Here is a 55,345-nt window from a genome sequence, read left to right as displayed (position 1 = left end):
GGCGCATCTTCCGCCGATCCCGGTGCAGCCCGAATCGAATGACGTCAATCGCCGCTGCCGTCCTCACGCTGGAGCGGCAACGCTGAAAGAGCTCATTGAATTGGAGACATGTGTATGCGTGCGCCAACTGTGCGGATGGCGCTTCAACTGGCTCACGACGACTTCACTAATGCGGATGTGGCCGAATTCCATCGCTTGATGGCGGAGATTGTCGTGGTGTGCAAGGCGATAGGGGAGCTGTCCCGTCCCGTTCGGCCTTCTCGCCGCGCGCCTCGGTGACCAGGGGATAGGCAATTCACGGTGAACACCGCAGTTCACGAAATCCCGGGAGACGTTGTCGCCCAGAGTGATGCGTGCGCAGCCGTCCCAGCATTCGTTGTCGGTGGATTTCGTTGTGCTCTTGGGCCGGGGTCCCGTGCGATGTTTTCGACAGGGTGTTTCGGAGCCACTCGGGCAGCGAGATCGGGAACCGCTGTTTGGACACCGGAATTGAGAGCCACGTCTCCTGACCTGGTGTGACATGCCGCCGTTGGCGTAATCGGCTCGTTGGGCCGGTCGGCCGCGTCAAGCTGTGCGGATTGACGGTCGTATCAGGAGCCCGTGTGTACGGATCACGTGATTGGGTCTTCGAGCGGACCCGTCTAGGGCGGGTGCGGCTGTGACGGCAGGAGAGTCGCAGCCCGAAAAGGGCGCGGTGGACCGGTCGGAAGGATTCGGTGAGCGGCTGCTGGGGGTGCTGCTGGACCGGGCCCACGAGATGCCACCGCATCTGATCGCCCCGCTGATCGTGGAAGTGGTCGGCCGGGTCGGGGGCCGTAACGTCTCGATCCTCCTGCAGGACTACGAACAACTGATGCTGGTGCCGCTGCCGGGTAGGCGGCTGACCGTCGGCGAGCGCGCGCCGATTGATGGCTCCCCCGCCGGCACAGCCTTCCGGAGCGGGACCCCCGTCGAGGTGCCGCAGGCAGACGGTGTGCGGATGTACCTGCCGTTGCTGGACAGCAGCGACCAGGTGGGAGTGCTGGCGCTCACCCTGGACACCGTCGACGACGACCGGCGGCTGCTGCACCGACTGGCCAGCCTGGCCGCCCACGTGCTGGTCACCAGGAACAGCTACACCGACCAGTTCCTCCAGACCCGACGGCGCGAGCCGATGAGCGTGGCCGCGGAGATCCAGTGGTCCCTGCTGCCCCCGCTGTCGATGTCCACCCCGCAGGTCGCGGTGGCCGGCATCCTCGAACCCGCCTACGAGGTCGCCGGCGACAGCTTCGACTACGCCCTCAACGACGACATCCTGCACGTCGCCACGGTCGACGCGATGGGCCACGGCCTGGACGCCGCCACCATGGCGACCGTCGCCATCGGCGCCTACCGGCACGCCCGACGCACCGACGTCGGGCTGTCCGGGATCTACGCGTTCATGGACCGGGCCATCGCCGCGCAGTTCGGGCCCGAGCACTTCGTCACCGCCCAGATGATGCGCCTGAACGTTGCGACAGGCCACCTGCAATGGGTCAACGCCGGCCACCCCGCGCCGCTGCTGATTCGCAACCACCAGGTCGTCCGGCAACTGCACAGCCCCACCACCTTGCCGGTCGGCTTCGGCGGCGACGAGCCCCAGATCAGCGAGCAGACGCTCCAGGTCGGCGACCGGGTGCTGTGCTTCACCGACGGCCTGATCGAGGAGCACGATGTCCGCGGCGAGCAGTTCGGCGAGGAGCAACTCATCGCCTGGGTCAACCGCATCGAGCACGCCGAGGAAGGGGTTCGGGCGGTGGTGCGCTCCCTCTCCCACACCCTGATCCGGGAGCGGGGCGGGATCACCAGCGACGACGCGACCCTCTTCCTGATCGAGTGGCGTGGGGGCGCCGTCGACCACCTTGCCACCCTGGAATGAGCCGATACCGCCCGACTGGTGGTGCGGCCGTTGGCGGTGAGATCTGGCATGTCAGGCGAGAAGACCGCGAGGGATCTATCGTCAAGGTATGAGCGTGTTCATCAAGCTGGTGGAGAACCGGCCCCCCAAGGAATACGCGGAGCTGGCGGCTGCAGATATCTCCTACGACGACATCACCGAAGGTGAGTCGCCCGCCACGTATGAGTACGACCTGCTTCCGAGCGGCGCATTGCGGATCCTCAAGTTGACCAAAGGCGAAGCCGCTGTCGTCGATTCGGTCTACGCTCCCGGACTCTGGTTCCGTGTCCGGGGGCAGTGTCGCGGCAATGTGGAATAGCAAGCACTCTGCCGGTGGCCGGGCGCTGCCGGCTGCTGGGCCCGGTCGTCGGTGCTTGAGGTCCGAGCAGAATGTGCTCATGCTTCGCGTCAGCCTACGGAATCACGTTGGAAACTACCGGCAGGTGTACCGTGGATTGTGGGTTGCGCACTCTCACGTGTTGCGCCTGAAAGGACGGCCCCGGCGGTTTCACCGGGGCCGTTTCGAGGATCACGTTGAGCGTGCTGGCGCGGTCACACGGGCGCCATGGCCGCCCTCGGATTCCCAGACCGCTTCTCGGGCCTGGTCGGCTTCTGTCACGATCCGTTGGAATTCGGCCCTCTCTAGCAGATCACTCGCTGTGTGGCTGCGCAGCGGACCGGTAGCCGCGGTCATCAGCCAGGCGGCGATGGTCGGATCCGTCTGCGGCGGAATCACCAGCAGGTCCCAGCGGCCGACGGTGTAGGAGAGCAGCAACAGCTTGTGGGGGTCTTGCTCGGCCTTGAACCAGCCGACGCTCACCACGTGCCCATCAACGGGCACCTTCCGTGGGATGACCGGCCACAGGGTCGGGTTCACCGTGACATGGGTGATGCGTCCCCAAAGGGGATCCAGCACCGCTGTCAACGCAGGAAGTTCCGCCGCCAGGTCGCGGGAGCGGGGCCACCAGGCACCGTCCAGAAGCGCACCGGGGGTGTCCGTTGAGGCGAGCGCGAGACGCAGCGGGAGCGAAAAGGTCCGCTTCTCGACCGCCGACGTATACAGAATGGTCGCGGTCATGACGCGGACCTGTCCCCGGGCCGGTGTACGCCGGCCCGGTGTTGTGAATCGCCGAGAACGACAGGAGCTTGGAAACTCTTATGCGAAATGTCCTCGGTAATTTCAGGGTACTCCCGGATACAGCCCGCCGGGCGGTTTCGGGGTGACGGATATCAGGGCATTTTGACGGGTCTTCGAACTTGAGCGGTGCACTCGACTGGCGGGGTGCTGACCTGTCGTCACGATGGTGACAATCGTGGTGGTTGTCGGCATCCGAATGCAGAGCGCCCTTGGTCATACCTGATCATTTCTGTTCTCGACGCAAAACGATCACGCAGGAGCCACGGGCTTGGTCAACGATACGACGTTGCTGCTCGACCTCGACGGGGTGTCCGTCGCACGTGTCGAGCGGCCCGAGGGCGGCAGACGCCGGGTCCATCGATCACGGCGGACGAGTCGGCGTGGGCTTGTCCGGCCTGCGGGGTATTCGCCTCCCAAGTGAAGGGCTCGGCGCTGAGTCGGCCCCGCGATCTTCCCTACGGGGACAGCGGCCTGGAGTTCTTGTGGCACAAGTGCCGCTGGTTCTGCCGTGAGCCGCGGTGTCCCCGGCGGTCGTTCACCGAGCAGATCGCCCAGATACCAGCCGGCGCGTGCTGACCGGCCGGTTGCGTGGTGCGGCTGGGCGGCGCCTACGTGATGCACCTCCAGCACACGACCATCGGCGCTACTTCTACCCGGAGCCAGCAGGGGGAAATCGCCGGGCGGGCTCTGCGGGAGCGAACCACCTGAGCGCGGGCCCCCGCCCGCCACCGGTTGCGCGGAGTACAATTGCAGTCACCAGGACGTTTCACCGTCGGCAGCCGAGTCGGCGTCGCCCTAGACCAAACCGGTTCCGTCGAGAACCGAGACGGGCGGCACGCCATGTTGCCGAACCACAGCACTGCATTCGTATGGGGGCGCTCCCCCAGCCTCTTCCCGCAGCTGACGGTGCCCTCGGCAGTCCGGCTGACCCTGGAGCCGACGCTGGCCCGCGCGGGGATGTTCGATGGCGCGTGGTGGCCACATTCCCGCGATGTCCGCGCCGAGCTGCCCGGCCTCATCACCGCACTGAGCGCTCACCTCGGCGCGATCCTGCGCGTCGGGCTGGACCAGGACGCCTGGGACGACATCCCACGCAGCCTCACGATCGACGGCCGCGTCGTTCACATCGGCTGGTTCACCGCCAGCGATGACACAATGAGCGTGACCCGCGGGTTTAACGACCACTTCATGCTCCTCGTGGTTCCGCCGTGGGCCACCGCGCCGGCCGCGGCGGCGGCCATGGCGATGGCCGCGCGGACCGGCAACCGCATGCCGGCTGCGACGATCCTTGCCGCTGCCGGCACCACCCCCGAAACCCCCGACGCGGTGCCCCTGCTGGCGGTCGACGCCGAGGGCGAGCGGATCTGGGAGGCCGAGGGCGGTGCCGCAGTCCCTGTTTAGCCCGCACCGGTCAGCACGTCGGTGCGGAGCACCGCCGAGTTCGACCCGCCCCGCCTGGCCTCGGACCGCCAGTCGCCCGCCATCTGCACGACACGGCTGCCTTCACCGAGATGGACCTTCATCCCCTCCACTCCACAGCCCGTGAAGCTCTTGGCAGGTGCACGATGGATCTCGCCGAACGGATACCAGTAGTGATCGCCGTGTGGCCGCCACCCTGGCCGCCACCCTGGCCGCCGCCCTGGCCGCCACCGTTGCCTCAGCCACCGCCGTGGCCTCAACCGCTACCGCCGGGGAGAGATGGGCGAGGTTACCTCTCTGACATCAGCCACCAAGGAACCCACGCGTAGTTGATGGCGGCGTATGGCACGGACCGCGGCGCCAGCGGTGCGTAGTTATGTCACAGAGGTATAGCGGTGCAGCGGAGCAAGGGGGCTGCCGCACATCCGGCATTCGCGCGTCGAGCCACCACCGCTACAGCCAGAGATGACCCGATCGAGGTGGCTCTCAATCTCATTGCCGATTACGGACTTGCGTCGTGTCCATACCCACCACGGATGGGGCAGCGTGGCTCTCGACCTCAGTGCCGGAGTGGCTCCCATTCATCCTGCTGAAAACACGTGCGATGTGCCTACTTGTCGGCGGACGCAGGAGCCGCTGGGCTGGTCGTCGTCGGCCAGCGTGGGGGGTCGTCGGTGTGAAGGGCGGTCAACTCCGCGACGGAATCGATGGGAAGCCTGCGGGCTCGTAGATGAGCCACGGCTTTGGGCAGCAAGTGGCTGCGTTCAACGTGAGCGGGTCGGGGCTGGTTGGAGGGGGTCGTCTCGTGGCCGAGTCCCTGCATGGTGGTTCTGTGGGCCCACTCCGGCAGTAGTTCCAGGTCGTGCAGGCGGTGGAGGACGGCGGATGTCGGAACGCCCCAGGCGCTGGCTGCTGCGGCCAGGCGTTCGGGAGTGGCTGTGCGGAGCATCGAGGCGACAACGGCAGTGCGGGGCATGAGGAACGCGGAGGCGAACTGGATGGCCGCAGGACGCGAGTCTCGGTGGCCTGGCCGGTTGTGGCCAAGGACGAGTTGGCCGAGTTCGTATGCGAGGTGCTGCCGTGCCTGTTCGCCGTCCAGATGGGGTGGGAGGAAGGCGAATGGTGTCCCAGTCTGGCGTGTGGAGAACGCTCCGACGTCGCCGCAGTCGGGCGGGAGAGCGAAGATGCGGATGCCGTGTGATTCGAGGAGCGGCGTCAGCGGGCCGCTGGGGGCGTCACCCATCTGCCAGTGGGCCCGAAGGGACTCGGCGGCGTGCTCAGGGTCGAGCTGTGGCCAGGAGGGCAGGTTGGGGCAGGGCAGCCACAGGTGCGTTTCGATCCATGAGACCAAGGCGGCGGTGAGCTCGGCGACAGCGACGGCGCTGTAACGTTTGCGCGCAGTCAGTCTGGTCGGGCTTCGCAGGCTCATCGTTTCCGACAGGATCTGGCGGGGCGGCGGGGCCAAGAGGAATTCTGGGGTGACGTCCAGAGCGCCAGCCAGCCGGTCCAGTGACTGGGGTGACGGGTACTTCAGGCGGTTCTCGAAGTGAGTGATGCTGTGCGTGGTCAGCTTGGCGGCGCGGGCGAGCGCAGCCAGCGTCATCCGACGGCGGTGCCGTGCGAGGATGAGGCGCTTTGCGGTGAACGCGGGGATCACCGTCATGGGCAAGCGGCCATCGGATTGGGGAGCGTGCGCCGGCGGTGCTCCTGTGCGATCCAGCGCACCAGCGGGTCCTGCTGATCGTCGTAGTCGTACTGGTACCCGGGCAGGACGCGCATTCGGACCTCGTCGATGAAGCGCCGCATGTCTGCCGGGTGGCCTGTGAACGGCAGGTCTCGCAGGCCGGGTGCAGCCAGCAGGCCGGCCAGGGCAACGGTTTCGGGGTAGGCGCTGGCGATGATCATCGGATCGTTGTCATAGGCCCGCCAGTCGGGACCGCAGAGGGCGGACATCCGTGCGTGCCGGGTTTGCACGAGAGCGTCGTACTCGAACCAGCCGTTCATCACGGTGGTGGCCGCGCGCATGGCGAGGACGACCGGGCCCCAGCCGTGCTGACGGCTCAGTCGATGATGTCGGCGCTGGGCCTGGAGAACTTCCGGGACCGGGCGGAGAGCGAATTGCTTGGCACGGTCGGCTGTCCACTGTCCGTGCCGCAGGCAGAGCCGTGTGCTGACCGGAGCCCAGTGCCAGTATCTGGGGAGTACTTCTGTGATGCCCTTTCTCATCAGGCAGTGGCTGCATGCGGGGTGGAGCTTCCAGCCGCTTCGGGCCAGCCGCAGGCTGGCGATGGGCTCGCTGTCGTCGGGCCCGGGTGGCCGCAGATCCGGAAGCGCGCGAAGAAGTCGGTCGCGAGGCTGGCCGGACAGATCGCAGATTGCGTCCAGCAGGGGCAGGGGCAGGGGCAGGGGCAGGGGCTCTGGCTGAAGGCGAGCGGGGTCGTCGAGGTGTTCGTGCAGGAGCGTGAACGGGAGCCGGTTTGCCCTGGCGAGCCGCCTCACGTAGGAATCCCATGATTCGCGGTGCAGCGGGGCGACGGTGCGGGGCAGGGGCTGAAGTCGGCGCGGTGAGAGGGAAGTAGTCACGCCGCGTCCTCGATGTCGCCCTCGGTTTCTCGCGGCGGGCGGGGGCTGTCGGACTGGGTGCTGTGATCGACCGTGATGGTGTGGAGCAGGCGGCGGGTGATCTGTTCGCTGCCGTCGGCGATCGCGCTGATCGCGGCGGCGCGGATCAGGTGGGACAGGCTGCTGATGCTGCCGCCGGTGCGGGCGTGGAGATACTTCGCCTGTCGGGCCAGAACGCCGGGGTCGTGGCGGTGCAACCGCAGCGCATGTTCCATCGTGGCGATCATCGAGCGCCACTCACTGCCGTAGGGGAAGTTCGAGGTGTGCTGCATGACGCAGCGGGCGGCGATCTGCTTGCCGCGGACCCCGGTAAACAGCCCCTCCCGCTCAACGTTGATGCCGGCATAGACGAATGTCGCCGGGATGTGCTCGGCGAAGTACTTGAGATGGTCGGACATGTCCTTGCCGTTGGATGTGCCCATCTGGATGTTGTGGATCTCGTCGACCAGGACCAGGTCACAACGCGCTTCGGTGAGGATCTCGCAGACCGCGTCGGCGATGTCCATCTCGTTGTGACGGGACTTGAGGGGAAGCCCGAGGAAGTGCGCGAAGCGGGTGGCCAGCTTCCGCGGGGAGCCGTTGGGCGGGGCGGAGACGTAGACGACCGGGATGCGGTCATGGTCGGGATAGCGCCGCCGTACTCGCAGTTCGTGGGCCCGGCCGAGCTGCTTGATGGCTGTGGACTTCCCCGTTGCCCAGGGGCCGGAGACGATCAGACCGCGGCGGGCGCTGATCTCGCGCCGGTTCACCAGCGTCAGCAGACGTCCCTGATGGAGGATCTCCCGGATGGTCGGGGTCTCCACGATGATCAGCTCGGAGTGGTAGTCGACGCGGGACTCGTCGTACTCGTCCCGCTCCGGCTCAGTCAGCGCCCGCCAGTCCGCCTCAGTCAACAGCTCGAACTCGGGTGGGTCCTCGTTCACGAAACACCGCCAGTTCGGCAGCGTCGTCGTCGGCATGCGTCGCTTGTCCGGCATGCCGAACTGCTCGGGCACTACCACCATTTGTTGGCCTCCTTGCGGGCGTCGAAGACACGCAGCGGAACGACATCGGCGACTTCCTGGTCGTCGGCTCCCTCGTCCGGCTCCTCGTCGGGAGCCGGTGCAGGCGGCGGGGCCGGTCGAGGCCAGGACGGATCAGCAGCGGCGCGGGTGCGGGCGGCTGCCCGATCGGATCGACGATTCCGGGGCTTCTTGCGGACCGGCGGCGCTTCCTCTGCCTCGACTGGGCCGGCGCCCGCCCGTTCCAGCAAGTCGCCCACCGCCCGGGAGATCGCCTCCTCGGTCACCGTGATGCCCTGTTGTTCGCGCAGATCCCTGGCGGTGTGATCCCAGGCCATCTCCCCGAACGGGAGCGGCTGGGACGACAACAGCCGCCAGGGGACGGTGATCCAGGTGTCCTCGCGGTGATCGTGCAGCCAGACCACACGGACGTCATAGGGGTCGTGACGTACTTCCCACCGGTCCTTGCGATCAGCGAGCCCGGACTTCTCCCGCCGCAGCCCGTCGAGCTCGTCGCAGTCGTAGATCCGGTGCTTGATCTTGATTCCGTAGGAATTGACCGCCTGCCAGCGTGTTGGCAGGAGCCTCAGGTAGTCCTCTGCCGACAGCGCCAGCGGCAGGTAGCCGGCCGTCTCCACGAGGGCGGCGTACTTCTCGTTCGGCGAGAACGTCCGCCCCGGCGCGAGCGGGTCCCGCAAGCCGTCGTGCGGCCGGTTCTGCCACCTGGCAGTAATCCACTCCTCCAGCAGTTCCTGCAACTGCGGCAGCGACCACAGCGGCTCGTCCTCGACCCGGTGCCCGCGATGTTCCGCCGACCGGCCGGTGTGACCCGAGACGAACTGAGCGAACATCGTGGACACCGACCCCAGCGTCCGCTCGATGTGCGGTTTGTGCGTCGGCGTCCTGGGCGGCGCATGGATCACCTCGGTGCCGAACGCGTCGCAGGCCATGTGGAAGTTCTTCGACAAGAACGCTTTGCCGCCGTCCACCACGATCGCTTCGGGAATGATCAGAGGGACGGCCGCCGCATGCCGCAGCCGCTCGTCCAGCGCGAGCAACCGCCGGTAGGGCAGCACCGACCGCTCCAGGCGCAGAGCATCCGTCCACCCTGGGCGCATCGGCGCCGGTGTCACCGAGCGGGCCAGCAGCAAGGCCGCGTCCACCGACTTCGTCGTCGGCCGCAGCACCGCCGCAGTGACCGTGCGCGTGGCGACATCGACCAGCCCGGTCAGCTCGACCCTGCCCACCACCCCCCGGTCCAAGCGCACCAACGCGTCGAACGGGGTGGAGTCGATCTCCATCAACTCGCCCGGGCGGCAGACCATCGCCCGATCGAAGACGCCTTCGGGCTGATTCGCCAGGGACCGGCGCGTCCGCGCCGAACCGGTGGTGTGACGGCCGCGTTCGAGCCGCTGAAACAGCCGGTAGAACGCCGACCGTTTCGGCACCGCCTCCGGTCCGTACTTGTCCTTGACCGTCTTGCTAACGCGCTCGAAGTAGTAGCTGACCGTCCGGGTCGAGCCGTCCGTGGCCTGGCTCATCAGCTGCTGCAACTCGTCGACGACTTCCGGCCGGAGCTTTCCGTGCACCGCTCGGCGCGGCGCGTGCCGCCCGTCCACCATGCCCGCGATGCCCTGCTCCTGATGGCGCCGCCGTCGCCAACGCACCGTGTGTGCACTGACCGGCCGCCCCAACTCGACCGCAAGCTCGGCGGCCTTGGACGCCTCCCGCTCGGCCAGAGTCCGCATTGCCGGGTCGTACTCATGCCGCGGCGAGGCCCCTCGCGGGGCGTCCGGCGGCAGCCCCGTGCGCAACTCGACCATGTGCCGGTGCCACCACAACGCTTCCTCGGCCTGGCCCGCCGGGACGTGGTCGAGCACTCCCGTGGGCATCACCTTCCGGCTGCCAGAACCGAGCACCTCGAAACCGGGCGACATCATCAGCGTCGGCAGATGCATCGTGCTCGTCCCGCCCGCCTCGTCCGCCAGGCGTACCAACATCCCCGATAGGCCGGCGACCGTCTGCACTTGGCCGTCAAACCGGACCCGGTCGCCGGGCCGGACCACCAACGGATTGCGCATCACCACAGCCCGCCCTCCTTCTGCGGCCGACGGACCGTGCAGTCGGGCCCCAGCACCTGCGACTTCACGTCTGTGGCCAACATCCCTCGCCAGAGCAGGTGGTAGAGCACCGGCAGCACCGCGATCCGGTCACCGGCCGCCTCCGCCCCGGACAACAACGGCCGCGGCTCGGCGAACACCTCCAGCAGCCGCCCGGCCGTCTCCTGCCGCCAGCAGCGAGGATGGCCGTAGCCCCGCAGCCAGCGTAGGTTCGCCAACAGAACCGGGCTGATCACACCCACCCGCCTAAACGACCAGCCAGCCAGTTCACAGACACGCTCGGTCGCCGCGAACGCCTCCGCGTCGTCCGGCTCGATCCGGTCCTCCGGACGGACATCGACCACCACCCCAGTGCCGTCGACACGACGGGCGAAGAAATCCGGGACATGCCCCAGCCGCCCCCGGCGCGTGGGCCAGAACAGCCGGAACGGCTGCGACACCAGCCCCGTCACCTGCGGATCGAAGTCCATCAGCATCGCGTGATCACGCTCCAGCCGGGACTCGCACGCAAACGACTTCCGCATCGTCGTCGACCAGTAATCCCGGGTCACCGACCGCTGCCCGGCGTACGTACGAACCTTCCGCACCGGCGGCAGCGACTCGAACCTCGCCGTCCACACCGCCGGCAGGGGCTCACGACGGCGTACGCGGTCCTCATCGACGTACTCGACTTCGAAAACACCGTGCCCGACGTCGGCGAACGCTTCGATAGCCACCCGACCCCCTCACCAGAGCGAACGCACAAGCGCTGCCCACGAGAGAGCCACACCCTTCAAGATCAGCCACGGATCGGCAGGTAAACCGCCCCTGGGAGCGAAAACGAAGCGGGACAAACAACAGCGAGCGGCAAGAAGGACTGGGACACCAAGCCCTGGTGTACAAGCGAACGACAACATGCCCCGGGACGAACTGCGAACTGAACAAGCTCAGGTGGGACAGCGGCAACATAAGGAAGGACGGGACAGGAGCTGTACACGCCTGGGGGCGAATGGGTCCCAACCGCCTCTGGTCTCCTTGAGCAGTTTGAGGAGTCCATGCAGGTCACCGCGGATATTTCCCGGCAGCTCAACAGGACGCGCAGGGGTATCCGGAGAATTACCGACAGGGCCCGTACACGCAGGGACGACGGTTATGGCGGCCGCTGCGGCCATACGTGGTGGCCCTAGGAAGGCAGTTCCTCGGCACGGCTGGCCTGCAAGCCCCATGCCTGGATCTGCCCAGTAGTACTTCGTCCTTGGCCCGGCACCTGCCCCGCCGCCGCTGCCAGAGCCAGAATCTGTCAAGTCGATGCCCGAACGTCATGCCGGCTGACCTCCGGCGGACGCGTGGGGGCGGCAACCCTTCGACGACTCTTCGAGTCTGCGCCGCACCGGTGCACTGAAGGAAAAGCAGCCGCACCGGTGCACTGAAGGAAAAGCACATGGGGGAAACGCTCTGATGACATCCATACCACATCCGCCCGCGTCCAGTGCCGCTCCACTTGGCAAGGACAGTAGAGCCGGCGCCGCACCAGGTTCCGGGTCGGCGCTCTACACCCGGATAGGGCGCAAGCTCAAGCAGGAGATCGTGTCCGGTGTGTATGCACAGGGAGCGTACCTGCCTTCGTCGGGCGAACTCGGAAAGTTATATGGCGCGAACAAGAACACTGTCCTGCGGGCACTTCGGATGCTGCGCGCTGAAGGCTTGATCGACTTCGGCCGGGGCCGTGGCGCGGTCGTGGTGCACTCGGCGCACAAAGTGGGCTTCGCGGAGATATCGGAGCAGCTCCGTCACGTCGTGAACCTTGCGGACGTCTCCGGGATTTCGCGGGCGGCCGTCGTGGCTGCAATACAGCGGATTCCGCCATCGCAAGGCCCGCGCATTGCAGGGGCCTTGCCCGCTGCGGCGGCCCGACGTGGGGGAGCGGGCCGCACAGCGTTCAGGTCGCACGGGCGTGGTGCCGCGTGACAGCGGCGCCGCCGCAACAGTGGCAAGGAAGCTAATACGCAGGGTCACGATAATGCCAGGGAAGCCATCTCTCCTGGCAGAGGATCCCTTCGCTCGCGATGACTCGGAGCACGGGCAAAAGACCAGGCAGCGCCGCAGCCCCGAGGGGCGGTTGATGTAATCTCCGTGGCGACCACGCAGAGTACAGGAATCGTTCTTTCATTGATCGTCGCATTCACCTGCGCCTAGATTCACTGTCGACCGGAAGACCCCACGGGGCACCGTTTCCACTCCATACGGAAGGGAGATGAACAGCATGGGACGGAAGATCTGCGAGGCCCCGGCGATGTTCATTGCCGGTGACTTCCGACTGGACACCGGATTCCTGCGGCGCGGTCCGCATGAGCCCAAGGTTCGTCTGCCGCTGGGTTGGTAGCGATCTCTGGAGAACTATGTCGAGTCACGGCGAAAGCTTGTTTATGGCTGCCTGATTGTGGGGTCGGCCTCGCCGTGGCCTCGCATCTCGAAGAATAACGAAGAAGCAAGGCCCCGAAGCGGGCGCCGCGACCGCCATGACCCGGCCAAGGGGGCAAGACGGGATCGCGGCCTGACCTGCCATTTCCGGAACGCTTAGTTCCGGAGCGCATCCACACAAACCGAGGGGAATATATCGTGATGAGAAAACGGCTCCTGGCCGGCGCTGTTCTGGTGCCCGTTATTGCCGCCAGTATTTCTGGCCTGTTGGCAGCGAGTGCCAATGCGGCGGCACTTCCGCAGCAGAAGGTCGCTGCTCAGCAGTCGGTGGCCAGTGCGACGGTTCTTGGTAAGGGCGCGCAGCCGCAGATGCTGCATGACATCGCGGGCGACATGGTGGCGGCAATGGCCGGCGCCGCGTCGAAGGACCTGTACGACGCAAGCAAGAAGATCGTCACCAAGACGAAGACCATCACCACCAGGACGAGGAGCAGCTCAGAGTCCAGCGAGTCGTCGTCCAGCGAGTCTTCGTCGTCTTCCAGCGGTGGCCCGGTGACCAACTCTGCCGCATTGCACGGGGTCATCCCCGGCGATGTGCAGTTCAACGTCACGAACTGAGCCAATTCACGCGCATGCCCGGCGCCCCCATCTGGGCGCCGGGCATGTTTCTGGCGAATGTAGGAGTGGATTATTCTTCGCGATGAATGAACTCACAACCGCCGCATCCGGTCAATCACCCGTTGGGACCCATGTGCCCGCAAGGGTGCGGATATCCGTGCTGCTCGCGTTGGTGCCTGTGCTGCTGTTCACTGCCGCCTGCCTCGTCTACAACGCCCCGAACTCGCCGGCCAAAGCACGCGTGGCGGGGCCGGTTAACCGGTTTATGGGTGCGTACTTCGAGCAGGACTGGCAGCTATTCGGCCCCGACCCTGGCACGAGCGTGGATCTGGTGTACGTGGAGGCCCGGATCAAACCTGCGGGAAAAAACGAGGTCGTGCAGACTCAGCCGGTTGAGATAGAGGATGCCATCGATCGGACTCCACGAGACTTCCGCGTGAATCCCACGAAGCTTCCCGGCGTGATGCTGGGGTTCAACGAGTTCGCGACCAAGTACATCAAAGAAAAGGAAGAGGTCGACCAGATTCCGTCGTCCCGGCGCGCGGAGGCTCTGAAGTACCTCGCGAGCGATTTTGCTCCGGACTTCGATGAACTACAGCGATTCTTGTCGGTGCGTGCCACATCGTTGTTCCCTAATGCCCGGATCATCTCGGTGCGTGCCACGTTCCGCAGCAAGCCCATCACGCCGTTCGCCAGCCGGTACGAGTCACCGGCGCCGAAGCAGAAGATCGAGGGGCGTCTGCAGACGTCGTGGCTGACCTACGTGCCGGGAGTGGCTGACTGATGGGTACGGTACGTGCCGGGTTGGCTCGGCTGGACGCCGCGATACTGAGGGTGGCCTGCCGCGAACACCGGCTAATCGGTATCGCGCTGCTGCGGATCGTGATCGGATTCGCGACGATCCTGTACTGCCTCGCCGACTACTCCAACCGCCAGTTCTTCTGGGGGCCTCACTCCTACGACTCGCCGGCGGTCGCGTCCAAGCTGCTTCCGCACTGGGGGTTTTCACTCTTCCTGGTAAGCGACTCGCAATGGTGGTTCGAGTTTCTGTTCCATGCGACGATCGTGGTGGCTGCCGTTTTCATGGTCTTCGGGGGGCGTGCGCTTACGCTGCTCCAGGCGGTGATGATGTGGTCGCTGCACTTCCGTAACCAGGACGTCTTGGAGGGCGGCGACAACCTTGCCCAGATCCTCATCATCTTCATGGTCTTCACCGTGTCCAACGCTTATTTCGCCCCCGGTGCGAAGCAGCGGCGAGCGAAACTTCTCGGTGACGACGGACCAACACTACGGACGAGTCTGCACAATCTGGCCGCCTATTTGATCGTGTTTCAGACGGCTGTCCTTTACTTCACCGCCGGGTACTGGAAGATCACTGGCAAGGTGTGGCAGGACGGTGTCGCGATGTACTACATCACGCGGCTGACCGGGTTTCAGATGTCGCCGACGTTCGCTCACTGGATGAGCAACGCCTACCTCGGCACGTTCGTGTCCTACTTCACCATCGCGATCGAACTGGCGCTTCCCTTCGCGATCCTGTCCAGCCGCCCCTGGGTGCGCAAGAGCAACACCATCGCACTGGAGGGGCTGCATCTGGGCATCATGGCCTTCATGGGCCTGGTGTGTTTCGGTCTGCTGATGATCGGCGCGGACTGCACTTGTCTGAAGGATGAGGACTACCGGTCCCTGGGTAACCGGGCCAGGCACGTCAAAGATGCCGTCATCGTCCGGCTGGGGCTTGCCACCGCCGCCCCCCGTACCGTGGCGTCCTCGGGTGTGCTCGATAGCGCCTCCCGTCAAGAGGCCCACCATGCATGACGCCGAAGTGCTGGTCGTCTTCGACGGGACCTGTGGCTTCTGCCGTGCGGCGGTTACTTACCTCCAAAGGCGCCTGGCCCTTGCCGGTGACTGCCGCCCTTGGCAGGGCATGGACCTAGATTCGATCGGGCTGACCGAAACCGATACGCGCCAGAGCATGTGGTACTTGTCCACCAGCCGCCGTGAAAGCGGCCCAATGGCCTTCGCGGCCTGGTTCGCCACGGGCAACCGCACAGCCCGCCTCATCGGCCGTTTCCTGAGCCTTCCTGGTGCCCGGCATCTGGCGCAGGCCGTCTACTGGCTGGTGGCCCGCAATCGACACCGCATTCCGGGCCCATGGGAGCACGCGTGCACAATCTGAACGCAGACCACCACACCCGCGCGGTCGCGCGAGCGGTGGAGGAACTCCTCAATGTGTCGGCTGATCAACGGGCACGCCAGGCACCTCACCTGATCAGTGAAGTGGGCGCCGCACGCCTTGAGAGGATCATCGCCGCAACCCGCACGAGGATCGGAACCGAACAGGCCGAGGTGACGTACACCTACCGGCGAGGGATGACGATCAACGGACCGAAGGGCCGTGTCGCGGCCTGGGGCAGCCTGGACGGCGAGGGGCGGTTGGCTGGTCTCCTCATCGATGGCTCAAGTGTTCCGCGATGGTGGCCGAGTGGGATTCCGATCCGCCTGGTGTGGGCCACCGCCGCGTTCGGCATGTGGGTGTACTCGATGGTGGACCTGTCCATCGCTGATGCTACGGCGCCGACGATGCTCACCTGGTTGTCCTACGCCGTGAGCGCACTGCTGGGGTGCCTGCTGCTGATCGGCTTCTCCGCTCCGAAAGGCTTTCCGCGGTGGGTCCGCTTGTTCCCGTACATCGTCTTGGGCACCGTTGCGGCCGCATTCGTGTGGCTACTGGTGTTCCGGGGCGTCCCCGTGGGGCACGGCGGACTCGATCAGGTTGGCTACAGCCACATCGCCCTCCTCGTCGCCGCCTTGGCGTTCCTTGTACGGGGTCGCGGTCACCGATGGGGGCAGCCGGTTTCCACGCCCTTGCGCTTTCCCCTGACGGGACCCGGTTGGTACATCACACAGGGCGGCGGCAGGTTCCTGAACCACCACCGCACGGTTGCCGCCCAGCGAGGCGCGATAGATCTCGTCAAGACAGGACCGAACGGGACGAATACCGGCAGGTTCCGGTTCCTCGTTCCCTCCCGTGACCTGAACTCCTACCACGCCTACGGGCAGCCGGTCCTGGCCCCGTGCAGCGGGAGCGTCGTCACTGCTGTCGATGGCGTAGCCGACCAACCTGCCGGCCGCGTCCATTACGGGCCGCTCTACGGTAATCATGTGGTCATCGACACCGGCCATGAGCATGTGGTGCTGGCGCACCTGCGGCCGGGGACCGTCAGCGTCACCGCAGGAGATGTGGTACGCGTCGGCCAACTCCTCGGTGAGGTCGGCAACTCGGGGCGCAGCACGGAACCGCATCTTCACATTCATGCCGAACGCGACGGAACGGGCCTGGATCTCCAGTTCATCGGCGTGACCGGTGGGCTGTACCGAGGCCGAACCATCCCCGCCCCATAGCCGCGCTGTTCGCAACTCCGTCAAGGTTCCGCCCCCGTTGCTGGGGCGGACACCTTTGCCGTTCACGAAACAGAAGGCATCCTGGTGTTCCCTCGAATACACAAAGCCGCCGCGGTGGTATCAGCGGTCCTGGTCGTCACCGCATCAGCGAGTGTTGCTCATGCCGCCGACCCGTCCACCCGACATGTACTGGCCGGATCACATCCCGCCTACGGCGCACCTGCCAGCGACCAGGGCCCGATACCCGGCGATACGACCCTCACCGCACGTCTCTACCTGGGGTCCCGTAACCCTGACCAGTTGTCGACGTTCATCCAAACCATCACGGACCCCCAGTCCCTCCACTACCAACGCTTCATTTCGCCCGAGGAATTCGAGCGCCAATTCGGACTCACCGCAAGCCAGCGGAGGAACATCGCCCGCTGGCTGACCGGCGCCGGATTGAAGATCACAGCGGACACCTCGCACTATCTCCAGGTGAGTGGCCCGGAGCAGGCCATGAAGTCCGCACTCGGAACGAGCATCCACCGCTATCAGACTTCCTGGGGAGCGATGCAGGCCCCGGCGGCCGACGTGAGCGTGCCGCAGTCCGTCGGTGATGCCGTCGTGGCCCTCACCGGCATCGGCGAACCCCCAGCCGCGATGACACTCGGCCGCCCGGCCCCGGCCTCGGCCCCGGCCGAGCAGGCCACGTGCTCCGACTACTTCGGACAGCACACCGCTGCTGGCCTGCCGCCCGCCTACGGCAAGCCGGTGTCTTATGCACCGTGCCCCTACGTCCCGCGCCAGCTAAGGCGCGCCTACGGTGTCTCGGAATCCGGAGCGACCGGGAGGGGACGCACGGTCGCGATCGTCGGTGCCTACGGATCCCCCAACATGGCTTCCGACGCCGACCGTTACGCCAAGGTCACCGGCGACCATGCGTTCCGCCGAGGCCAATACCGTGAACATGTCACGCCTGCCCACTGGAAGGTAACCCCCGCCTGTGCATCACCCAGCCAATGGGCGGGCGAACAGGCCCTCGACGTGGAGATGGCGCACGGGTACGCCCCGGACGCCAATGTGCTGTACATGGGCGCCAACTCCTGCCTGGACAGCGACCTCATGGATGCCGAGGCCTATGTCATCGACCACCATAGTGCCGATGTGATCTCCAACTCCTGGGCGGAAATCATCCATTCCCAGCGAGCACACCTCACCCCTGGCTTGGTGAGCGCGTGGAACATGCTGTTCGAGCAGGCGGCAGCTGAAGGAATCGGTGTGTACTTCGCCGCAGGCGACTGCGGAGACTCCTCTCCGCAAGCTGCCGGCACCGGACTCAACTGCGACAAGAACACCACGCAAGCACAGGCCGACTTCCCCAGCGGTTCGCCATGGGTGACTTCCGTGGGCGCTACGACCCTCGCCCTGACCCGGAAGGGCGGCTACGGCTGGGAGACCAGCATGGGAGACGACCTGTCGATCCTGTCAGGCAACCGGAAGACAGCCTGGACACCACTTCCAGGTGTGTTCGCCTTCGGGGGCGGGGGCGGACCCAGCGACTTCCCACAGCCGTGGTACCAGCGCGGCGTCGTCACCGAATCCTTGGCGAACGGCCGCCGTGTCACACCTGACGTAGCTGTGGAGGGGGACGGCGCCGTTCCAGTCGCCGTCGGCTACACCACTGGGGGTGCATTCCATGTGATCGGCTACGGTGGAACCTCTGCCGCCTGTCCTGCCTTCGCCGCCATCCAGGCCGACGCCGAGCAGAAATCCGGCCGCAGTATCGGCTTCGCAAACCCCTTGCTGTACTCCCTTCACGGCACGGGCGTGTTCCACGATGTGACGGACCGCCCATCACCGGCAGAGGGCAGGCCGGTCTCCGGCGTACGGGATATGGGGCCAGCGGCCCACCCATATCGCTACATCCTCTATACCCTGGGCCGGGACTACGGCCTTCGCGCCACCAGCGGCTTTGACGATGCCACCGGCCTTGGGTCACCCAACACCAATTACCTGCGGTACTTCCAGCGGGGAGACACCCGGCCCCACTAAGTCGGGTATCCGGAGCAGGAGGCGCCGCTGGTCACAGCGACAGGCCGATGCGGTGGGCCAGGCCCCGCAGGTCACGTGCGGCGTGGGACGGCAGTTGCCGGTCGGTGAGGAACTCGACGGTGTGCCTCACCAGGGCGTTGGCGTGGATCCGCTGTGGGGCGATCTCCTCGGGCGATCAGCAGAGCCGCGACCGCCTCGGCCTCCCGACCCCGGATATGCGCCAGGGACCGGCCCAGGTCGGCATGGAAAGCGGCCTGCCGTCCCGGCGCCTCCGCCAGGACCCCGGGATGGACCCCGTTTCCGGCGGTGACGGCCTTGCCATGCAGACCGAGGTCGGTGTTCGGGCTCACCTGAGCGGTCCGTCCACTCCCGGCCCGTCTCCAGCCCGGCGAGGTAATCCAGGGACAGGCCGGTGCGGGAGGCGGGCCGCCATCGGCCGTCTCGTCCAGCTCGCGTATCACCAGATTGCTCGCATTACCCACTCGCCCAGACCGTATCCCCTGCCAGGCCAACAGCCCGTTCACTCGCTCAACGGAGGACCAGGACCCCCGTGGGAGGCCGCGTATGCCTGTCGCGGGACACATTAGTCACACCGCTGAAGACCGCGCGAGCCAGCAGGTGACTCGACTTCCAAAGCGGGGAGCGCTCTGGGCCCGGAGGAACGCGGCGCTGTGCCCGGCGTGCCCCAGTCCCTCGAGCAGATGGGTGTGCAGGGCCTCACACCCGTAGTTCAGTGGCGTGGAGCTGCCTCAAAAGTCCTCGAAAGAGCTGTTCAGAGAGGAGTTCCGCTCTTCGCGGACCGACAGTGTGGTGGTCGCGACCCGGTCGCGATCACCAGGGAGGTCCTTGCCGTGGCACCGATTCTGTTCACCGCTCTGCTGTTGCTGCCGTTCGTGACGGTGGCCGGCCCGTTCGCATACCGCGCTACGGCCCGCCACGGCCACCGCACGGTCAGACGGAGCATCGGGGACCCCGCACAAGCCCGATGATCCAGCGTGAAATCCCGGTCGCCGACCGGCCGTATCCGGTGGCTGGATCCTGGCTGGATCCGCACCGATTCGCGGTCGTTTCCGCAGGTCAAAAATCTGGGGCCGATGTTCCGCTTCAACGTGTGAGCGGATCACAAGGGCCGGGCTCTGGCGAGTCCGGCCCTTCGGCGTTTCCCGTCAGTCGCTGCGGGTCGGGATGCGGAGCTTCAGCTCGTAGCCGCCGTCGGTGGTGGGGCCGGAGTCGAAGGTGCCGCCGAGGAGTTCGGCCCGTTCCCTGAGGCCGATCAGGCCCTGGTGGGAGCCGGGGAGAGGGAGTGAGGGGCGGCGGGGCGGGGTGTTCGTGACGGTCACGCCGAAGGCGGTGTGGTCGGCGGTGTGCCACAGGCGCACGGTCGCGGAGGCGCCGGGTGCGTGTTTGCGGACGTTGGTGAGGGCTTCCTGGACGGTGCGATAGACGGCGCGCTGCGCGGTGGTGCTGATCTCGGGCGGGAGTCCGCCGGTCAGTTCGGCGTCGATGCCGCTGGTCGTGACGAGCTTGTGCAGGTCGGCGAGGGTGGGCTGCGGGGTGAGTTCCGTGGCCCGGCCCCCGGAGGCCCGCAGCAGTGTGACCATGTGGCGCAGTTCGTCGAGGGTGTCGACGCTGAGGGAACGGATGGTGCGGGCGCCCTCTTTGAAGTGGGTGTCGGTGGCGGCGACCTGGAGGGCGCCGGCCTGTACGGCGATCAGGCTGACCTGGTGGGAGACGACGTCGTGCATCTCGCGGGCGAGCTGGGCGCGTTCGCGGGCGAGGATGGCCTGGGAGTGCAGAAGGCGTTCGTGCTCGCGTGCTTCCTCGATCTCGACGAGCCGGCGGGCCAGGTCCCGGCGGGCCTGGACGAGTTGGCCCAGCAGAACGGGGGCGGCGGCGGTGGCGAGGGTGTAGAAGAAGTAGACCAGGGTCCAGGCGCGGTCGTGCGAGGTGAGGTCGTCCAGCGGCCAGGGGGCGGCGGAGGCCACGGCGAACATGATGGCGCACACGACGAGCAGCCGGCGGTCGCGGGAGCGTTCGGCCAGCGTGAACAGGGCGGCGAACGGGGCGAACACGATGTCCAGCATGAGGCTGGCGGGGAGGGTGAGCAGGAACACCGGGAGCGGGAAGCGCCGTCGTACGGCGAGCGCGGCGCAGGCGAGCGCGGCCAGGGCCTGCGCGACGCGGCTCGCGTCCGCCAGACTCAGCAGGACGTCCACGACGGCGACCGCGACGACCACGGCGTCGACGACCGGATCGGGGATCCGCGCCCACCATGCCCCGGGCGCGGTCATCGCCCGGACTCCGGGCGCCGCTGTCCCTCGTCGAGCAGTCCCGCCCGCTGTGCGAGCAGCGCCGCCTGCACTCTGCTGCCGACCCGCAGCTTGGTCAGGATCGCGGTGACGTGATCCTTGACGGTGCCCGCGCTGAGATGGATCCGCGTACCGATCTCCGCGTTGGACAAGCCCTCCGCGATCAGCACGAGCACCTCGCGCTCGCGCTCGCTGAGCCGGCCGACGCAGGCGGCCTCCTCGTCCTCGGCGACCGCCGCGCCGGGGTGACTCTGCCAGACGGCGCGGGACGCCTTCGGTGACATCACGACCCCGCCCGCGGCCAGGGTGCGGACGAGCTGGGCGAGCTGGTCGGGCTCGGTGTCCTTGAGCAGGAATCCGGCCGCGCCGGAGCGCAGCGCGGTGAGGATGTACTCGTCGGCGTCGAAGGTCGTCAGCATCGCCACCACCGGCGGAGCAGGCAGGGCGCGCAGCTGCCGCAGCACGGTCAGCCCGTCCACGTCCGGCATCCGGATGTCGAGGAGCACGACGTCGGGGCCTGCCCGCCGTACGGTGTCGACCGCCTCCGCGCCCGCTGTGGTCGCGACGACCTCGATGTCGTCGGCCCCGCTCAGGATGAGTTCGAAGCCGGAGCGCACGAGCGCCTCGTCGTCCACCACCATGACCCGGATCACGCGCGTCCCGCCTCGCCGTCCCTGTGCGTACGGCTCCGGCCGCACGCCGATGTCGATTGTCACCGGTCCGACCGTAGATCGCGATGCGCCGTCCGAGGCGGGACGGCGGGACGTTCCCGCCGATCGGGGGGAGGGTTCCAGCCGGGCGGCGGGAGTCCGGGGCCCATGGACGGGGTGGTTCCGGAAGGGCGAGGGATGGTGCCGGCGGGATCGCACCGGGTGTCCTTGGGGACGGGCCGCTCCGGCCCGGCATCCCCAGTTCCGAGGAAACCTCTCATGCTCGTCTCCCCTGCCCTCCGACGTGCCGCGGCACAGCCGAACGTGTTGTTCGGAGGTGTGTACGGAGCCGTACTGGCCAGCTCGATGGTCGCCGCGCTCACGCAGTACGGCGAGACGGGGCGCGGCGAGCGGCTGTACGACGCCCGGTGGCTGCTGATCACCGCCGTCGCCTCGGCCCTGGCGCACGGGTACGCGCACCTCATCGCCCGGCGCGGCGACGGCTCCTGTCCGGGTGTGCTCGGCGCGCTGCGCGTGCTGGCCGCCGAATGGCCCCTCGTCGTGGCGACCCTGCCCACGATCGTGATCCTGCTCGGCGCGGGCTGGGGCTGGTGGCGCTCCGCGGGCATCGAGTACGTGGCCTTCGGTTTCAACATCGCCCTGCTCTTCGCCTGGGGCCTGTCCGCCGCCCGCGCCTTTGGCCGGACCTGGCGCTCGGCCCTGGCGGTCGGCTGCGCGGACGCACTGCTCGGTGTGATCGTCGTGGTCGCCAACGCGCTCATCAAGTAGCCCGCGGCACCCCCGCGGGCCCCTGTCCGGCACCGCCCCACCCGCCGGGTGGCGGGGCTGGACCGGACAGTCGCCGGATACTGCGGGGCCGGGCCGGTCTCCAGCCTGGAGATCATGACCCACAACGCAGACGACACGGCGCTCACGCCGTCGGCCGGCGCCCCGTCCAAGGCACCCGGGACCGGACGAGTCCCGGTCGGCCGCCTGATAGGCGTGGACCTGGCCCGCGGCCTCGCGGTCCTCGGGATGTACGCGGCCCACGTCGGCCCCGACCCGTCCCAGGGCGGTGTCACCGGGCACCTCATGGAACTGGCGCACGGCCGAGCCTCCGCGCTCTTCGCCTTCCTGGCCGGTTTCTCGGTCATGCTGATCACCGGCCGCCGTACCCCGAAGACGGGGCCGGCGGGCCGTCAGGCGGTCGCCAAGGTGGTGATCCGTGCGCTGGTCCTGCTGGTGCTGGGCACCGCGCTGACCCTGAGCGGCACCCCGGTCGAGGTGATCCTCGCCTTCTACGGCCTGTACTTCCTGCTCGTCCTGCCGCTGTACCGGCTCGGCGCCCGCCCGCTGGCCGTCATCGCCGCGGCCGGTGCCCTGGTACTGCCATAGGTCCTGTACGTCGTCCAGCACGCGCTCCCCGCGGACGGGGCCGACGGCATCCGGGCCTGGCCCGCGGGCGCCGACGGCATCGTCTCGCTCCTCTTCACGGGCAGCTACCCGGCCCTGACCTGGATCCCCTTCGTCATCGCCGGCATGGCGGTGGCCCGCCTCGATCTGGCCGCCGTCGCCGTACGCACCCGGCTCGCGATCACCGGCGTCTGTCTCGCGGTACTCGGCCACGGCGGCTCCTGGCTGGCCCTGCACCTGGTCCCCGGCGCCCTGGCGAAGCTGAGCGCCGGCGGCCGGGGTGAGGGAGGATCAGCCGCGTCGGCCTGGTGGTCCGACACCTGGGGCTACCCCGACGGCAGCACTCCGGCCGGGCTTCTGGTGGCCTCGCCGCACAGTGAGACGACCCTCTCGATCCTGGCCAACGCCGGCGTGGCGATCGCGGTCCTGGCGGCCTGCCTCGCCGCGGTCGACGCCTTCCCGCGCTGCCACGCCGTGACCCGCCCGCTCATCGCGGTCGGGTCGATGTCCCTGACCGCGTACGTCCTGCACGTCGTCGGCATCCACTTCCTCGGCATAGAAGAGCTGCCCGGATCCCCGTTGCACGTCCTTGTCGGTTTCGTCGTCGCCGTCACCGTGTTCGCGACGCTCTGGTCCCGCTTCTTCCGGCGCGGCCCGCTGGAGTGGCTGCTCGGCAAGGCCACGAAGGTCGCGGAGCTGGTGCGGTGAACCGTGCGGCGCACAGTTCACCGAGCGCCGGACCTCAGGAGGCCTGCAGCTCCAGCAGCGATGCCACCAGCCGGTCCACCTCCTCCCTCGTGTTGTACAGCGCCAGCGACGCGCGGGCCGCCGAGTCGAGGCCGTAGTGGGCCAGGGCCGGCTGGGCACAGTGGTGGCCGGCCCGGACGGCTATGCCGTCACCGTCCAGCCAGTCGGCGATGTCGGCCGGCGTGTGGCCGGGCAGGGTGAAGGTCAGTACGCCGATCCGCTCGGCCGCGGGGCCCAGCAGTTCGAGGCCCGGAACCTTGGCCAGGGCCTCCTGCGCATAGACCGTCAGCTGTGTCTCGTACTCCGCCACCGCCTTGCGGTCGAAGGCCGTCAGCCAGTTGAGGGCGGACAGCAGACCGGCCACGCCGGAGATGTGGCCGGTGCCGGCTTCGAAGCGGTGCGGGACCGGGGCGTACGTCGTACGGTCGAAGCTCACCGACTCGATCATGTTGCCGCCCGACTGCCACGGCGCCATGGTCCGCAGGATCTCCGGCTTGGCGTACAGGGCGCCGATGCCCGTGGGGGCGTAGATCTTGTGGCCGGAGAAGGCGTAGAAGTCGGCGTCGAGGTCGGTCACGTCGACGGGGAAGTGCGCCACCGCCTGTGCCCCGTCCACCAGCACCTTCGCCTGGTAGCGGTGCGCCAGCGCCGTCATCTCCCGTACCGGTGGCACGGTGCCGAGGACGTTCGACGCGTGGCTGATGACCACGAGCCGGGTCCGCGCGGAGAGCAGATCGGCGTACGCGTCCTGGTCGATGCTGCCGTCCGGCCGCAGGGGTACGGGCACGACGCGGGCGCGTGTCTCCTTGGCGACCCGCTGCCAGGGCACGATGTTCGCGTGGTGCTCCAGCACCGGCACCAGGACGTCGTCTCCGGGGCCGAGGCCCGCCCGTCCCCAGCTCTGGGCGACCAGGTTGACGGCCTCGGTCGTTCCCCGGACGAAGACGATGCTCTCGGGCGAGGGCGCGCCCAGGAACCGCGCGACCGCGGCCCGGCCCGCCTCGTACATCTCCGTCGCCTCGCGCGCCATGGTGTGCGCGCCCCGGTGGATGTTGGAATTGGCGGAGGCGTAGAACGCCGCCAGCGCCTCGATCACCTGCCGGGGCTTCTGCGTGGTGGCGCCGTTGTCCAGCCAGACCAGCGGGTGGCCGTTGACCGTCCGGTGCAGGATCGGCACGTCCCGGCGGGCCGCTTCGGGTGAGAAGCCCGGGGAGCCGCTGACGTCAGGAGTAGTCATGGTACTTGGACACCTCGACGTTCTGGAGCACCGCGAGCGCGTCCTCCACCAGCACCGCCGCGTTGAAGTACGCGGTCATCAGGTACGACGTGATGCCCTTCTGGTCCACGCCCATGTTCTTCATCGCCAGGCCCGGCTCGACCTCGTCGGCGACCTTCGAGGGCCTGAGGCCCACCACGCCCTGCTCGGCCTCGCCCAGCCGCATCAGCAGGATCTCGGTCGTACCCACGCCCGCGCCCCCGGTGAACCGCACCTTGTCCGACGGCAGCAGCGGCACTCCGCGCCAGGTCAGCAGCGGGCTGCCGAAGCGGTTCTCGATCACCGGGGGCACGCCCCGGCGGGTACATTCGCGGCCGAACGCCGCGATCGCCTTCGGATGGGCGAGGAAGTACGCGGGCTGCTTCCACACCCGCGTCAGCAGCTCGTCCAGGTCGTCGGGGGTCGGCGCGCCGGTGCGCGTCTGCACGCGCTGGCCGGGGGCGACGTTGTTGAAGAGCCCGAACTCCGGGTGGTACAGCATCGAGGCCTCCTGCCGCTCGCGCAGTGCGTGAACGGTGAGGTTGGCCTGGGCCCGGGTCTGGTCGATCGGCCCGTTGTAGAGGTCGGAGACGCGTGTGTGCACACGCAGCACGGTCTGCGCGAGCGTCATGTGGTACTCGCGGGGCGCGTCCTCGTAGTCGACGAACGTCCCCGGCAGGTCCGGCTCGCCGTCGTGTCCCGCGGTGAGGTCGACGGGGACCTCGGCACCGGCCATGACATGGGCGCCGGCGACATACGCGTCCACCGCGCCCCGTAAGGCCTCGTCGCGCTCGCCGAGCCGGGCGAGTTCGGCGCGCTCCAGGCAGAGGGCGACGCCGGCGGTGAGCGCCTGCACCCGGTACGGCATGGCCTCGGCGCGGGTCCAGGCGCCGAGGTCGAAGAACTGGCCGTCGCCGATGACGTCGAGGAGCGCGTCCGCGCCGTACTGCCCGGTCGCGCGCTTCTCCGCGCGCCCGTGCACGATCACCCACAGCCGGTCGGCCGCGGCGCCCTCCTGGGCCAGTACCTCGCCGGGCTCGAAGGACACCTGCGTGAACGCGCCGGCCAGTTCCTCCAGCAGCGCGTCGTCCGCCTCGCGCAGGTACGGCAGTTCGCGGAGGTCGCCCGCGATGACGCGCGGCGTGTCGTCGTCGGTCGTGCTGATGCGGTCGTCGCCCAGGACGTACGTACGGCGCCGGTTGACCCGGTAGACGCCGGACTCGATGTCGACCCAGGGCAGCGCGCGCAGCAGATAGCGCGGCGTGATGCCGCGCATCTGCGGTGTCGTCTTGGTGGTGTTGGCGAGTTGCCGCGCGGCATCCGGGCCGAGGCTCAACCGCTCGCTCATGAAGAACTCCTCGCAGAAATGGGGGTGGGAACGAGGAGGGATCGTCTTCCTGTAGCCGGGTCGACCACAAGAGCGGATTTATCTGACGATGGCAGGAATTACCCAGCTTGCGAGGCTTGCGGCAATCGCACGCAAGCCCGAGCGGCCCTGGTCACCGCAGGTCGCGGCATGCGGGAGCGGCAGGGAATTCCTGTCCCGGCAGAGGCGGCCGTATCTCTGAATCACCCATAAGGGCCGAATTTCATCTCATATGAATGCTTTGTGAATCCCAAAGGGGCAATTATCAAAGGCGGACCCGTGCCACCGAAAACGGCGGTGTCGGCGTCCCCGGGCCCATGGGTCCGCCCTTGTCGAACTGGGAGCGGACGACGAGGAGGCCGTGCGGGCTGCGGGCCAGGGTGGTGGGGATCTGGAGCGCGGGGTCGGTCAGGGTGCGGGCCAGATGGGCCTCGGTGCCGTCGGGGGAGAGGTGCCAGCGGGTCAGGGTGTTGGTCGCGTTGTGCGCGGCCCACAGGGTGCGGTGGGACAGCTCCAGGCCGTCGCCATGCTTCAAGTCACCGCCGTACAGGGTGACTTGGCTGATCGAACCGTCGGCCACGTCGACCCGGTACAGGCCGCCGCCGGTCATGTCGACGACGAACAGCAGGCGTCCGGTGGGGTCGGCGGTGATGCCGTTGAGGGTGTAGGCGTCCTCGGAGTGCGGGGGGATGGCTCCGCTCAGGTCGAAGTGTGCGACCAGGGAGCCGGTGCCGCCGCGGGCGCGGGCCAGGTCGGCCGGGGTGATCCGGTAGACCACCGGGAGCACGCTGTCGGTGACGTACGCCGTGCCGTCTTCGGTGATCACCAGGTCGTTCAGGAAGTGCTGCGCGCCCTTTGGGGCCTCGAAGCGGGCCAGCAGGGAGCGGTCGCGCAGGTCGTACACGTCGACCCCGGTCGTGTGGTCGATGACCCACAGCCGGCCCGCCCGGTCGACCTTCAGGCCGTTGGCCGTCGTACGGCCGTCCGTGCCGGCCGGCAGGAAGGCCTCGGCGGCGCGGCTGCCGGCGGCGGCGCGGTAGACGGCGCCGTTCGTGAAGGAGCCGACGTACGCGTCGCCCGTGCGGGGGTCGAGGGCGATGCCCTCGGGGTAGGCGCGGTCGTCGGGGAGGGTGAAGGCGGTGGAGACGCGGGGTCCGGCGGCCGCGCTCGCCGTAGGCGCGGCGATGGCCGCGGCCGCGGCCGCGGCGCCGGTCAGGAAGGTGCGGCGGTGGATCGAACGGGACACGGCAGGTGCCTCTCGGTTCGGCTGCTCACTGTGTGACGGATACGAATCTATATTAGGACTCTAATCATCGCCAGTGTATTAATTCGCGTGAGCATGCTCATCCTGGCCCAGGCATTAATCTGGGCCGGGTGACCTCCATGCCCGCGTCCGAGCGCCTCGGCTCCCATCTCAAGCGGGCCGAGCAGGCCCTCAACGCGACCAAGACGGCGGTCCTGAAACCGGCGGGCCTGACCGTCGCCCAGTACGCCGCGCTGCTCCACCTCGACGAGCACCCCGGCATCTCCGCGGCCGCCCTGGCCCGGCTGTGCGGGGTCACCCCGCCCACCATGAACACGGTCCTGAAGAACCTCCAGGACCGTGAACTGATCGTCCGCAGCCCGCACGAGTGGCACAGGAACGTCCTGGAGACCCGCCTCACGGACGACGGCCGCGCCGCCCTCGTCGAGGCCGACGCCTCCGCCGTACGCGTCGAGCGGGCCCTCGCCGCGGAGTTCACCGAGGCGGAGCGGGACGCCCTGACCGGGCTGATCGCCCGCTGTGTCAGAGTCCTGGAGGAACAGCGCCCGGGAAGCTCATGACCGGCTCCGGCGCCGGATCCGTCACCCAGCCCGCCACCAGCACCAGCCGGGACTCGCGGTCGACGGCGAGGAAGCCGAAGGGGCGGTCGAAGACGGCCCGCACGACCGTGGACTCGTAGCGGTACTGCGGCGGCGCCGGTATGCCGCCCGGCTCCGCAGCCACGGCCGTCACCGCCGCCGCCCGGAAGCCCAGCGGTCCGAACTGCGCCAGCGCCGACTGGCGGGCCGCGCCGATCGCCAGCGGGTAGTCACTGATGCCGGGGAAGTGCGCGTGGCGGGCGTCCGCCGCCGCCGTCAGGCCGAACAGCGGGGCCAGCGCCAGCAGATCGTGATCGGCGCGCACCTCGTACGCCACCGTCCGTACGTCCAGCGTCAGCGGCGCCGGCGCGACGGCCGGCTGCTGCTCCACGTACAGGCCCGGCCCCACATGGCCGTGCGGCAGCGCGCCGCCCGCGGAGAGCGGCAGCGCCCGCTCCACGATCCCGACCCCGGCGGCCAGCACCTGACCCGGTGTCATCCGCTCCTCGCCGAGCACCAGATGGACGTCGACGCCGTTGTCTCCGGGCACCGTCAGCGCCGTGACGAAACCGTCCGGAGTGCCCGTCACGCCCACCCGGTCCGGCCGCGGGCTGCGCCGGTGCAGGCCGCGCAGCGTACGGCCCTGCCAGGGGCCGGCGTCCGGCCGCAGTGGCTGCTCGCCGAACGGCTGCCGCCAGGTGGTGCGCAGCGCCAGGGCGCCGGCCAGCACCATCCGGGCGTCCCTGGTCAGCGTCACCGGCATGCGCTCGACCAGTCCACCGGTCCGCTCGGCCGCCCAGGCGTCCAGCCGCTCCTGCGCGGTGACGAGGTCGTCCCCGAACACCCCGTACGTCCCGGCCGGCAGCCCGGAGCGCCACTCCTCGCGCAGGGCCAGCCCCTGGTGCGTCCACAGGCCGAGCGCCGTGTCCAGGCCGGGCACCTCGGCGAGCGCCACCAGCAACTCCCGTGCGGCACCGGCCGCGTGGTCCGCGGGCACACCCAGCGCCTCGGCCAGCTCCGCGCGCGCCGGGCCGGCCGCGCCGTCGGCGAGGAAGCCCAGCAGGGGCCAGACCCCGGGCGCCGAGAAGGCCGTGCCCTCCGGCAGGGCGTGTGCCCAGCGGGCCGTCAGCCCGTTCACCCGGCGGACCGTCTCGGCGGTCACCTTGCTCACTCGTCGTTCTCCCACGCGTCGTTCTCGTACTCGTCGTCCGGGTACTGCTCATCCGTGTACTCGGGGTACGGCAGCGGATCCGTCACCCACCCCGCCGCCAGCACCAGCCGCGAGTGCCGGTGCAGGGCGAGGAAGCCGAAGGGGCGGTCGAAGGCGGCGTCGACCCGTGTCGTGACGTATCGCAGCGGCGACGGCGCGGCGCACCCGATCGCCCCGAAGGCCGTGACCGCGGCCGCGCGGAAGCCCAGCGCCCCGAACCGGGCCAGCGCGCTCTGCCGGCCCGCCCCGATGGCGAGCGGGAAGGCGCTGATGCCGGGGAAGTGTCCCTGGCGCGTGTCCCGCGCGGCCGTCAGGCCGAACAGCTCGTGGTGCGCCAGCAGATCGTGGTCCGCCCGCACGTCGTACGCCGCCGTCAGCACGTCCAGGGTCGGCGGCTCGGGCCACGCGGACCGCTCCCTGACCACCCGCAGCCCCGGCCCCGCCTCCCCGTACGGCAGCCGGGAGCCGGGGACGACGGTGCGCGGGCGGTGCAGCAGGTCCACGCCGGCGGCCAGCACCCGGCCCGGCGCCATCCCCTCCTCGCCCAGCAGCAGATGGACGTCCAGCGCGTCGCTGCCCAGCACCTTCAGCTCGGTGACCCAGCCGTCCGGTGTGTCGGCGACGCCCACCCGGTCCAGTACGGCGCTCCGCCGCCGCAGGCCCAGCCGCTCGACGTCGGCCCAGGGCGCGTACGCCGTCCTCAGCCGCACCTCGGTGAAGGGCCGCAGCCAGCGGGTCCGCATCGTCAGCGCGCCGGCCAGCACCAGTTCGGTGCTGTCGGTCAGCAGGGCCGGTATCCGGTCGATCAGCCCGCCCGTCCGCTCGGCCGCCCACGTGTCCAGCGCCCGCCGGTCCGCCGCGAGGTCTCCGGTGAGCGCCCCATGCGCCTCGGCGGGCAGCCCCGCCTCCCACTCCGGGCGCAGTTCGAGCGTCCGCCTGGTCCACAGGCCCACGGCGGTGTCCACGGCGGGGCGGGCGGCCAGTGCGCGGAGCAACTGCCGCGCCGCGCGCGCCGCCTGATCCGCCGGGACGCCGAGAGCCTCGCTCAGCTCCGTCCGCGCCGGGCCCGTCGCGCCGTCGGCCAGGAAGCCCAGCAGGGGCCAGACCCCGGGCGCGGAGAAGACCGTGCCGTCCTGTGCGGTCGCCGCCCATCGTCCGGTGAGCCGGTTCACCGCCCGGACGACCTCGTCGCCCACCCGGTCCCCGGTCAGGGTCCCCACCCTCATCACGCCCCCCGTTTCCACTTGCCTGCCCTGCGTCCACTCGTACGTCGGTCCGGTCACCGGCCGTTCACCGGTGCCGTGCCGTCGTCGCCCGCCCCAGGAGCACCGTACCGGTGTATGTGCCGCCGCCCCTGGCCCCCACCTGCCGGAAGGCCCGTTTCGGCCGTCGGGGACGTCCGGGTTCAGGTGTGAGAACGCCTATACGGGGGAGAAAGTGCCTGGGTAAAGCCCTGCCGCGGCCCATGTCATCACATCGAGTGATTCTCTGGCCTTTGCTTGCATGGCACAACCCAGGGTTGCCAGGCTGTTGCTGTCTGTACAACCTGATGGGAGCGGCCAGTGACTTTCGGTGAGCAGCCGGCGTACCTGCGCGTCGCGGGTGATCTCCGCAAGAAGATCGTCGACGGTTCACTGCCACCGCACACCCGCCTGCCCTCCCAGGCCCGCATCCGGGAGGAGTACGGCGTCTCGGACACGGTCGCGCTGGAGGCCCGCAAGGTGCTGATGGCCGAGGGGCTGGTCGAGGGCCGGTCCGGCTCCGGGACGTATGTGCGCGAGCGGCCGGTGCCCCGGCGGGTGGCCCGCTCCGGGTACCGCCCGGCCGGGGGTGCCACGCCCTTCCGGCAGGAGCAGGCCGACGCCTCGGTGCGCGGCACCTGGGAGTCCAGCAGCGAGCAGGCCGAGGCCGGGACCGCCATCGCCGAGCGGCTGGCGATCCAGGCGGGCGAGCGGGTCATGCGCACCAGGTACCTGTTCCGGGAGGCCGGTGAGCCGATGATGCTCTCCACGTCCTGGGAGCCCCTCGCCCTCACCGGCCGCACTCCGGTGATGCTGCCCGAGGAGGGGCCGCTCGGCGGCATGGGCGTGGTCGAGCGGATGCGTGCCATCGACGTCATCGTGGACAACGTCACCGAGGAGGTCGGCGCCCGCCCCGGCCTCGCCGAGGAACTGCATGTGCTCGGCGGTGTCCCCGGCCATGTGGTCGTGGTCGTCCAGCGCACGTACTACGCCTCCGGCCGCCCGGTGGAGACCGCCGACGTGGTCATCCCGGCCGACCGGTACCGGGTGGCGTACCACCTGCCGGTGAAGTGACGCCCGGGGCCTGCCCGTCGAGGCGCGCGCCCTCCGCGTGAGGTAGCGCACACCCTGGCGCGCCCGGGCTCCCGCACCCCGGTCGAGCGACCTCGTCCAGGCGCTGGCCGGGGGCCGCAATCCGGCCGTTTTGCCAGGTGACCACAGGTCACTTGGATATGCCTCCGACTCGGGCCGTGGCGCTCACTACGGCGCGTTCGCTTCCGTGCGCCCCCTCTGTTCTGGCCGGTTGCGTACCTCTTTGTGAAAAGGCGTATTCGCTGCGTGAAGGTTGGGCGTACGCTCGGGCATATGCGTATTGCGGTTTCCTTAGGTGGGGCAGCCGAGCATGGGGGAGGGCGGGGCGGTGCGAGAAGGCGCGGCGCGGGCGGTGGGGGCCATGAGTGAGGGGACGGGCTCCCTGCCCTGGCTCGTGATACGGCAGGACGACAACGGCAATCGCTACCGCGTCGGCCGGTACGCGACGCGTGCGGAGGCCCAGAAGATCGCCGACAGTCTCGACGACCGGGGCCACAAACAGCTCTACTGGGTCGAGCGCATCGGCCAGAACGGCGACGGCAGCCGCAACTAGGGCCTGTCCGGCGGATCCTGCCGCAGACGCGGAGACCGGCGCGTCCTCCCGTAGGCTCCGCCCCATGACGCCGATGACGCCCATGACGGACCGGACCGTGGTGGTGGGGGCCGCCCTGCTCGACGGCGGCCGGCTGCTCGCCGCGCGCCGCAGTGCCCCCGCCGACCTGGCCGGACGCTGGGAGTTGCCCGGCGGCAAGGTCGAGCCGGGTGAGCGGCCCGAGGACGCCCTGGTGCGCGAACTGCGCGAGGAACTCGGCGTCGACGCCGAACCCGTCGAGCGCGTGCCCGGCCAGTGGCCGCTGCGGGCGCCGTACGTCCTGCAGGTGTGGACCGCCCGCCTGCGCCCCGGCTCGCCCGCGCCCCGCCCCCTCCAGGACCATGACGAGCTGCGCTGGCTCGCTCCGGCCGAGATCTGGGACGTGCCCTGGCTGGACCAGGACGTCCCCGCGGTCCGCGAAGTCGCCCCCCGGCTCACGCACGGCGTTCACTGAGCCCCGCATACGCCGTTCGTGCCACTGTGCGCCCGCGCGCACGGTACTGCTCCCCGGATATCGGGTATGTGCCCATTAACCCCATGAAACCGGACATGGGTGGGCTCGTTGGCCTGGGAAGTGATCGGCGTGATCGACACTGATGGCGACTGCGCCGAGTGGACCTTTCCCGCGGAACCGGGTGCCGTACGCACCGCACGCGCCGCGGTCCGCGGGCAACTGCACGGATGGGACCTCGACTGCCTCGCCGACCTGGCCGCGTTGCTGGTCAGTGAGCTGGTCACCAACTCGCTGCGGCATGCCACCGGCCCCATCGGCGTACGGCTCGTCCGCCCCCGCGAACTGGCGGACACACTGCTGGTGGAGGTCTCCGACCCGCTCCCCGACCCGCCGCGCGAGCGTGTCGCCCGCGACGAGGACGAGAGCGGGCGCGGTCTCCAACTGGTCGCCGGCTCCTCGCGCCGCTGGGGCACCCGGCCCGGCACGAGCGGAAAGACCGTCTGGTTCGAACTGGCGGTGCCGGGGTGAGCCGGAAGCATCCGGGGGCAGGGGGGGTGTACGGCAGGCGGAGGCGAGACCGGTGTGCGCTCCGGGCGCACGGTCGGCCCCGGCGTGCGTGATTCGAGGGCGTGTTCCCTGGTTAGAAGAGTGGAAGTGTTGTCACGGAACGGTCCTGAAATCATCTGGACCGAGCTGTGATCGTGAACACCGTGTCGTGCGGCGCCGTAGTGCTGGATACTGCGGGCAGCCGCCTCCGGTGACCGGTGCCGGACGCGGTGAGCTGGAGGGGACGGTTCGCGTGAGCGAGATACCAGCGAAGGCCACGGAGTCCGAGGACCCGTCGGACGGCGCGAGGAACCAGGCCGCACAGGCCGCCGCGGCACCCGGCGACGCCATGTGGCAGAGCAGTCCGCCCGGTTCGATCTACGACTACATCAGGGTCGCGTCCTTCTCCATCAGCCCCGGCGGTCTGGTCGACCAGTGGAGCCTGCGCGCCGAGCAGCTCTTCGGCATCCCCGCCGCACGCGCCGTCGGCATGGACCCCATAGAGGCCTTCATCGACCCCGACCTGCGCGAGCGCGGCCAGCGCAAGATGGCCGAGATCCTCGACGGGCGGGAGTGGACCGGGGTCGTGCCCTTCCGGATGCCGGACAAGGCCGACGGCGTGCGGGGCGAGGAGGGCCTGGCCGAGGTCTATGTCATGCCCACCCGGACCGCCGAGGGTGACAACGCCGCCGTCTGCATCGTCGTCGACGTCCGCACCCTGCGCAGCATCGAGACCGACCTGGCCGCCTCGCAGGCCATTTTCGGTCAGTCCCCGTTCGGATTCCTGCTGATCGACGTCGATCTGAGGGTCCGTCGGGCCAACGAGCGGTTCGCCTCCATCTTCGGCGGCGCCCCGGACGACCACCGGGGCAAGGGCGTCCACGACTATCTGGCGCGCGGAGAGGCCGAGCGGATCTCGGCCACCCTGCGGCGGGTGCTGGAGACCGGCCAGTCCATCACCGACATGCATGTCACGGGCCATGTCCCCGGCTCCGAGGAACGCCGGCACTGGTCCGTCAACCTCTACCGGGTGCACGGCGGCACCGGGCGCCCCATCGGTATCGCCTGGCTCGGCACCGACATCACCGCCCGCCGGGCCGCCGCCCGCGAAGCCGCCGCCGCCCGGCGCAACCTCGCCCTGCTCAACGAGGCCGGCGCCCGCATAGGGAACTCCCTCGACCTGGAGACCACCGCCCGAGAACTCCTCGACGTCGTCGTCCCCGGCTTCTGCGACCTCGCCACCGTCGACCTCTACCAGGGCCTGCTCACCGGCGACGAGACCCCGCCCGGCCTCGCCGACGGCAGCGCCGAACTGCGCCGCGTCGCCTTCGCGAGCGCCGTCGCGGACGTGCCCTTCAGCGGCTCCGACGACCCCGTCCCGGTCGGCGCGGTCCACCACTTCCCCTTCAACTCGCCCTGCGCGTACGCCCTGCGCACCGCCCGCCCGCAGCATGTGCCGGCCGAGGAGGGCACCCTCGTCCAGTCCACGCTGGCCGTCCCGATGGTCGCCCACGACACCGTCGTCGGCCTCGCCAAGTTCGCCCGCACCAAGGGCAGTGAGCCGTTCGGCGACCGCGACCGGGATCTGGCGGTAGAGCTGGCCGCGCGCGCGGCCGTGTGCATCGACAACGCGCGCCTGTACCGCCGGGAGCACGAGCGGGCGCTGATACTGCAGCGCTCGCTGCTCCCGCCGGGCGACCCCGAGGCCTCCGGCCTGGACATCGCCTGCCGCTATCTGCCGGGCAACGCGGCGACCGAGGTCGGCGGCGACTGGTTCGATGTGATCGAACTGCCGGGTCACCGCACGGCGTTGGTCGTGGGCGATGTGATGGGGCGGGGTCTGCGGGCGGCGGTCGCCATGGGCGAACTCCGCACGGCCGTACGGACCTTGGCCCTGCTGGACCTCGAACCCGCCGAGGTGCTGTCGGCGCTGGACGAGATCGCGCGGGGGCTGGGCACCCCGGGCGGCGTCCAGCAGGCGACACGCACGGCACGCCAGCCGCGCGATGCCGACCTCTCCGAGGTCTACCTCGCGACCTGCGTGTACGCGGTGTACGACTCCGTCACCAGACGCTGTACGTTCGCCAACGCCGGCCATCTGCCGCCGGTCCTGGTCGAACCCGGTGAGCAGGCCCTGATGCTGGACGTGCCGCCCGGCATGCCGCTCGGCGTGGGCGGCGAGCCGTTCGAGGAGGTCGAGGTCGAACTGCCGGAGGGCGCGCTGCTGGCGCTCTACACGGACGGGCTGGTCGAGTCCCGGGACCATCCCCTGGACGAGGGCCTGCAGGCGTTCGTCGGCGCGCTCACCGACCCGACCAGTCCCCTGGAGGACGTCTGCGACCACGTCCTCAACACCCTCGACACCCATCACGGCGAGGACGACATCGCCCTGCTGATGGCCCGGGTGCAGGGGCTGCCCGCCGACTCGGTCGGCGACTGGACGCTGCCGCGGGAGCCGCGGAGTGTGGGGCGGGCGCGGGAGTATGCGCGGGCGCAGCTGGTGAGCTGGGATCTGGAGCCGCTGGTCGATACGACGGAACTGCTGGTCAGCGAGCTGGTCACCAACGCGCTGCGCTACGGCGAGGGGGACATCCGGCTACGGCTGCTGTTGGACCGCACGCTGGTCTGCGAGGTGTGGGACAGCGGCTTGGTCCAGCCTCGGCGGCGGCGGGCCCGGGACACGGACGAGGGGGGCCGGGGGCTGCAGCTGGTGGGCTTGCTCAGTGCGGCGTGGGGCTCGCGGCGGACGCCTCGCGGCAAGACGGTGTGGTTCGAGTTGCCGTTGCCCGGCGGAGAGGCGGGCCTCACCGACCCGGCGGAGGCCCTCCTGAGCCTCTTCTGACCCGTAGATCACGTCGGTGTCGAGAAGTCGTGGCGGGACCGTGTCTCCGGGCCGCCGTAGCTGGTCGGTGGGCCGCCGTCCTGGTGCTCCGCCAGCAGTACCCCGCCCAGGACCGCACCGGCCAGCCCCGGCTCCACCCCGTCGGTGCCGGCGTACGGGTTGCCATGGGCCCGTACATCCCGCTCGGCCAGGTCACGGGCCTCGCGGGCCAGGGCGTCGGCCTGGTCGGGCCGGTCCGCGCCCAGCTCCCGTTCCGCCTCCGCGAGGCGGACCCGTACCTCCGGGCCCACGCCGCCCCGGTGCACCGCGACGAACTCATCCGCTCCGGTGACGGAACTCCTCGCCACGAGCAGTGCCGCGGCCCTCGGCGCGCCCCCGTGCACGGTCTCCAGCCGTTCCACGGCCCGTGCGATCCGGCGCAGGGCGTCCAGCGGGTCGTACGGCCCCGCCGTCAGCTCCTCTCGGACGGCGGCCAGTACGCCGTCCGCGTGGGCCAGCCGTGCGTGCAGTTCACCGCTGGTCAGCGGCTTGCGTGAGCCGCCTTGCCGGGCCGCCGCGATCGCCGACTCGGCGCCGGTCAGCGCGGCCGGCACCAGCCGCGCCGCCTCCTCCAGCTGTGCCGCGAGCCGTTCCACCCCGGTCACCAGGACCCCGGCCTGGGCCACCGCGCCCTCGGCGGCGCGCAGATGCCCGGCGGCCCGCCCACCGTCGCCCGCGTCGGCCGCCTGGCGGGCCTCGTTGAGCTGGACCGTGGCGAACACCAGGCGGTCCTTGGCCTGTTCGACGTACCCGGTGACGGGCGCGGTGGCCGTGGGCGTGCAGTGGTCGTGCAGCGCGGTCAGGGTGTCCTCGGCGGTCACCGTGCGCCCGGCCAGTTCCCGGAACCGTCCCTCGGCCGTCTCCAGCGCCCCCGCAAGCCCCGGTCCCTCCAGCTCCCGCAGCCGGTCCAGCTCGGCGGACTCCGCGTCCAGCCGGCGTCCCGCCTCCGCGCACCGGCCGATCACGCCGACCAGCGCCTGCCGCCGCGCGACGGCGTCCTCGGGCACCCCCTGCTCGTACCGCCGCCAGATCGCGCACGCGGCCGCCAGCTCGGTCTCGGCGGCCCGCAGGGCGTGGACGAAGGGCTCGGTCTCGGCGTCCGGGAACCTCTCCCGGACGAAGGACAGTTCCTCCCTGCTCGTCCGTACACAGTCGTCGGCCAGGACCAGCGCGGCTCGGGCCTGGCGCTCGGAGTCGGCCGGGGTGGGCGTCGGCGGGGCGACGGAGACGGTTCCGGGGGTCGTACGGGTGCGGGCACGGCGGGTGCGGCGCAGATAGCCGTATCCGGCCAGCACCACGGCCGCGACGACCGCGACGAGCGGCAGCACGAGGTCGGCGGCGGACGTCCCGTCCTGCTGCGCGGCGGAGGCGCTCGCGACCGTACCGGCGGGGGACGCCGGAAGCGGATCTCGGGCACCGGCCGTCATCACCGGCAGCACCAGCCACCCGGCACCGACCAGGGCACCCAGTACGGCAAGCGCCACCCGCACCCATATGTGCGCCTTGGCGTGCCGGGACCGGCGCCGGATCAGGGATGACCTCACATTTCGGAGCGTATGGGCAGGTAGGCGCCTTCGCGAGCGGGACGGATACGGGTGGGGGACGGGACGGACAGGGGGTCAGGAATGGACAGCGGAGAAATGGACGGCGCCCCGCTGCCCACGTTCCACTCCCAGGCGGCCCGGCGGGTCGACCAGATCGCCGTCATCCGGCCGCACCCCGCGGCTGCTCCACGTGGACCCCGCGGCTGCTCCACGTGGACCCCGCGGCAGGCGCGGCCGTCGCCGAGGACGTGACCGGCGGCAGTCTGGAGGAGGCCCAGCGCCGGGGCGCTGCACACCCTGCGCGGCCGCCGCTCCGCAGGCCACGGCAAGGAGGTTGCCGTGCTCGACAACGGCGGCACCTCGTACGGTGCCTCCTGCGCCCGGCTCGTCACCGACCGCGCCCTGGCCGACATCGCCGAGATCGCCGTACGCGACCTCGCCGGTGCGGTGCGGTGCGGTGCGGTGCGACCGCGTGCCGGGCACAGCCTCGTCCACGGTGAACTCGGGCCGGATCACGTCCTGTTGGACGTCTGCGGTCGGCCCGCACTGATCGACGTCGAGGGGCTGATGTACTTCGACGCCGAGTGGGTCGGCCGCGTCGCTACGACGACCGTCTCCTGATCTTCGAGCCGAGCCACACCAGCGGGTCGTACTTGCGGTCGACCGCCCGTTCCTTCATCGGGATCAGGGCGTTGTCCGTGATGTGGATGCCCTCGGGGCAGACCTCCGTGCAGCACTTGGTGATGTTGCAGTAGCCGAGGCCGTGGTCGTCCTGGGCCGTGCGCCCCCGGTCCAGGCCCGTCTCGGCGGCCGCGTCCAGCGGGTGCATGTCGAGTTCGGCGATCCGCATCAGGAAGCGCGGGCCCGCGAACGCCGTCTTGTTCTCCTCGTGGTCGCGCACCACATGGCAGGTGTCCTGGCACAGGAAGCACTCGATGCACTTGCGGAACTCCTGCGAGCGGTCCACGTCCTCCTGCATCATCCGGTACTCGCCAGGGCCGAGACCGGCGGGCGGCACGAAGGACGGGACCTCCCTGGCCTTCCGGTAGTTGAAGCCCACGTCGGTCACCAGGTCGCGGACCACCGGGAAGGCGCGCAGCGGGGTGATCGTGATCGTCTCCTCGCGCGTGAACACGGACATGCGGGTCATGCACATCAGGCGCGGCCGACCGTTGATCTCCGCCGAGCACGAACCGCACTTGCCGGCCTTGCAGTTCCAGCGCACGGCCAGGTCGGGCGCCTGGGTGGCCTGGAGGCGGTGGACGATGTCGAGGACCACTTCGCCGTCGTTGACCTCGACCGCGAAGTCCTCCAGGCCACCGCCCTCGACATCACCCCGCCACACCTTGAAGCGGGCCTCGTAGCTGCTCACTCGTACAGCTCCTCTTCGGCGAGGTACTTGACCAGCTCCTCCTTCTCGAAGAGGGCGAGCAGGTCCGGGCGGATGGGGTCGGTGGTCTCGCGGGTGAGGCGGATCTGGCCGCGGCCGGGGTCGGTCATCGCGAGGCCGCCGGTGGGGTCGGCGAGCGCGCAGAGCAGGTTCACGTTGCGCCAGGCGCGGTCCATCGTCGGGTGGTCCTCGCGGGTGTGGCCGCCGCGCGACTCGGTGCGCTCCAGGGCCGCACGGGCCACGCACTCGCTGACCAGCAGCATGTTCCGCAGATCCAGCGCCAGGTGCCAGCCCGGGTTGAACTGGCGGTGGCCCTCCACGCCGGCCCGGCGGGCCCGTACCCGCAGCTCGCCGAGCTTGTGCAGGGCCTGCTCCATCTCGCCCTCGCGGCGGATGATGCCGACCAGGTCGTTCATGGCCTGCTGGAGTTCCTGGTGCAGGGTGTACGGGTTCTCCGGCGGGCCCTGCTCGCCCTCCCGCTCCGCCTCCGCGGAGAAGGGGCGCAGGGCTTCGGCGGACGCCGCGTCGACCTGGGCGTCGTCCACCGCCGGACGCGGGTGCGCCTGCGCGTACTCCGCGGCGTGCCAGCCCGCCCGCCGGCCGAACACCAGCAGGTCCGACAGGGAGTTGCCGCCGAGCCGATTGGAGCCGTGCATGCCGCCCGCCACCTCACCGGCGGCGAACAGCCCCGGCACCCCGCGCGCCGCCGCCGTGTCGGAGTCGACCGCGATGCCGCCCATCACATAGTGGCAGGTCGGCCCGACCTCCATCGCCTCCGCCGTGATGTCGACGTCCGCCAGCTCCTTGAACTGGTGGTACATGGAGGGCAGCCGGCGCCGGATGACCTCGGCGGGCATCCGGGTGGACACGTCCAGGAAGACCCCGCCGTGCGGCGAGCCGCGGCCCGCCTTCACCTCGGAGTTGATGGCGCGGGCCACCTCGTCGCGGGGGAGCAGCTCGGGCGGGCGGCGGTTGTGGTCCGGGTCCTCGTACCACCGGTCGCCCTCTTCCTCCGACTCGGCGTACTTCTCCTTGAACACGTCCGGGATGTAGTCGAACATGAACCGCTTGCCCTCGGAGTTGCGCAGGACCCCGCCGTCGCCGCGCACCGACTCGGTGACCAGGATGCCCTTCACCGACGGCGGCCAGACCATGCCCGTCGGATGGAACTGCACGAACTCCATGTTCAGCAGCTGCGCGCCGGCCAGCAGCGCCAGCGCGTGGCCGTCTCCGGTGTACTCCCAGGAGTTCGAGGTGACCTTGAAGGACTTGCCGATGCCGCCGGTCGCGACCGCGACCGCGGGGGCCTCCAGGACGAAGAAGCGGCCGGTCTCGCGCTCGTAGGCGAAGACCCCGCAGACACGCTCGCCGTCCTTGAGGACGCGGGTGACCGTGCACTCCTGGAAGACCTTCAGGCGGGACTCGTAGTCCCCGGTCTCCTCGAAGTCCTCCTGCTGCAGGGCGACGATCTTCTGCTGGAGCGTGCGGATCAGCTCCAGGCCGGTACGGTCGCCGACGTGGGCGAGGCGCGGGTACTCATGGCCGCCGAAGTTGCGCTGGGAGATCCGGCCGTCCTTCGTACGGTCGAACAGCGCGCCCCAGGTCTCCAGCTCCCACACCCGGTCCGGGGCCTCCCGCGCGTGCAGCTCGGCCATCCGCCACTGGTTGAGGAACTTGCCGCCGCGCATGGTGTCGCGGAAGTGGACCCGCCAGTTGTCGTGCTCGTTGGCGTTGGCCATGGCCGCCGCGATGCCGCCCTCGGCCATCACCGTGTGCGCCTTGCCGAACAGCGACTTGCAGATCACCGCCGTACGGGCGCCCCGCTCGCGCGCCTCGATCGCGGCCCGCAGCCCGGCGCCGCCGGCACCGACCACGACGACGTCCCACTCCTGCCGGTCGACCACGGACATCAATCAGTCCTCACTTGACTCACTGGAAGAAGCACTTGACTCACTAGAAGAAGCGCGGATCGGCGAAGGCCCCGGACGCGACGAGATAGACGTAGAAGTCGGCGAGCGCCACGCTCAGCAGCGACGCCCAGGCCAGCTGCATATGGCGGGCGTTGAGCCTGCCGACGAACTGCCACGCCTTGTAGCGCACGGGGTGTGCGGAGAAGTGCTTGAGCTTCCCGCCGACGATGTGCCGGCAGGAGTGGCAGGAGAGTGTGTACGCCCAGATCAGGGTGATGTTGGCCAGGAAGACGAGCGTGCCGAGTCCCATGTGGCCCCAGCGGTAGTGCGTGTCCCGGAAGGACAGCACGGTGTCGTACGTGAGCACGCCGGCGACCAGCAGCGCGGCGTAGAAGAAGTAGCGGTGGACGTTCTGCAGGATCAGCGGGAAGCGGGTCTCACCCGTGTACTTCTTGTGCGGCTCGGCCACCGCGCAGGCGGGCGGGGACGCCCAGAAGCTGCGGTAGTACGCCTTGCGGTAGTAGTAGCAGGTCAGCCGGAAGCCGAGCGGGAAGATCAGGATGATGACGGCGGGGGAGATGCCCCACCAGCTCCCGAAGAGGTCGGCGTTCGGGCCGGCGTGCATGGTCCGGCAGTTCTGCGCCAGGCACGGCGAGTAGAACGGCGAGACGTACGGCGCCGCGTAGTAGTGCGTGTTCGCGAAGGCCCGCCAGGTCGAGTAGACGACGAAGGCGAACAGACCGGCCGCGGTGACGGCGGGCGCCAGCCACCAGCGGTCGGTCCGCAGATGCGGGGCGGCGATCGCGGCACGCGTACCGGTCCGTACGCCGCCGCTGTTCTGTTGGGGTTCCGTACCAGTGGCCAAGGCGGGGCTCCGCTTCTATGGCTCAGGGATCAGGGTGCGTGGCGGTCACGGGCGCCCAGGCCCTCGTCGTCCGTGTCCGTCCACAGGTCGAAGTCGTAGGGCTTGTCGGAGATGGTGACGAGGTCGGGCGGGCGGGGCGTGGCGGCCGGGGCCGCGACCGTGTCCCGCAGCAGCCCGAGGCTCTCGCGCAGATGGTCGGCGTCCAGTCGGACGCGGCGCATCTCCAGGCCGCCGCTGCCGAGCTGGTGCTCCAGGCGTCCCAGCGACCGGTGCAGATCGTCGAGGGAACGCTGGACCGAGGTGATGTCGTCGTGCACGGACATGTCTTGCCCTCACTTCCATGGGTCCGGCGGGCCCTGGGCGGCGACGTTCATGCGCCTTGGAGTGTGGCGCGCCACACCTGCCGATGTGAAGGCATGTGCAGCGATTGGCGGAGGCGTTCGGGTGCATCACCGGTTGTGTTGCGCCACATGGGTGGGGTTACCGCCTGTCGTCGCCGTGTCGCCCGCTGTTGCCGGATCCTTTCCTCTTCAGTGGGCCGCATAGATCTGATCAGCTCCATATACCGCCAAACGTGATCATAACGCCCGCGGCCACCCGGAGGTAGCAGAGATGTCCCACGACGGCGTCGGCCCTCACACGGCCACAGCAGGTCGGGTGCCGCTGACGACCGGGGGCACATCACGGCACTTCCAGCGGAGCGTCACGGCCCTTGTCGTCACGGGTGTGCTCGCCGTGCCCGCCCTCGCCGGCTGCGGCTCGGACGAGAAGGTGAGCAAGCCCCTCGTCGGGCAGGACATCGCCCCGGTCGCCCGGGACCTGGTCGTCGACGGCCCCACCCTGAGGTGGGCCGTCGACGCCGTCCCCGAGACCCTCAACGCCTTCCAGGCGGACGCCGACGCCGGCACCAACCGCATCGCCCAGGCCGTGCTGCCCTCCATGTTCCGGCTGGACGCCGACGGCCGGCCGGTCCCCAACCCCGCCTACCTGGAGTCGGCCAAGGTCATCGAGACCGAGCCGCGCCAGGTCGTGCTGTACAGGCTGAACCAGCAGGCCGTCTGGAGCGACGGCCGGGAGATCGGGGCCGCCGACTTCGTCGCCCAGTGGCGCGCCCTGTCCGGGAAGAACAGCGCCTACTGGACCGCCCGCAACGCCGGCTACGACCGCATCGAGAAGATCGAGCGCGGCGCCAACGACCTCCAGGTCCGGGTCACCTTCTCCCGCCCCTACGCCGACTGGAGGGCGCTGTTCTCGCCGCTGTACCCGAAGGAGGTCATGGGCACCCCGGACGCCTTCAACGACGAGGCCCGCCGCAAGCTGAAGATCACCGGCGGACCGTTCACGGTGGACAAGGTCGACACCGCCGGGCAGGACGTCGTCCTCACCCGCAACCCGCGCTGGTGGGGCAGGCGCGCCAAGCTGTCCGAGATCGTGCTGCACGCCGTACCCCGCGACAAGCGGGCCGAGGCGCTCGCCGACGGCACCGTGGACGTCGCCGACCTCGACCCCGCCGACGCCGAGCGGATCGGGCTCGCCGCTCGAGGCACCGCGAGCCCGCTGCAGGGCTCCGGCAGGACCTCGGTGAAGAAGCTGCGCTCCTGGGCGCTCGCGCACGGCCTGTACGCCGGCGAGGCCGGGGCCGGCGGGACGAGGCTGCGCAGGGCCATCACCAAGTATCTGGACGAGCAGCTGGCACTGCGCGACTTCGAGGTCCGCAAGTCGCTGGAGCCCGCCTACACCCAGCTCGCCCTCAACGGCTCCGAGGGCCCGCTCGCCGACGAACGGGTCCGCCGGGCGGTCGCCCGCGCCCTGGACCGGGGGGAACTGGCCAGGCTGGTGCTCACCCCGCTGGGCCTGCCCGCCGTCCCGGTCGGCAGCCACCTCGCGCTGTCCGGGCAGGCCGCCTACACCGACAACAGCAGTGCGGTCGGCGGCCAGGACACCAAGGAGGCGCAGGCGCTGCTGACCGACGCCGGCTGGGTGCAGGGCGGCCCGGTCAAGGAGCACAAGAAAGGCGGGAAGGCCGCCGGCCCCGAGAGCGAGCCGAAGGACGACGAGGACAAGTCCGACGGCGGCAAGGACGGCGAGTACATCGTCGGCGAGGACGACAAGAGCGGGGGCGTCGGGAACACGGAGGGCAAGAACGGCGAGGACGGGAGCGGCGACGGCAAGAACGGGGGCCGCGGCGACGGTGGGGACCGGCACCTGGCCCAGCAGGGCAGGCACGGCGGCGCGCCCGGTGCGTACGCCCCCCAGGGCACGGCCGCGCCGGCCGCGGCGCCGGCGGCCCCGGTCGCCAAGGACGGCAAGGCGCTCGCGCTGCGCTTCGTGCTGCCCTCGGGTCCCGGCTCCGAGACGCTGAACTCGGTCGCCGAGCGGATCTCGGCCATGCTGGCGCGGATCGGCATCCGGACGACGATCACCAGGGTCTCGGACGAGAGCTACTTCAAGGACCACATCGCCTCCGGCGACTACGACCTCGCGCTGTACTCCTGGCCGTCCTCCGCGTTCCCGGCGACCGACGACCGCCCGGTGTACGCGAAGCCGGTGCCGGCCGCGGACGGCTCGGTGAACGTCGAGCAGAACTACACGCGGGTGGGGACCGACCAGGTCGACCAGCTCTTCGACGAGGCCGCGGCGACGCTGGACGAGGACGAGGCGATCTCGCTGATCCGCAAGGCGGACGCGAGGATCTGGGCGGCGGCGGGGTCGATTCCGCTGTACCAGCGGCCCCAGCTGGTGGGGGTGCGGAGAGATCTTGTCAACGTCGGCGCATTCGGGTTCCAGACGCCGGTCTACGAGGACATGGGCTATCTGAAGAAGGGGGCGAAGGTCTCCGCCAGCCCGAAGGCGGAGTGAGTCTCGCGTCTCATGGAGTCGGCCCGGCGAGCCCTTGCCGGAGAGTCCACGTAACATGGGGTGAGGCCGTGGCGTGTCAAGCCCGGCAGGCCCGCGTCACACGGACGTACGCACCAGGGCCTTCTCACCACTCCGGGAGTTCGCCGCACTATGGCCACGCGCCACGACATCCGCAACGTCGCCATCGTCGCTCACGTCGACCACGGCAAGACCACCATCGTCGACGGCATGCTGAAGCAGGCCGGCGCGTTCGCCGCCCACCAGCTCGACCAGGTCGACGACCGGGTCATGGACTCGAACGACCTGGAGCGTGAGAAGGGCATCACGATCCTCGCCAAGAACACGGCGGTGAAGTACCACCCCAAGGACGGCGGGGACCCGATCACCATCAACATCATCGACACCCCCGGCCACGCCGACTTCGGCGGCGAGGTCGAGCGCGGTCTGTCGATGGTCGACGGTGTCGTGCTCCTCGTCGACGCCTCCGAGGGCCCGCTGCCGCAGACCCGCTTCGTGCTGCGCAAGGCGCTCCAGCAGCGCCTGCCCGTCATCCTGTGCATCAACAAGACGGACCGCCCGGACTCCCGGATCGACGAGGTCGTCAACGAGACCTACGACCTCTTCCTCGACCTGGACGCCGACGAGGACCAGATCGAGTTCCCGATCGTCTACGCCTGCGGCCGTGACGGCGTCGCCTCGCTGACCAAGCCGGACGACGGCACGGTCCCGGCCGACAGCGACAGCCTGGAGCCGTTCTTCTCCACGATCCTGGAGCACATCCCGGCGCCGACGTACGAGGAGGACGCGCCGCTCCAGGCCCACGTCACCAACCTCGACGCCGACAACTTCCTCGGCCGTATCGCGCTGCTCCGCGTCGAGCAGGGCGAGCTGCGCAAGGGCCAGACGGTCGCCTGGATCAAGCGCGACGGCTCCATCAGCAACGTCCGCATCACCGAGCTGATGATGACCGAGGCGCTCACCCGCAAGCCCGCCGAGAAGGCCGGCCCGGGTGACATCTGCGCCGTCGCCGGTATCCCGGAGATCATGATCGGTGAGACCCTCGCCGACACCGAGAACCCGGTCCCGCTGCCGCTGATCACGGTCGACGAGCCCGCGATCTCCATGGTCATCGGTACGAACACCTCCCCGCTGGTCGGCCGTGGCGGCACCGGCAAGGGCGCCGACGCGAAGTCGGCCGTCAAGGACCGCAAGGTCACCGCCCGCCAGGTCAAGGACCGCCTCGACCGCGAGCTGATCGGTAACGTCTCGCTCCGCGTGCTCGACACCGAGCGCCCGGACGCCTGGGAGGTCCAGGGCCGTGGTGAGCTGGCGCTCGCCATCCTGGTCGAGCAGATGCGCCGTGAGGGCTTCGAGCTGACCATCGGCAAGCCCCAGGTCGTCACCAAGGAGGTCGACGGCAAGGTCCACGAGCCGGTCGAGCGTATGACGATCGACGTGCCCGAGGAGCACATGGGCGCCGTCACGCAGCTCATGGGTGTCCGCAAGGGCCGCATGGACAACATGTCCAACCACGGCTCCGGCTGGGTGCGCATGGAGTTCGTCGTGCCGTCCCGCGGTCTGATCGGTTTCCGGACCGAGTTCCTGACCCAGACCCGTGGCACCGGCATCGGCCACTCGATCCACGAGGGCCACGAGCCCTGGTTCGGTGCGCTCCAGACCCGTAACAACGGCTCGCTGGTCGCCGACCGCGCGGGTGCCGTCACCGCGTTCGCGATGACGAACCTCCAGGAGCGCGGCGTGCTGTTCACCGACCCGGGCACCGAGGTGTACGAGGGCATGATCGTCGGCGAGAACTCGCGCTCCGACGACATGGACGTCAACATCACCAAGGAGAAGAAGCTCACGAACATGCGGTCGTCCTCGGCCGACTCGTTCGAGGCGATCGTGCCGCCGCGCAAGCTGTCGCTGGAGCAGTCGCTGGAGTTCTGCCGTGACGACGAGTGCGTCGAGGTGACCCCGGAGGCCGTTCGCATCCGCAAGGTGAACCTCGACCAGCGCGAGCGCGCCCGCGCCGCGAGCCGCGCCAAGCACGGCTGATCCACCGGTAGTCGAAGCCCGGGTGCCCCCATCGTGGGGGTGCCCGGGCTTTTTGCAACCCGTTTTTGGGAGCCGTATGTCCGACATGCGGAGATCGCTGCCCGATAGCCAGGTAACAAGTCCGTTTCGCGCCTTCTTCCGCTGAACTGTTTGTCCAGATTTTGAAAGATCTGGCCGCGATCCGTGACTGAATTGAGATCTACGGGCAGTGGTCGGTAGTGGACCCATGGCAGATAGTTAGCCGCGTAGCGCTCGGGTCAATGGGTCTCGCACTGTGGGGACAGTGCGCCGACTCACGAGCACCAGGGGGTGCCTGATCCTCCGTCAGGGGTGTCGGAGGCAGGGCGGAGCCCTCTCCTGTTGGTGAACGCGTGGAGTCACTCATACCTTGAAACGGACGAACCGTGACAAGTCCTATCGACATTGAGGGCGGCGGGACTTCGGTCGTCGTCGACGGCGAACCAGGGCCGGCGGCGAAGGGCGAAACCGTCAAGCTCGAAGGCCGGTCCCCCGGCCAGCTGATGTGGCTGCGCTTCAAACGCGACCGCACGGGCGTCATCTCGGCCTACGTCGTGGGCTTCTTCTTCCTGATCGGACTGCTCGCCCCGCTCATCTCCAAGCTGTACGGCAAGAACCCGTACACGGTGTACGCGGACGAACGCCCGGAACTCTTCGACAGCGCCGGTGTGCCGGTGCAGCCCAACGGCGGTATCAGCGGCGACTTCTGGTTCGGACTCGAACCCGGCAACGGCTACGACGTCTTCACCAAGCTCATCTACGGCATCCGCACCTCGCTGATGATCTCGGTCGCCGTCACCGTCGCCGTCGTCGTGACCGGCATCCTGCTCGGCGTCGCGGCCGGCTATATCGGCGGCAGGACCGACTACTTCATCGGCCGGGTCATCGACTTCCTGCTCGCCTTCCCGGCCCAGCTGTTCTTCATCGCGAGCATGCCGGTCGTGGTGTCCCTGTTCGTCAGCCCCCGTGACGAGACACCCACCTACGTCCGGGTGGTGGCCCTGATCCTCGTCCAGTGGTTCCTGGGCTGGATGGGTCTCGGCCGCATTCTGCGCGGCACCGCACTCGCCCTGCGGGAGCGGGAGTTCATCGAGGCGGCCCGGGTCAGCGGTGCCTCGTCCTGGCGGATCATCCACAAGGAGATCCTGCCGAACGTCGTCACGCCGCTGCTGGTGCAGGCGACTTATCTGCTCCCCGGTTTCGTGACGGCCGAGGCGGGCCTGTCCTTCCTGGGCGTGGGCATCGTCGAACCGACGCCGGACTGGGGGCAGATGTTCTCCAAGGCGTCCACCGAACTGGTGATGCAGAACGACATCACCTACATGTTCTTCCCCGGCGTATCGATGATCATCTTCGTCGTCGCGTTCAACCTGCTCGGGGACTCGGTCAGAGACGCCTTCGACCCCAAGACCGCGCGCTGACCCGGCACCACGTCAACCACACGGATCGTCACTTTCACAGATCGCCTTCATAGATGGGTGGGAATCTTCGTGATGAGTAGGGGCGGACGCCACGCATACGGCGCGCTCTCCGTGCTCGCGGCCGGAGCGCTTGTGCTCACCGGTTGCAGCAAGGGCGGCAGCGACTCCAGCGGCAACGGCAAGAAGGACCAGGAGAACGCCAAGCGGCAGCAGGCGTCGATCAAGTTCGGTGACACGGCGGAGTCCACGGGCCCGGCGGCCCCCGTGCCCGGCGCCAAGTCCGGCGGCACCATGGAGGTGCTGCAGCGGGACTCCTACGCGCACCTCGACCCGGGCCAGATCTACGTCTCCGACCAGATGTCCGTCGCCCAGCTCCTGCACAGAGGCCTGACCGGCTACAAGGCCACCAGCGACGACGGCAGCAAGCACGAGGTGGTCGGCGACCTCGCCACCGACTCCGGCAAGACCACCGACGGCGGCAAGACCTGGTCGTACACGCTCAAGGACGGCATCAAGTTCCAGGACGGCACCCCGATCACGTCCAAGGACATCCGGCACACCTTCGAGCGGCTCTTCGCGCCGTTCATCAACCAGGGCCCCAGCTACATCCAGCAGTGGCTGGCGGGCACCTCCGGCGCCACCTACCGCAAGCTGCTGCCGGACGGCCCGTACAAGGGCAAGCACCTGCCCGACTCCGTCCTGTCGACCCCGGACGAAAAAACGATTGTCTTCCACTTCAAGACCCCGCACCCCGACCTGCCCTACGCGCTGGCGATGTCGGGCTACGCGGCGGTCTCGGAGAAGGGCGACACCAAGCAGAAGTACGACAAGAGCCCGGTGGTGTCCGGCCCGTACAAGATCCAGTCCTTCAAGTCCGGCAAGTCGATGGTGCTGGTCAAGAACACCAACTGGGACCCGAAGACGGACCCGATCCGGCACCAGTACGTGGACCAGTTCAACATCACGTTCAACCAGCAGTTCGAGACCTCCACCAAGGCCCTGCTCGCCGACAGCGGCGCCGACCAGGCCGGCATCAGCTTCAACAACCAGGTCGACGCGGGCAACCTCTCCAAGGTGCTGAGCGACCCGAAGACGAAGTCCCGCACGGTCTCCGGCTACCAGCCGTACGTCGGTCAGATGAACATCAACATGAGCCACCCGGCCATGAAGGACAAGACGGTCCGCGAGGCCATCGCCTACGCGCTGCCGATCACCCCGATCGTGCGCGCCTACGGCGGCACCGACGCCATGGAGGTCGCGGGCGGCCTGATCTCCCCGACCGTCTCCGGCTACGACCCCTCCTTCGATCCGTGGGGCAAGAAGAAGAAGCCCGCCGGTGACCCGGAGAAGGCCAAGGAGCTGCTGAAGAAGGCCGGCAAGCTGGGCATGAAGCTGACCTTCGGCTACATCAACACCAACGAGGGCCAGCAGTACTCCACCGCCATGGCGGCGGGCCTGACGAAGGCCGGCTTCAACGTCCAGCGCCAGGAGATCCCGGCCGAGACCTACTACGACCAGGTCTCCAAGCTGAACAACAACTACGACATCTTCCACACCGCGTGGGGCGCCGACTGGCCGTCCGCCTCGACGGTGATCCCGCCGCTGTACGACGGCCGGGTGATCGCCGACGGCGCGCAGAACTATTCACAGGTCAACGACCCGAAGATCAACAGCGAGATCGACCGGATCAACACGATCACCGACCCGGTCAAGTCCGCGGCTGAGTGGGAGAAGCTCGACGAGTACATCGTCAAGGACAGCGTCAACGTCGTCCCGACCGCGTACTACAAGCAGGTCCAGATCGCCGGCTCCAAGGTCGGCGGCCTCGTCTACGACGACGTGATCGGCGGCGTCGACCCGCGTCGCCTCTTCATCAACTAACCGTCCCGTCCGGTACCCGGCGCTCCCGCGGAAGGGGGGGCGCCGGGTACCGCCCAGGCCGCCGACGTCTGAGAGCTGCCCTGTCATGCTGCGCTTCCTCGTGCGCCGGTTCATCGGTGCCGTCGTCATTCTGTTCCTGCTGAGCATCGTCACGTTCGTGCTGTTCTTCGGGGTGCCCCGGGACCCGGCGCTGATGATGTGCGGCAAGACCTGCAACCCGGACAGCATCGCGAACATCCACCATGTGCTCGGCCTGGACAAACCCATCACCGAGCAGTACTGGATCTTCCTGCACAACCTGTTCCTGGGCAGCAGCCAGTTCGACCAGGGACCCTGCCCCGCCCCCTGCTTCGGCTACTCGTACCACACCAACGAGCAGGTCTGGGGCACCCTGATGGACCGGCTGCCCACCACGGTCTCCCTCACCCTGGGCGCCGCCGTGTGCTTCCTGCTCGTCGGCCTCGGCACCGGGCTCCTCGCCGCCTGGCGACGCGGCACGATGATCGACAAGACGGCCACCGCGGGCGCCATGGTCATCAGCTCGCTGCAGATCTACTTCCTCGGCCCGCTCGCCCTCGCGATCCTCGTCTACCAGACCCACTGGTTCGACAAGCCCGCCTACAACGAGTTCACCCACGACCCGGTCAGCTGGTTCACCGGCCTGATCATCCCCTGGGTCGTGCTGTCGACGATCTTCGCCGCGCAGTACACCCGTATGGCGCGGTCCTCGATGATCGAACAGCTCCAGGAGGAACACGTCCGCACCGCCCGCGCCAAGGGCATGTCCCGGGCCTACGTCTTCTTCCGCTACGCCTGGCGCGGTTCGCTGATCCCGATCGTGACCATCTTCGGCATCGACCTCGGCTCGCTGTTCGGCGGCGCCATCATCACCGAGTACACCTTCGGCTTGCCCGGGCTCGGCAACCTCGCCGTCCAGTCCGTCTTCTTCAGCGACCTGCCGCTGCTGCTCGGCGTGATGCTCTTCTCCGCCAGCATGATCCTGCTGTTCAACATCATCGTCGACGCCGCGTACGCCTTCATCGACCCGCGCGTGCGGCTGGCCTAGGAGCACTGTCGTGACCACTCTGACCAAGGAGGCCGGCGCTCCGACCCCGGCCGGCACGGGCCCCCTCCTCTCCGTCCGGGACCTGCACGTCAGCTTCAAGACCGAGGACGGCGTCGTACGGGCCGTGGACGGGCTCTCCTTCGACCTGGAACGTGGCAGGACGCTCGGCATCGTGGGCGAGTCCGGCTCGGGCAAGTCGGTGACCAACCTGACCATCCTCGGCCTGCACAACCCCATGTTCACCACGATCGAGGGCGAAATCCTCCTTGACGGGCGGGAGTTGACGACAGCCCGCGAATCGGAACTGGAGAAACTGCGCGGCAACAAGGTCGCCATGATCTTCCAGGACCCGCTCACCGCGCTCTCCCCGTACTACACGGTCGGCCGGCAGATCGCCGAGCCGTACATGAAGCACAACGGGGCCTCGAAGAAGGCGGCGTGGGAGCGGGCCGTGGAGATGCTCGGCAAGGTCGGCATCCCGAACCCCAGGGAACGGGCGAAGGACTACCCGCACCAGTTCTCCGGCGGTATGCGCCAGCGCGCGATGATCGCCATGGCACTGGTCTGCGACCCCGACCTGCTCATCGCCGACGAGCCGACGACGGCGCTGGACGTGACGGTCCAGGCGCAGATCCTCGATCTGCTCAAGGACCTGCAACAGGAGTTCGGATCCGGCATCATCTTCATCACCCACGACCTGGGGGTGATCGCCGACATGGCCGACGACATCATGGTGATGTACGCGGGCGGCGCGGTGGAACGGGGCACGACCGACGAGGTGCTGCGCTCGCCCCGCCATCCGTACACCTGGGGCCTGCTGAACTCGATGCCGCGCCTGGACTCCGACCTGGGCGCCCCGCTGTCCCCGATCCCCGGCACCCCGCCCTCGCTGCTCCACCCGCCGTCCGGCTGTCGCTTCCATCCCCGCTGCACCTTCCAGGACCGGGTCGAGGGCACCGGCCGCTGTGTGCGCGAGCGCCCGCTGCTGGCGCCGGACCGCGCCTCCGCGTGCCATCTCACGGAGGACCAGAAGCGGACCATCTTCATCGAGGAGATCAAGCCCGGACTGGGCTAGGAGGGCATGACCATGAAAGAGGACCTGGTCCTCCCGGCCCCGCGCGAGAAGGGTGCCGGCACTGACGGTGAGCCGCTGCTGGAGGTCTCCGGACTGACCAAGCACTTCCCCGTCAAGGGCGGCTTCCCGATCCGCCGGACGGTCGGCGCGGTGCAGGCCGTGGACGGCATCGAGCTGACCGTGCACGCCGGGGAGAGCTTCGGCCTCGTCGGCGAGTCCGGCTGCGGCAAGTCGACCACGGGCCGGCTGATCACCCGCCTGCTGGAGCCGACGTCCGGGTCGATCACCTACCGCGGCCAGGACATCAGCCACGCGAACCGCAAGCAGCTGGCCCCGATCCGCTCCGAGATCCAGATGATCTTCCAGGATCCGTACTCGTCGCTGAACCCACGGCAGACGGTCGGCAAGATCATCTCGGGCCCGATGGAGATCAACGACATCAACCCGGAGGGCGGGAGGGAGAAGCGGGTCCGCGAACTCCTGGAGATCGTCGGCCTGAACCCGGAGCACTACAACCGCTTCCCGCACGAGTTCTCCGGCGGCCAGCGCCAACGCATCGGCGTGGCAAGGGCGTTGGCCCTGGAGCCGAAGCTGATCGTGGCGGACGAGCCGGTCTCGGCCCTCGACGTCTCGATCCAGGCCCAGGTGGTGAACCTGCTCCAGGAGGTCCAGAGGGAACTGGGCATCGCGTTCGTCTTCATCGCCCACGACCTGGCGGTGGTCCGGCACTTCTCGCATCGCGTGGCCGTCATGTACCTGGGCAAGATCATCGAGGTGGGCGACCGCGACTCCATCTACACCCGCCCGCGCCACCCCTACACCCACGCCCTGCTGTCCGCGGTCCCCGAGGTGAACCTCACGCAGGAGGACACGGCCGGCCGCGAACGCATCCGCCTGGCCGGCGACGTTCCGTCCCCGATCTCCCCGCCCTCCGGCTGCCGCTTCCGCACCCGCTGCTGGAAGGCCCAGGACAAGTGCGCGACCGAGGAGCCACCGCTGATCCAGCTCTCCGGCAACCATGACGGCCACCTGACGGCCTGCCACTTCCCGGAGGAGCCGACGACCGAGGCACGGGACGAGGACATCGTGCTGGATCCGGCGCTGGCGGCGTTGGAGGAGGACGGGACGGACTAGGGGCTTGCGTCACGCGGCGAAGGGGTCGCCCATCACCCCGCAGAGCCGCACGAGCCCTGGCTGCCCGTCGTCACCGACCTGCGCATAGACCGTGTACGACCACCCATGCGACTCCGCCTCGCGCCGTGTCCAGGCCAGCACCTCGTCGATATCGGCCTCTGACACCTGATATTCGTGCGAGTGAGTACTGGCCGTGTCCCAGAAGTAGACGCGATAGACGGCATGGTCCTGCTCCCACGTCATATCCCTGGGATCTACTGGACGAATGCGCATGGTTCGATCTTAGAACCCGAGGGCTCTGCCGAACTCAGGGCGCGGTGAGGAGGGAACTCATGCTGACGGAGGTACCTCGACGACGAAGAACAGGAAGTTGGGCTTGGTCGAAAGATCATGGAAGCCGTCGGGGAACAGTTCACGGGCGGCCGGGTCGGGCTGCGGCTCGCTGATGACGGAAAGGCGGAAGCCGGCGGTGGTGAAGGCCTCGGTCATCGCGTGCAACGGCCGGCGCCAGAACCTCATGGGATGGGACTGCCCGTTGAACCTCCAGTCGAAGGTATAGCTGGTGGTCGCGAAGTAGTCAGGCCGAGGGTCCTCGATCGTGTAGGCCACGACAGGGTGGTCCACCGACGCGATCAGCCGGCCGCCAGGCCTGAGCACTCGCCGTATCTCGGCCAGCGTCGGCCCCCAGTCCTCCAGGTAGTGCAGCACCAGCGACGCGACCACGTCGTCGAACTCACCGTCGGTGAAAGGCAGGCGGTCGCTCAGGTCGACCAGGTGCAGGGCCGCGTCGTCACCGAGCCGCCGCCTGGCCAGCGCCAGCATCCCGGCGCTGGCGTCGATGCCGGTGACGACGGCACCGCGGTCGCGCAGTGCGGCGGACAGGGGGCCTGAGCCGCAGCCGGCGTCCAGGACCCGGCGGCCGGCCACGTCTCCGGCGAGGGCCAGCATCGCGGGCCGCGCGTAGTACGCGTTCACGAGGTTGTTCTCGTTTTCCGCCGAGTACGCTTCTGCGAAGCTGTCGTAGTCATTCGCCTGGGCCGGATCCGCAGGCCGGGCGAGACTCTCGGGCACGTCGGATAAGCGTTCCATCGTCGCAGCCTAGCGGTCACATGATCCGCCGGACAGAACCCTTCTCGCCGTGAGCTGGCAGCACTCCAGACGTTCGGTGAGGTCAGTCTGCCTCTGGTGGACTGAATGCGAATCGGCTTGTGCACTCTGTGCTAACGACGTAGTCCCTCTGCCGAAGAAGACTGGTCTCGCCTCCGCTTGATCTTTCGGACCTGCGTGGATCGGATCTTCTTCGGCCTGAGTCAGGCCGCCGAGGTTCGGCTTTCGGACCAGATGCGTTTCGACCAGGGCCAGACGGCTTTCGGTCTCACGATGCGCGTGGCCGGCATCCACGTTGCCGACGCTTCCTCGGTTCAGATCATCAAGGGTGCTGCGAGCTAAGAAAACGGATCTCCAAACGCAGGGGCACCCGGCTTCGGTCGGGTGCCCCTGACTTTCGGTTTCAGCCGAGTACCGGCGGAACGGGATTCCTTGGATCATCGAGCCAGACGGTTTCGCCCTTCGTGCTGACCGTGAGCCCAAATCGCTGAAATCCGGGTTGGCCTTGTGCCTCCCACCATCGGTACGCCTTTTCCACTTCATCCCACAGTTTCCGAGGCCCGGACTGCACGACTTCGAACTCTGTCCGGTCCTCCTCGAAGTCGACCGTCGCCCAAGAGGCGACCGCCGTGTCCCGAAGCCATAGCGTGTAAGAGGTCGTTTTCTCCCGATGTTTCATCCCGGGATGCGGATTTGATCCGGTGATGTCGGGTCGCGCCAGGAGATGGTGGCCTCGCCGGTCAGACG

The 55,345-nt window shown here is 69.0% G+C and carries 49 protein-coding genes and 4 pseudogenes; 30 read left to right on the top strand and 23 right to left on the bottom strand.

Annotated elements, in window-relative coordinates:
• From AB0L75_RS38590 to AB0L75_RS38580, 3 genes and pseudogenes are all read left to right on the top strand, one after another.
• Positions 1–86 (top strand): annotated as a pseudogene (locus tag AB0L75_RS38590) (IS5/IS1182 family transposase); the annotation flags it as partial.
• Between the two features lie 572 nt (positions 87–658).
• Positions 659–1,897, top strand: coding sequence for a GAF domain-containing SpoIIE family protein phosphatase (locus AB0L75_RS38585; protein ID WP_365190791.1), 1,239 nt, complete (start codon positions 659–661; stop codon positions 1,895–1,897).
• An 88-nt stretch (positions 1,898–1,985) separates the two neighbouring features.
• The gene (locus AB0L75_RS38580; RefSeq protein ID WP_365190789.1) at positions 1,986–2,234 is read left to right on the top strand and encodes a hypothetical protein; all 249 of its coding nucleotides are present in this window, start codon (positions 1,986–1,988) and stop codon (positions 2,232–2,234) included.
• A 210-nt stretch (positions 2,235–2,444) separates the two neighbouring features.
• On the opposite strand, the gene AB0L75_RS38575 is transcribed toward AB0L75_RS38580, so the two are convergent.
• Positions 2,445–2,993: a DUF5994 family protein gene (locus AB0L75_RS38575; protein ID WP_365190787.1), complete on the bottom strand. Its 549-nt coding sequence runs from the start codon at positions 2,991–2,993 to the stop codon at positions 2,445–2,447.
• Positions 2,994–3,179: 186 nt separating this feature from the next.
• Between AB0L75_RS38575 and AB0L75_RS38570 the strand changes: the two genes are divergently transcribed.
• Together AB0L75_RS38570 and AB0L75_RS38565 are read left to right on the top strand one after the other, a co-directional pair.
• Positions 3,180–3,629 (top strand): transposase family protein, encoded by a 450-nt coding sequence (locus AB0L75_RS38570; protein WP_365190786.1) that lies wholly within the window; start codon positions 3,180–3,182, stop codon positions 3,627–3,629.
• 264 nt (positions 3,630–3,893) lie between these two features.
• Complete coding sequence (locus tag AB0L75_RS38565) at positions 3,894–4,454, top strand: DUF5994 family protein (RefSeq protein WP_365190784.1); 561 nt, start codon at positions 3,894–3,896, stop codon at positions 4,452–4,454.
• Here the strand turns inward: AB0L75_RS38565 and AB0L75_RS38560 are convergent.
• From AB0L75_RS38560 to AB0L75_RS38530, 7 genes and pseudogenes are all read right to left on the bottom strand, one after another.
• On the bottom strand, positions 4,451–4,576 hold the full coding sequence (locus tag AB0L75_RS38560) for a hypothetical protein (RefSeq protein WP_365190782.1): 126 nt from the start codon (positions 4,574–4,576) through the stop codon (positions 4,451–4,453). The genes AB0L75_RS38565 and AB0L75_RS38560 overlap by 4 nt on opposite strands.
• Before the next feature lie 506 nt (positions 4,577–5,082).
• Positions 5,083–6,135: an ImmA/IrrE family metallo-endopeptidase gene (locus AB0L75_RS38555; RefSeq protein ID WP_365190780.1), complete on the bottom strand. Its 1,053-nt coding sequence runs from the start codon at positions 6,133–6,135 to the stop codon at positions 5,083–5,085.
• Complete coding sequence (locus AB0L75_RS38550; RefSeq protein WP_365190799.1) at positions 6,132–6,497, bottom strand: hypothetical protein; 366 nt, start codon at positions 6,495–6,497, stop codon at positions 6,132–6,134. Before AB0L75_RS38550 ends, AB0L75_RS38555 begins: the two co-directional genes overlap by 4 nt.
• A 132-nt stretch (positions 6,498–6,629) precedes the next feature.
• Positions 6,630–7,055 (bottom strand): annotated as a pseudogene (locus tag AB0L75_RS38545) (TniQ family protein); the annotation flags it as partial.
• On the bottom strand, positions 7,052–8,098 hold the full coding sequence (locus tag AB0L75_RS38540) for an ATP-binding protein (RefSeq protein ID WP_365190779.1): 1,047 nt from the start codon (positions 8,096–8,098) through the stop codon (positions 7,052–7,054). The gene AB0L75_RS38540 and the pseudogene AB0L75_RS38545, both read right to left, overlap by 4 nt.
• The gene (locus AB0L75_RS38535; protein ID WP_365190798.1) at positions 8,089–10,176 is read right to left on the bottom strand and encodes an integrase; all 2,088 of its coding nucleotides are present in this window, start codon (positions 10,174–10,176) and stop codon (positions 8,089–8,091) included. Before AB0L75_RS38535 ends, AB0L75_RS38540 begins: the two co-directional genes overlap by 10 nt.
• Positions 10,176–10,931, bottom strand: a complete 756-nt coding sequence (locus AB0L75_RS38530) for a TnsA-like heteromeric transposase endonuclease subunit (protein WP_365190778.1) — start codon at positions 10,929–10,931, stop codon at positions 10,176–10,178. Before AB0L75_RS38530 ends, AB0L75_RS38535 begins: the two co-directional genes overlap by 1 nt.
• Before the next feature lie 721 nt (positions 10,932–11,652).
• Between AB0L75_RS38530 and AB0L75_RS38525 the strand changes: the two genes are divergently transcribed.
• The 8 genes from AB0L75_RS38525 to AB0L75_RS38490 all read left to right on the top strand — a co-directional run bounded on the left by AB0L75_RS38525 (position 11,653) and on the right by AB0L75_RS38490 (position 18,672).
• Complete coding sequence (locus AB0L75_RS38525; protein WP_365190776.1) at positions 11,653–12,162, top strand: GntR family transcriptional regulator; 510 nt, start codon at positions 11,653–11,655, stop codon at positions 12,160–12,162.
• Positions 12,163–12,457: 295 nt separating this feature from the next.
• A complete protein-coding gene (locus AB0L75_RS38520) occupies positions 12,458–12,577 on the top strand; it encodes a keywimysin-related RiPP (protein ID WP_365190774.1) in 120 nt (39 codons plus the stop codon).
• A gap of 239 nt (positions 12,578–12,816) precedes the next feature.
• Complete coding sequence (locus tag AB0L75_RS38515; protein ID WP_365190772.1) at positions 12,817–13,233, top strand: hypothetical protein; 417 nt, start codon at positions 12,817–12,819, stop codon at positions 13,231–13,233.
• Positions 13,234–13,390: 157 nt separating this feature from the next.
• On the top strand, positions 13,391–14,017 hold the full coding sequence (locus tag AB0L75_RS38510) for a DUF5819 family protein (RefSeq protein WP_365190771.1): 627 nt from the start codon (positions 13,391–13,393) through the stop codon (positions 14,015–14,017).
• Entirely contained in the window at positions 14,017–15,051 is a 1,035-nt protein-coding gene (locus AB0L75_RS38505; RefSeq protein ID WP_365190769.1) for a hypothetical protein, read from the top strand. Before AB0L75_RS38510 ends, AB0L75_RS38505 begins: the two co-directional genes overlap by 1 nt.
• Complete coding sequence (locus AB0L75_RS38500; RefSeq protein WP_365190767.1) at positions 15,044–15,412, top strand: DCC1-like thiol-disulfide oxidoreductase family protein; 369 nt, start codon at positions 15,044–15,046, stop codon at positions 15,410–15,412. The genes AB0L75_RS38505 and AB0L75_RS38500 overlap by 8 nt, the downstream gene beginning before the upstream one ends.
• On the top strand, positions 15,400–16,638 hold the full coding sequence (locus AB0L75_RS38495) for a M23 family metallopeptidase (RefSeq protein WP_365190765.1): 1,239 nt from the start codon (positions 15,400–15,402) through the stop codon (positions 16,636–16,638). Before AB0L75_RS38500 ends, AB0L75_RS38495 begins: the two co-directional genes overlap by 13 nt.
• 84 nt (positions 16,639–16,722) lie before the next feature.
• Complete coding sequence (locus AB0L75_RS38490) at positions 16,723–18,672, top strand: S53 family peptidase (protein ID WP_365190764.1); 1,950 nt, start codon at positions 16,723–16,725, stop codon at positions 18,670–18,672.
• A 1,166-nt stretch (positions 18,673–19,838) separates the two neighbouring features.
• Here the strand turns inward: AB0L75_RS38490 and AB0L75_RS38485 are convergent.
• Both AB0L75_RS38485 and AB0L75_RS38480 read right to left on the bottom strand, forming a co-directional pair.
• Entirely contained in the window at positions 19,839–20,963 is a 1,125-nt protein-coding gene (locus AB0L75_RS38485) for a histidine kinase (protein WP_365190762.1), read from the bottom strand.
• Positions 20,960–21,622, bottom strand: coding sequence for a response regulator transcription factor (locus AB0L75_RS38480; RefSeq protein ID WP_365190797.1), 663 nt, complete (start codon positions 21,620–21,622; stop codon positions 20,960–20,962). The genes AB0L75_RS38485 and AB0L75_RS38480 overlap by 4 nt, the downstream gene beginning before the upstream one ends.
• Positions 21,623–21,910: 288 nt before the next feature.
• On the opposite strand from AB0L75_RS38480, the gene AB0L75_RS38475 reads away from it, so the two are divergent.
• Both AB0L75_RS38475 and AB0L75_RS38470 read left to right on the top strand, forming a co-directional pair.
• Positions 21,911–22,420: a hypothetical protein gene (locus tag AB0L75_RS38475; RefSeq protein WP_365190760.1), complete on the top strand. Its 510-nt coding sequence runs from the start codon at positions 21,911–21,913 to the stop codon at positions 22,418–22,420.
• A 114-nt stretch (positions 22,421–22,534) separates the two neighbouring features.
• Positions 22,535–23,752 (top strand): annotated as a pseudogene (locus AB0L75_RS38470) (DUF418 domain-containing protein).
• Between the two features lie 34 nt (positions 23,753–23,786).
• On the opposite strand, the gene AB0L75_RS38465 reads toward AB0L75_RS38470, so the two are convergent.
• From AB0L75_RS38465 to AB0L75_RS38455, 3 genes are all read right to left on the bottom strand, one after another.
• Positions 23,787–25,028: a cysteine desulfurase gene (locus AB0L75_RS38465; protein WP_365190759.1), complete on the bottom strand. Its 1,242-nt coding sequence runs from the start codon at positions 25,026–25,028 to the stop codon at positions 23,787–23,789.
• Positions 25,015–26,394, bottom strand: a complete 1,380-nt coding sequence (locus AB0L75_RS38460; protein ID WP_365190758.1) for a family 2B encapsulin nanocompartment shell protein — start codon at positions 26,392–26,394, stop codon at positions 25,015–25,017. Before AB0L75_RS38460 ends, AB0L75_RS38465 begins: the two co-directional genes overlap by 14 nt.
• A 283-nt stretch (positions 26,395–26,677) precedes the next feature.
• Positions 26,678–27,658, bottom strand: a complete 981-nt coding sequence (locus AB0L75_RS38455; protein ID WP_365190756.1) for an SMP-30/gluconolactonase/LRE family protein — start codon at positions 27,656–27,658, stop codon at positions 26,678–26,680.
• Between the two features lie 137 nt (positions 27,659–27,795).
• Here AB0L75_RS38455 and AB0L75_RS38450 point away from each other — a divergent pair, with 137 nt between their 5' ends.
• The gene (locus AB0L75_RS38450) at positions 27,796–28,236 is read left to right on the top strand and encodes a MarR family transcriptional regulator (protein WP_365190796.1); all 441 of its coding nucleotides are present in this window, start codon (positions 27,796–27,798) and stop codon (positions 28,234–28,236) included.
• Here the strand turns inward: AB0L75_RS38450 and AB0L75_RS38445 are convergent.
• Together AB0L75_RS38445 and AB0L75_RS38440 are read right to left on the bottom strand one after the other, a co-directional pair.
• Entirely contained in the window at positions 28,199–29,425 is a 1,227-nt protein-coding gene (locus tag AB0L75_RS38445; protein WP_365190755.1) for a serpin family protein, read from the bottom strand. The genes AB0L75_RS38450 and AB0L75_RS38445 overlap by 38 nt on opposite strands.
• Entirely contained in the window at positions 29,422–30,690 is a 1,269-nt protein-coding gene (locus tag AB0L75_RS38440; RefSeq protein WP_365190754.1) for a serpin family protein, read from the bottom strand. Before AB0L75_RS38440 ends, AB0L75_RS38445 begins: the two co-directional genes overlap by 4 nt.
• A gap of 336 nt (positions 30,691–31,026) precedes the next feature.
• Between AB0L75_RS38440 and AB0L75_RS38435 the strand changes: the two genes are divergently transcribed.
• The 5 genes from AB0L75_RS38435 (at position 31,027) to AB0L75_RS38415 (ending at position 36,231) form a co-directional block, all read left to right on the top strand.
• The gene (locus AB0L75_RS38435; protein WP_365190753.1) at positions 31,027–31,779 is read left to right on the top strand and encodes a GntR family transcriptional regulator; all 753 of its coding nucleotides are present in this window, start codon (positions 31,027–31,029) and stop codon (positions 31,777–31,779) included.
• 379 nt (positions 31,780–32,158) lie between these two features.
• Entirely contained in the window at positions 32,159–32,350 is a 192-nt protein-coding gene (locus AB0L75_RS38430) for an SPOR domain-containing protein (RefSeq protein WP_365190752.1), read from the top strand.
• Between the two features lie 82 nt (positions 32,351–32,432).
• Positions 32,433–32,843 carry a (deoxy)nucleoside triphosphate pyrophosphohydrolase gene (locus AB0L75_RS38425; protein ID WP_365190795.1) on the top strand — a complete coding sequence of 137 codons (411 nt, stop codon included), beginning with the start codon at positions 32,433–32,435 and terminating at the stop codon, positions 32,841–32,843.
• 99 nt (positions 32,844–32,942) lie between these two features.
• A complete protein-coding gene (locus AB0L75_RS38420) occupies positions 32,943–33,371 on the top strand; it encodes an ATP-binding protein (protein ID WP_365190750.1) in 429 nt (142 codons plus the stop codon).
• A gap of 271 nt (positions 33,372–33,642) precedes the next feature.
• Positions 33,643–36,231, top strand: coding sequence for a SpoIIE family protein phosphatase (locus AB0L75_RS38415; RefSeq protein ID WP_365190748.1), 2,589 nt, complete (start codon positions 33,643–33,645; stop codon positions 36,229–36,231).
• A gap of 8 nt (positions 36,232–36,239) precedes the next feature.
• On the opposite strand, the gene AB0L75_RS38410 is transcribed toward AB0L75_RS38415, so the two are convergent.
• The gene (locus tag AB0L75_RS38410; RefSeq protein WP_365190747.1) at positions 36,240–37,814 is read right to left on the bottom strand and encodes a hypothetical protein; all 1,575 of its coding nucleotides are present in this window, start codon (positions 37,812–37,814) and stop codon (positions 36,240–36,242) included.
• Between the two features lie 339 nt (positions 37,815–38,153).
• Between AB0L75_RS38410 and AB0L75_RS38405 the strand changes: the two genes are divergently transcribed.
• Positions 38,154–38,435 (top strand): hypothetical protein, encoded by a 282-nt coding sequence (locus AB0L75_RS38405; protein WP_365190746.1) that lies wholly within the window; start codon positions 38,154–38,156, stop codon positions 38,433–38,435.
• On the opposite strand, the gene AB0L75_RS38400 is transcribed toward AB0L75_RS38405, so the two are convergent.
• Genes AB0L75_RS38400 through AB0L75_RS38385 form a run of 4 tightly spaced genes read right to left on the bottom strand, consistent with a single transcriptional unit; the run spans position 38,416 to position 42,302 of the window.
• A complete protein-coding gene (locus tag AB0L75_RS38400; protein WP_365190744.1) occupies positions 38,416–39,186 on the bottom strand; it encodes a succinate dehydrogenase/fumarate reductase iron-sulfur subunit in 771 nt (256 codons plus the stop codon). The genes AB0L75_RS38405 and AB0L75_RS38400 overlap by 20 nt on opposite strands.
• A complete protein-coding gene (locus AB0L75_RS38395) occupies positions 39,183–41,114 on the bottom strand; it encodes a fumarate reductase/succinate dehydrogenase flavoprotein subunit (RefSeq protein WP_365190743.1) in 1,932 nt (643 codons plus the stop codon). The genes AB0L75_RS38400 and AB0L75_RS38395 overlap by 4 nt, the downstream gene beginning before the upstream one ends.
• A 43-nt stretch (positions 41,115–41,157) precedes the next feature.
• Positions 41,158–41,979: a hypothetical protein gene (locus AB0L75_RS38390; RefSeq protein WP_365190741.1), complete on the bottom strand. Its 822-nt coding sequence runs from the start codon at positions 41,977–41,979 to the stop codon at positions 41,158–41,160.
• 29 nt (positions 41,980–42,008) lie between these two features.
• Entirely contained in the window at positions 42,009–42,302 is a 294-nt protein-coding gene (locus tag AB0L75_RS38385; RefSeq protein ID WP_365190740.1) for a hypothetical protein, read from the bottom strand.
• 289 nt (positions 42,303–42,591) lie between these two features.
• On the opposite strand from AB0L75_RS38385, the gene AB0L75_RS38380 reads away from it, so the two are divergent.
• The 7 genes from AB0L75_RS38380 to AB0L75_RS38350 all read left to right on the top strand — a co-directional run bounded on the left by AB0L75_RS38380 (position 42,592) and on the right by AB0L75_RS38350 (position 53,491).
• The gene (locus AB0L75_RS38380; RefSeq protein WP_365190738.1) at positions 42,592–44,838 is read left to right on the top strand and encodes an ABC transporter family substrate-binding protein; all 2,247 of its coding nucleotides are present in this window, start codon (positions 42,592–42,594) and stop codon (positions 44,836–44,838) included.
• A gap of 150 nt (positions 44,839–44,988) precedes the next feature.
• Positions 44,989–46,896 (top strand): translational GTPase TypA, encoded by a 1,908-nt coding sequence (gene typA, locus AB0L75_RS38375; RefSeq protein ID WP_365190737.1) that lies wholly within the window; start codon positions 44,989–44,991, stop codon positions 46,894–46,896.
• A 404-nt stretch (positions 46,897–47,300) separates the two neighbouring features.
• Positions 47,301–48,335, top strand: a complete 1,035-nt coding sequence (locus AB0L75_RS38370) for an ABC transporter permease (protein ID WP_365190736.1) — start codon at positions 47,301–47,303, stop codon at positions 48,333–48,335.
• A gap of 72 nt (positions 48,336–48,407) precedes the next feature.
• Complete coding sequence (locus AB0L75_RS38365; RefSeq protein WP_365190735.1) at positions 48,408–50,216, top strand: ABC transporter substrate-binding protein; 1,809 nt, start codon at positions 48,408–48,410, stop codon at positions 50,214–50,216.
• An 85-nt stretch (positions 50,217–50,301) separates the two neighbouring features.
• Positions 50,302–51,282, top strand: coding sequence for an ABC transporter permease (locus tag AB0L75_RS38360; RefSeq protein ID WP_365190733.1), 981 nt, complete (start codon positions 50,302–50,304; stop codon positions 51,280–51,282).
• A gap of 10 nt (positions 51,283–51,292) precedes the next feature.
• Positions 51,293–52,357, top strand: a complete 1,065-nt coding sequence (locus AB0L75_RS38355) for an ABC transporter ATP-binding protein (RefSeq protein ID WP_365190732.1) — start codon at positions 51,293–51,295, stop codon at positions 52,355–52,357.
• Positions 52,358–52,369: 12 nt separating this feature from the next.
• Positions 52,370–53,491 carry a dipeptide ABC transporter ATP-binding protein gene (locus AB0L75_RS38350; protein WP_365190793.1) on the top strand — a complete coding sequence of 374 codons (1,122 nt, stop codon included), beginning with the start codon at positions 52,370–52,372 and terminating at the stop codon, positions 53,489–53,491.
• Between the two features lie 9 nt (positions 53,492–53,500).
• Here the strand turns inward: AB0L75_RS38350 and AB0L75_RS38345 are convergent, their stop codons facing one another.
• Both AB0L75_RS38345 and AB0L75_RS38340 read right to left on the bottom strand, forming a co-directional pair.
• Entirely contained in the window at positions 53,501–53,764 is a 264-nt protein-coding gene (locus AB0L75_RS38345) for a hypothetical protein (protein WP_365190731.1), read from the bottom strand.
• Positions 53,765–53,821: 57 nt separating this feature from the next.
• Complete coding sequence (locus tag AB0L75_RS38340) at positions 53,822–54,580, bottom strand: class I SAM-dependent methyltransferase (protein WP_365190729.1); 759 nt, start codon at positions 54,578–54,580, stop codon at positions 53,822–53,824.
• Between the two features lie 195 nt (positions 54,581–54,775).
• Here AB0L75_RS38340 and AB0L75_RS38335 point away from each other — a divergent pair, with 195 nt between their 5' ends.
• Positions 54,776–54,940, top strand: coding sequence for a hypothetical protein (locus AB0L75_RS38335; RefSeq protein WP_365190727.1), 165 nt, complete (start codon positions 54,776–54,778; stop codon positions 54,938–54,940).
• Positions 54,941–55,001: 61 nt separating this feature from the next.
• Here the strand turns inward: AB0L75_RS38335 and AB0L75_RS38330 are convergent.
• Positions 55,002–55,345, bottom strand: a pseudogene (locus tag AB0L75_RS38330) (hypothetical protein); the annotation flags it as partial.

Origin of the sequence: Streptomyces sp. NPDC052101 (assembly GCF_040680235.1) — a bacterium.
GTDB lineage: Bacteria > Actinomycetota > Actinomycetes > Streptomycetales > Streptomycetaceae > Streptomyces.
Note: the sequence above shows the minus strand (reverse complement) of the source record. Positions and strands in the feature narration are given on the sequence as shown.

Coding starts and splice junctions, on each gene's coding strand:
- AB0L75_RS38580 (WP_365190789.1), top strand. CDS start 1,986: ATGAGCGTGTTCATCAAGCTGGTGGAGAACCGGCCCCCCAAGGAATAC.
- AB0L75_RS38575 (WP_365190787.1), bottom strand. CDS start 2,993: ATGACCGCGACCATTCTGTATACGTCGGCGGTCGAGAAGCGGACCTTT.
- AB0L75_RS38565 (WP_365190784.1), top strand. CDS start 3,894: ATGTTGCCGAACCACAGCACTGCATTCGTATGGGGGCGCTCCCCCAGC.
- AB0L75_RS38560 (WP_365190782.1), bottom strand. CDS start 4,576: ATGAAGGTCCATCTCGGTGAAGGCAGCCGTGTCGTGCAGATGGCGGGC.
- AB0L75_RS38555 (WP_365190780.1), bottom strand. CDS start 6,135: ATGACGGTGATCCCCGCGTTCACCGCAAAGCGCCTCATCCTCGCACGG.
- AB0L75_RS38550 (WP_365190799.1), bottom strand. CDS start 6,497: ATGCGCGCGGCCACCACCGTGATGAACGGCTGGTTCGAGTACGACGCT.
- AB0L75_RS38540 (WP_365190779.1), bottom strand. CDS start 8,098: ATGGTGGTAGTGCCCGAGCAGTTCGGCATGCCGGACAAGCGACGCATG.
- AB0L75_RS38535 (WP_365190798.1), bottom strand. CDS start 10,176: ATGCGCAATCCGTTGGTGGTCCGGCCCGGCGACCGGGTCCGGTTTGAC.
- AB0L75_RS38525 (WP_365190776.1), top strand. CDS start 11,653: ATGACATCCATACCACATCCGCCCGCGTCCAGTGCCGCTCCACTTGGC.
- AB0L75_RS38520 (WP_365190774.1), top strand. CDS start 12,458: ATGGGACGGAAGATCTGCGAGGCCCCGGCGATGTTCATTGCCGGTGAC.
- AB0L75_RS38515 (WP_365190772.1), top strand. CDS start 12,817: ATGAGAAAACGGCTCCTGGCCGGCGCTGTTCTGGTGCCCGTTATTGCC.
- AB0L75_RS38505 (WP_365190769.1), top strand. CDS start 14,017: ATGGGTACGGTACGTGCCGGGTTGGCTCGGCTGGACGCCGCGATACTG.
- AB0L75_RS38500 (WP_365190767.1), top strand. CDS start 15,044: ATGCATGACGCCGAAGTGCTGGTCGTCTTCGACGGGACCTGTGGCTTC.
- AB0L75_RS38485 (WP_365190762.1), bottom strand. CDS start 20,963: ATGACCGCGCCCGGGGCATGGTGGGCGCGGATCCCCGATCCGGTCGTC.
- AB0L75_RS38480 (WP_365190797.1), bottom strand. CDS start 21,622: ATGGTGGTGGACGACGAGGCGCTCGTGCGCTCCGGCTTCGAACTCATC.
- AB0L75_RS38475 (WP_365190760.1), top strand. CDS start 21,911: ATGCTCGTCTCCCCTGCCCTCCGACGTGCCGCGGCACAGCCGAACGTG.
- AB0L75_RS38465 (WP_365190759.1), bottom strand. CDS start 25,028: ATGACTACTCCTGACGTCAGCGGCTCCCCGGGCTTCTCACCCGAAGCG.
- AB0L75_RS38460 (WP_365190758.1), bottom strand. CDS start 26,394: ATGAGCGAGCGGTTGAGCCTCGGCCCGGATGCCGCGCGGCAACTCGCC.
- AB0L75_RS38450 (WP_365190796.1), top strand. CDS start 27,796: ATGCCCGCGTCCGAGCGCCTCGGCTCCCATCTCAAGCGGGCCGAGCAG.
- AB0L75_RS38440 (WP_365190754.1), bottom strand. CDS start 30,690: ATGAGGGTGGGGACCCTGACCGGGGACCGGGTGGGCGACGAGGTCGTC.
- AB0L75_RS38430 (WP_365190752.1), top strand. CDS start 32,159: ATGAGTGAGGGGACGGGCTCCCTGCCCTGGCTCGTGATACGGCAGGAC.
- AB0L75_RS38425 (WP_365190795.1), top strand. CDS start 32,433: ATGACGGACCGGACCGTGGTGGTGGGGGCCGCCCTGCTCGACGGCGGC.
- AB0L75_RS38395 (WP_365190743.1), bottom strand. CDS start 41,114: ATGTCCGTGGTCGACCGGCAGGAGTGGGACGTCGTCGTGGTCGGTGCC.
- AB0L75_RS38385 (WP_365190740.1), bottom strand. CDS start 42,302: ATGTCCGTGCACGACGACATCACCTCGGTCCAGCGTTCCCTCGACGAT.
- AB0L75_RS38380 (WP_365190738.1), top strand. CDS start 42,592: ATGTCCCACGACGGCGTCGGCCCTCACACGGCCACAGCAGGTCGGGTG.
- typA (WP_365190737.1), top strand. CDS start 44,989: ATGGCCACGCGCCACGACATCCGCAACGTCGCCATCGTCGCTCACGTC.
- AB0L75_RS38365 (WP_365190735.1), top strand. CDS start 48,408: ATGAGTAGGGGCGGACGCCACGCATACGGCGCGCTCTCCGTGCTCGCG.
- AB0L75_RS38360 (WP_365190733.1), top strand. CDS start 50,302: ATGCTGCGCTTCCTCGTGCGCCGGTTCATCGGTGCCGTCGTCATTCTG.
- AB0L75_RS38350 (WP_365190793.1), top strand. CDS start 52,370: ATGAAAGAGGACCTGGTCCTCCCGGCCCCGCGCGAGAAGGGTGCCGGC.
- AB0L75_RS38345 (WP_365190731.1), bottom strand. CDS start 53,764: ATGCGCATTCGTCCAGTAGATCCCAGGGATATGACGTGGGAGCAGGAC.
- AB0L75_RS38340 (WP_365190729.1), bottom strand. CDS start 54,580: ATGGAACGCTTATCCGACGTGCCCGAGAGTCTCGCCCGGCCTGCGGAT.